At 59.4% G+C, this 56,070-nt stretch carries 54 protein-coding genes; 20 read left to right on the top strand and 34 right to left on the bottom strand.

Translation table 11 applies throughout. From position 1 onward, the window contains the following. Positions 1-102: 102 nt before the first annotated feature. Complete coding sequence (locus GA0061103_RS00260) at positions 103-1,248, top strand: M24 family metallopeptidase (protein WP_092706000.1); 1,146 nt, start codon at positions 103-105, stop codon at positions 1,246-1,248. A gap of 22 nt (positions 1,249-1,270) precedes the next feature. On the opposite strand, the gene GA0061103_RS00255 is transcribed toward GA0061103_RS00260, so the two are convergent. The 6 genes from GA0061103_RS00255 to GA0061103_RS00230 all read right to left on the bottom strand — a co-directional run bounded on the left by GA0061103_RS00255 (position 1,271) and on the right by GA0061103_RS00230 (position 7,353). Further along, the gene (locus GA0061103_RS00255; protein WP_092705998.1) at positions 1,271-2,329 is read right to left on the bottom strand and encodes an ABC transporter ATP-binding protein; all 1,059 of its coding nucleotides are present in this window, start codon (positions 2,327-2,329) and stop codon (positions 1,271-1,273) included. A 4-nt stretch (positions 2,330-2,333) separates the two neighbouring features. Continuing rightward, complete coding sequence (locus GA0061103_RS00250) at positions 2,334-3,164, bottom strand: carbohydrate ABC transporter permease (RefSeq protein ID WP_092705996.1); 831 nt, start codon at positions 3,162-3,164, stop codon at positions 2,334-2,336. Between the two features lie 3 nt (positions 3,165-3,167). Beyond that, complete coding sequence (locus GA0061103_RS00245) at positions 3,168-4,103, bottom strand: carbohydrate ABC transporter permease (RefSeq protein ID WP_092708426.1); 936 nt, start codon at positions 4,101-4,103, stop codon at positions 3,168-3,170. A gap of 90 nt (positions 4,104-4,193) precedes the next feature. After that, positions 4,194-5,453, bottom strand: a complete 1,260-nt coding sequence (locus GA0061103_RS00240) for an ABC transporter substrate-binding protein (RefSeq protein ID WP_092705994.1) — start codon at positions 5,451-5,453, stop codon at positions 4,194-4,196. 41 nt (positions 5,454-5,494) lie between these two features. Beyond that, positions 5,495-6,661, bottom strand: coding sequence for a PLP-dependent transferase (locus tag GA0061103_RS00235; RefSeq protein WP_092705992.1), 1,167 nt, complete (start codon positions 6,659-6,661; stop codon positions 5,495-5,497). Further along, the gene (locus GA0061103_RS00230; protein WP_083961386.1) at positions 6,658-7,353 is read right to left on the bottom strand and encodes a FadR/GntR family transcriptional regulator; all 696 of its coding nucleotides are present in this window, start codon (positions 7,351-7,353) and stop codon (positions 6,658-6,660) included. The genes GA0061103_RS00235 and GA0061103_RS00230 overlap by 4 nt, the downstream gene beginning before the upstream one ends. A 194-nt stretch (positions 7,354-7,547) precedes the next feature. Here GA0061103_RS00230 and GA0061103_RS35265 point away from each other — a divergent pair, with 194 nt between their 5' ends. Both GA0061103_RS35265 and GA0061103_RS35535 read left to right on the top strand, forming a co-directional pair. Beyond that, positions 7,548-7,811 (top strand): hypothetical protein, encoded by a 264-nt coding sequence (locus GA0061103_RS35265; RefSeq protein WP_092705990.1) that lies wholly within the window; start codon positions 7,548-7,550, stop codon positions 7,809-7,811. Positions 7,812-8,175: 364 nt separating this feature from the next. Continuing rightward, positions 8,176-8,310, top strand: coding sequence for a hypothetical protein (locus GA0061103_RS35535; RefSeq protein WP_274538728.1), 135 nt, complete (start codon positions 8,176-8,178; stop codon positions 8,308-8,310). Positions 8,311-8,342: 32 nt separating this feature from the next. On the opposite strand, the gene GA0061103_RS00220 is transcribed toward GA0061103_RS35535, so the two are convergent. Next, positions 8,343-9,545, bottom strand: a complete 1,203-nt coding sequence (locus GA0061103_RS00220; RefSeq protein ID WP_092705988.1) for an amidohydrolase family protein — start codon at positions 9,543-9,545, stop codon at positions 8,343-8,345. Between the two features lie 61 nt (positions 9,546-9,606). Further along, positions 9,607-10,320 carry a GntR family transcriptional regulator gene (locus GA0061103_RS00215; protein WP_092705986.1) on the bottom strand — a complete coding sequence of 238 codons (714 nt, stop codon included), beginning with the start codon at positions 10,318-10,320 and terminating at the stop codon, positions 9,607-9,609. Between the two features lie 267 nt (positions 10,321-10,587). On the opposite strand from GA0061103_RS00215, the gene GA0061103_RS00210 reads away from it, so the two are divergent. The 6 genes from GA0061103_RS00210 to GA0061103_RS00185 all read left to right on the top strand — a co-directional run bounded on the left by GA0061103_RS00210 (position 10,588) and on the right by GA0061103_RS00185 (position 16,950). Then, positions 10,588-11,676: an ABC transporter ATP-binding protein gene (locus tag GA0061103_RS00210; RefSeq protein WP_092708423.1), complete on the top strand. Its 1,089-nt coding sequence runs from the start codon at positions 10,588-10,590 to the stop codon at positions 11,674-11,676. 31 nt (positions 11,677-11,707) lie between these two features. Beyond that, positions 11,708-13,006: an ABC transporter substrate-binding protein gene (locus GA0061103_RS00205; RefSeq protein WP_092705984.1), complete on the top strand. Its 1,299-nt coding sequence runs from the start codon at positions 11,708-11,710 to the stop codon at positions 13,004-13,006. 65 nt (positions 13,007-13,071) lie between these two features. Continuing rightward, positions 13,072-13,983 carry an ABC transporter permease gene (locus GA0061103_RS00200; protein ID WP_092705982.1) on the top strand — a complete coding sequence of 304 codons (912 nt, stop codon included), beginning with the start codon at positions 13,072-13,074 and terminating at the stop codon, positions 13,981-13,983. Between the two features lies 1 nt (position 13,984). Further along, complete coding sequence (locus GA0061103_RS00195; RefSeq protein ID WP_092705980.1) at positions 13,985-14,806, top strand: ABC transporter permease; 822 nt, start codon at positions 13,985-13,987, stop codon at positions 14,804-14,806. Between the two features lie 4 nt (positions 14,807-14,810). Then, positions 14,811-15,554 (top strand): aspartate/glutamate racemase family protein, encoded by a 744-nt coding sequence (locus GA0061103_RS00190; RefSeq protein ID WP_092705978.1) that lies wholly within the window; start codon positions 14,811-14,813, stop codon positions 15,552-15,554. 109 nt (positions 15,555-15,663) lie between these two features. Next, entirely contained in the window at positions 15,664-16,950 is a 1,287-nt protein-coding gene (locus tag GA0061103_RS00185) for a DUF763 domain-containing protein (RefSeq protein ID WP_092708421.1), read from the top strand. A gap of 51 nt (positions 16,951-17,001) precedes the next feature. Here the strand turns inward: GA0061103_RS00185 and GA0061103_RS00180 are convergent, their stop codons facing one another. Then, entirely contained in the window at positions 17,002-19,338 is a 2,337-nt protein-coding gene (locus tag GA0061103_RS00180) for a glucose/quinate/shikimate family membrane-bound PQQ-dependent dehydrogenase (protein ID WP_092705976.1), read from the bottom strand. A gap of 357 nt (positions 19,339-19,695) precedes the next feature. On the opposite strand from GA0061103_RS00180, the gene GA0061103_RS00175 reads away from it, so the two are divergent. Continuing rightward, positions 19,696-19,884, top strand: a complete 189-nt coding sequence (locus GA0061103_RS00175) for a hypothetical protein (RefSeq protein WP_092705974.1) — start codon at positions 19,696-19,698, stop codon at positions 19,882-19,884. A gap of 22 nt (positions 19,885-19,906) precedes the next feature. Here the strand turns inward: GA0061103_RS00175 and GA0061103_RS00170 are convergent, their stop codons facing one another. The 3 genes from GA0061103_RS00170 to GA0061103_RS00160 all read right to left on the bottom strand — a co-directional run bounded on the left by GA0061103_RS00170 (position 19,907) and on the right by GA0061103_RS00160 (position 22,311). Further along, positions 19,907-20,635 carry an esterase family protein gene (locus GA0061103_RS00170; RefSeq protein WP_092705972.1) on the bottom strand — a complete coding sequence of 243 codons (729 nt, stop codon included), beginning with the start codon at positions 20,633-20,635 and terminating at the stop codon, positions 19,907-19,909. Continuing rightward, a complete protein-coding gene (locus GA0061103_RS00165; protein ID WP_092705970.1) occupies positions 20,632-21,591 on the bottom strand; it encodes an acetylxylan esterase in 960 nt (319 codons plus the stop codon). The genes GA0061103_RS00170 and GA0061103_RS00165 overlap by 4 nt, the downstream gene beginning before the upstream one ends. 81 nt (positions 21,592-21,672) lie before the next feature. Next, on the bottom strand, positions 21,673-22,311 hold the full coding sequence (locus GA0061103_RS00160) for a GNAT family N-acetyltransferase (protein ID WP_245304614.1): 639 nt from the start codon (positions 22,309-22,311) through the stop codon (positions 21,673-21,675). Positions 22,312-22,514: 203 nt separating this feature from the next. On the opposite strand from GA0061103_RS00160, the gene GA0061103_RS34660 reads away from it, so the two are divergent. The 3 genes from GA0061103_RS34660 to GA0061103_RS00150 all read left to right on the top strand — a co-directional run bounded on the left by GA0061103_RS34660 (position 22,515) and on the right by GA0061103_RS00150 (position 25,184). Next, positions 22,515-22,742 (top strand): hypothetical protein, encoded by a 228-nt coding sequence (locus tag GA0061103_RS34660; RefSeq protein ID WP_141694405.1) that lies wholly within the window; start codon positions 22,515-22,517, stop codon positions 22,740-22,742. Positions 22,743-22,772: 30 nt separating this feature from the next. Beyond that, positions 22,773-23,078: a hypothetical protein gene (locus tag GA0061103_RS00155; protein WP_092705968.1), complete on the top strand. Its 306-nt coding sequence runs from the start codon at positions 22,773-22,775 to the stop codon at positions 23,076-23,078. Between the two features lie 369 nt (positions 23,079-23,447). Continuing rightward, positions 23,448-25,184 (top strand): GGDEF domain-containing protein, encoded by a 1,737-nt coding sequence (locus tag GA0061103_RS00150; RefSeq protein WP_092705966.1) that lies wholly within the window; start codon positions 23,448-23,450, stop codon positions 25,182-25,184. 52 nt (positions 25,185-25,236) lie between these two features. Here GA0061103_RS00150 and GA0061103_RS00145 read toward each other — a convergent pair whose 3' ends face one another. The 4 genes from GA0061103_RS00145 to GA0061103_RS00130 are packed head-to-tail and all read right to left on the bottom strand — an operon-like array spanning position 25,237 to position 29,843. Further along, positions 25,237-26,199 carry a Csu type fimbrial protein gene (locus GA0061103_RS00145; protein WP_092705964.1) on the bottom strand — a complete coding sequence of 321 codons (963 nt, stop codon included), beginning with the start codon at positions 26,197-26,199 and terminating at the stop codon, positions 25,237-25,239. Positions 26,200-26,214: 15 nt separating this feature from the next. Beyond that, entirely contained in the window at positions 26,215-28,578 is a 2,364-nt protein-coding gene (locus GA0061103_RS00140) for a fimbria/pilus outer membrane usher protein (RefSeq protein ID WP_092705962.1), read from the bottom strand. Between the two features lie 22 nt (positions 28,579-28,600). Next, a complete protein-coding gene (locus tag GA0061103_RS00135; RefSeq protein WP_092705960.1) occupies positions 28,601-29,320 on the bottom strand; it encodes a fimbrial biogenesis chaperone in 720 nt (239 codons plus the stop codon). 25 nt (positions 29,321-29,345) lie between these two features. Beyond that, positions 29,346-29,843, bottom strand: coding sequence for a Csu type fimbrial protein (locus tag GA0061103_RS00130; RefSeq protein ID WP_092705958.1), 498 nt, complete (start codon positions 29,841-29,843; stop codon positions 29,346-29,348). A 726-nt stretch (positions 29,844-30,569) separates the two neighbouring features. On the opposite strand from GA0061103_RS00130, the gene GA0061103_RS00125 reads away from it, so the two are divergent. Next, positions 30,570-31,190 carry a hypothetical protein gene (locus tag GA0061103_RS00125; RefSeq protein WP_092705956.1) on the top strand — a complete coding sequence of 207 codons (621 nt, stop codon included), beginning with the start codon at positions 30,570-30,572 and terminating at the stop codon, positions 31,188-31,190. Positions 31,191-31,288: 98 nt separating this feature from the next. On the opposite strand, the gene GA0061103_RS00120 is transcribed toward GA0061103_RS00125, so the two are convergent. The 4 genes from GA0061103_RS00120 to GA0061103_RS00105 form a co-directional block, all read right to left on the bottom strand. Further along, positions 31,289-32,068, bottom strand: a complete 780-nt coding sequence (locus tag GA0061103_RS00120) for a hypothetical protein (RefSeq protein ID WP_092705954.1) — start codon at positions 32,066-32,068, stop codon at positions 31,289-31,291. A 273-nt stretch (positions 32,069-32,341) separates the two neighbouring features. Further along, entirely contained in the window at positions 32,342-33,574 is a 1,233-nt protein-coding gene (gene pepT / locus GA0061103_RS00115; RefSeq protein WP_092705952.1) for a peptidase T, read from the bottom strand. Between the two features lie 187 nt (positions 33,575-33,761). Then, positions 33,762-34,286, bottom strand: a complete 525-nt coding sequence (locus tag GA0061103_RS00110) for a DUF992 domain-containing protein (RefSeq protein WP_092705950.1) — start codon at positions 34,284-34,286, stop codon at positions 33,762-33,764. A gap of 250 nt (positions 34,287-34,536) precedes the next feature. Beyond that, positions 34,537-35,784 carry an adenylate/guanylate cyclase domain-containing protein gene (locus GA0061103_RS00105; protein WP_092705949.1) on the bottom strand — a complete coding sequence of 416 codons (1,248 nt, stop codon included), beginning with the start codon at positions 35,782-35,784 and terminating at the stop codon, positions 34,537-34,539. Between the two features lie 216 nt (positions 35,785-36,000). On the opposite strand from GA0061103_RS00105, the gene GA0061103_RS00100 reads away from it, so the two are divergent. Further along, entirely contained in the window at positions 36,001-36,582 is a 582-nt protein-coding gene (locus GA0061103_RS00100) for a nucleoside 2-deoxyribosyltransferase (RefSeq protein ID WP_092705947.1), read from the top strand. 31 nt (positions 36,583-36,613) lie between these two features. Here GA0061103_RS00100 and GA0061103_RS00095 read toward each other — a convergent pair whose 3' ends face one another. The 8 genes from GA0061103_RS00095 to GA0061103_RS00060 form a co-directional block, all read right to left on the bottom strand. After that, on the bottom strand, positions 36,614-37,429 hold the full coding sequence (locus GA0061103_RS00095; protein WP_245304613.1) for a phosphate/phosphite/phosphonate ABC transporter substrate-binding protein: 816 nt from the start codon (positions 37,427-37,429) through the stop codon (positions 36,614-36,616). A 6-nt stretch (positions 37,430-37,435) separates the two neighbouring features. Next, positions 37,436-38,440: an ornithine cyclodeaminase family protein gene (locus GA0061103_RS00090; protein WP_092705943.1), complete on the bottom strand. Its 1,005-nt coding sequence runs from the start codon at positions 38,438-38,440 to the stop codon at positions 37,436-37,438. A 111-nt stretch (positions 38,441-38,551) separates the two neighbouring features. Further along, positions 38,552-40,066: an HAL/PAL/TAL family ammonia-lyase gene (locus GA0061103_RS00085; protein WP_092705941.1), complete on the bottom strand. Its 1,515-nt coding sequence runs from the start codon at positions 40,064-40,066 to the stop codon at positions 38,552-38,554. A gap of 294 nt (positions 40,067-40,360) precedes the next feature. Continuing rightward, complete coding sequence (locus GA0061103_RS00080) at positions 40,361-41,107, bottom strand: ATP-binding cassette domain-containing protein (protein ID WP_092705939.1); 747 nt, start codon at positions 41,105-41,107, stop codon at positions 40,361-40,363. After that, a complete protein-coding gene (locus tag GA0061103_RS00075; RefSeq protein ID WP_092705937.1) occupies positions 41,100-42,164 on the bottom strand; it encodes an ABC transporter permease subunit in 1,065 nt (354 codons plus the stop codon). Before GA0061103_RS00075 ends, GA0061103_RS00080 begins: the two co-directional genes overlap by 8 nt. A gap of 107 nt (positions 42,165-42,271) precedes the next feature. Further along, on the bottom strand, positions 42,272-43,261 hold the full coding sequence (locus GA0061103_RS00070; protein WP_092705935.1) for a substrate-binding domain-containing protein: 990 nt from the start codon (positions 43,259-43,261) through the stop codon (positions 42,272-42,274). A 228-nt stretch (positions 43,262-43,489) separates the two neighbouring features. After that, positions 43,490-44,902: an ROK family protein gene (locus tag GA0061103_RS00065; protein ID WP_092705933.1), complete on the bottom strand. Its 1,413-nt coding sequence runs from the start codon at positions 44,900-44,902 to the stop codon at positions 43,490-43,492. Then, a complete protein-coding gene (locus tag GA0061103_RS00060) occupies positions 44,895-45,836 on the bottom strand; it encodes a tagatose-bisphosphate aldolase (protein WP_092705931.1) in 942 nt (313 codons plus the stop codon). The genes GA0061103_RS00065 and GA0061103_RS00060 overlap by 8 nt, the downstream gene beginning before the upstream one ends. Positions 45,837-46,064: 228 nt before the next feature. Between GA0061103_RS00060 and GA0061103_RS00055 the strand changes: the two genes are divergently transcribed. Together GA0061103_RS00055 and GA0061103_RS00050 are read left to right on the top strand one after the other, a co-directional pair. Further along, positions 46,065-46,985, top strand: coding sequence for a sugar-binding transcriptional regulator (locus tag GA0061103_RS00055; RefSeq protein ID WP_141694404.1), 921 nt, complete (start codon positions 46,065-46,067; stop codon positions 46,983-46,985). After that, a complete protein-coding gene (locus tag GA0061103_RS00050; RefSeq protein WP_167376502.1) occupies positions 46,985-47,647 on the top strand; it encodes an HAD-IA family hydrolase in 663 nt (220 codons plus the stop codon). The genes GA0061103_RS00055 and GA0061103_RS00050 overlap by 1 nt, the downstream gene beginning before the upstream one ends. A gap of 7 nt (positions 47,648-47,654) precedes the next feature. Here the strand turns inward: GA0061103_RS00050 and GA0061103_RS00045 are convergent, their stop codons facing one another. From GA0061103_RS00045 to GA0061103_RS00030, 4 genes are all read right to left on the bottom strand, one after another. Next, positions 47,655-47,888, bottom strand: coding sequence for a tautomerase family protein (locus tag GA0061103_RS00045; RefSeq protein ID WP_092705927.1), 234 nt, complete (start codon positions 47,886-47,888; stop codon positions 47,655-47,657). 93 nt (positions 47,889-47,981) lie between these two features. Continuing rightward, positions 47,982-48,446: a (R)-mandelonitrile lyase gene (locus GA0061103_RS00040; RefSeq protein ID WP_245304612.1), complete on the bottom strand. Its 465-nt coding sequence runs from the start codon at positions 48,444-48,446 to the stop codon at positions 47,982-47,984. Positions 48,447-48,752: 306 nt separating this feature from the next. Continuing rightward, positions 48,753-49,994 (bottom strand): NAD(P)/FAD-dependent oxidoreductase, encoded by a 1,242-nt coding sequence (locus tag GA0061103_RS00035; protein ID WP_092705923.1) that lies wholly within the window; start codon positions 49,992-49,994, stop codon positions 48,753-48,755. Next, positions 49,991-50,308 (bottom strand): MocE family 2Fe-2S type ferredoxin, encoded by a 318-nt coding sequence (locus GA0061103_RS00030; RefSeq protein WP_092708412.1) that lies wholly within the window; start codon positions 50,306-50,308, stop codon positions 49,991-49,993. Before GA0061103_RS00030 ends, GA0061103_RS00035 begins: the two co-directional genes overlap by 4 nt. A gap of 179 nt (positions 50,309-50,487) precedes the next feature. Between GA0061103_RS00030 and GA0061103_RS00025 the strand changes: the two genes are divergently transcribed. Further along, complete coding sequence (locus GA0061103_RS00025; protein WP_092705921.1) at positions 50,488-51,525, top strand: LacI family DNA-binding transcriptional regulator; 1,038 nt, start codon at positions 50,488-50,490, stop codon at positions 51,523-51,525. Positions 51,526-51,706: 181 nt separating this feature from the next. On the opposite strand, the gene GA0061103_RS00020 is transcribed toward GA0061103_RS00025, so the two are convergent. Together GA0061103_RS00020 and GA0061103_RS00015 are read right to left on the bottom strand one after the other, a co-directional pair. Further along, a complete protein-coding gene (locus GA0061103_RS00020) occupies positions 51,707-52,741 on the bottom strand; it encodes a sterol desaturase family protein (RefSeq protein ID WP_092705919.1) in 1,035 nt (344 codons plus the stop codon). Positions 52,742-52,935: 194 nt separating this feature from the next. Continuing rightward, complete coding sequence (locus GA0061103_RS00015; protein WP_092705917.1) at positions 52,936-53,865, bottom strand: sugar ABC transporter substrate-binding protein; 930 nt, start codon at positions 53,863-53,865, stop codon at positions 52,936-52,938. A 230-nt stretch (positions 53,866-54,095) separates the two neighbouring features. Between GA0061103_RS00015 and GA0061103_RS00010 the strand changes: the two genes are divergently transcribed. Continuing rightward, a complete protein-coding gene (locus GA0061103_RS00010; protein WP_092705915.1) occupies positions 54,096-54,929 on the top strand; it encodes a sugar phosphate isomerase/epimerase family protein in 834 nt (277 codons plus the stop codon). 50 nt (positions 54,930-54,979) lie between these two features. Continuing rightward, positions 54,980-56,070: S-(hydroxymethyl)glutathione dehydrogenase/class III alcohol dehydrogenase (locus GA0061103_RS00005; RefSeq protein ID WP_092705913.1), on the top strand; the 1,091-nt coding region annotated here is incomplete at its 3' end.

The following is a 56,070-nucleotide window of genomic DNA, read 5'->3' as shown; positions in this document are numbered from 1 at the left end:
TTCCTTGTCGACATGCTGCCCGCGAGAGCGATAATGTCGGCGCTGGTCCGTCCGGTGCGAGGACGGGCGCCCGTGAGATGAAGATTATCGAGGAGAGTAGGAATGTCGTGGCAACACCCAGTACCCCGGATCACGGAGGAGGAGAGGCAGCAGCGCCTTTCGAAGCTTCGAAAGCTGCTCGACGCGCGGGAACTGGCCGGCATGTTGCTGGGGCCGACCGAAAGCCTGCGGTACTTTACCGGCCTCGTCTGGCATGCGAGCGAGCGTTTTCTCGGCGCGCTGGTGACGCCGACAGAGCTCTATTACATCGTGCCGGGCTTTGAGCGCAGCCGGGTCGAAACCCTGCCGCATCTGCCGGCCGAAATCTTGGAGTGGCAGGAAGAAGAGAGCAGCGCGGCGCTTATCGCCCGCGTGCTGGGAGATAAGGGCGTTTTGGCGCTCGACGACAACATGCCGCTTTACTTCTATAACGCGCTGGCCGCCGAGCTTGGGGCTGAAAGGCTTGCGAATGGCGGGCCGATCATCAATGGCCTGCGCCGGATCAAGTCCCCAGCCGAAATCGCGCTCATTCAATATGCCATGAACCTGACACTGGACGTGCACAAGCAGGCCCATGCCCTCCTCAAGCCGGGGATTCGCGCGTCGGAAGTGGTCGAGTTCATCGACCGACGCCATCGCGAGGCTGGCGTCCATGGCGGCTCGACCTTCTGCATCGTGTCCTTCGGTGAAGCCACGTCCCTGCCGCACGGCGCAGATGGCGACCAGACGCTCGGCGAAGACGACGTCATTCTGGTGGATACAGGCACCCGCATCGACGGCTATCACTCCGATCTGACCCGCACATATAAGCTCAAGAGTGGCGATAGCGCTTTCGAGGATGCCTGGGCGATCGAGCGGGAGGCACAGCAGGCTGTTTTCGATGCTGCGAAGCTCGGCACTCCCTGCTCCGGCCTGGATGACGCAGCTCGCGCGGTGCTCGCCAAATATTCGCTCGGCCCTGATTACAAGCTGCCAGGATTGCCGCATCGCGCCGGTCACGGCCTTGGCCTCGAGATTCACGAAGAACCCTATATCGTGCGCGGCAACGCGACGGTGCTTGAGGCAGGTATGTGCTTCTCAAACGAGCCGATGATCGTCTTTCCGCAGAAATTCGGCATTCGGCTGGAGGACCACGTCTATATGACGACGGACGGCCCGCGTTGGTTTACGCAACCATCCAACGGGCCGACGAAGCCGTTTGCGAGCTGAGAGTTTTTAAACAGGGCGGCCGTCAAGCCGCCCTTTTTCCATCTTCATCGAAGACGTGCAGATACTGCGCCGGGAAGGAGACGTTGACCTGCGTCCCCGCGCTCAGAGCGGTGCGATCCAAGGTGAACACCTTGAACGGCAGGCCGTGCAGCGAAAGATGCAGGATGATGCCGAAGCCGGTGGGTTCGATGAGTTCGACACTGGCGGCCATGTCGGATGGGTTGGACGACAACACGACATGCTCCGGGCGAATGCCGAGCGTGACCTTCGCAGTGGGTGCCAATTTGAGTGGCTCCGGAAGCGAAACGAGCGTGCCGTCCTTGAGCTTGACGCCATCGCCCTCGTAAGTCGCATCAAGGAAGTTCATGCCGGGTGAACCAATGAAGCCGGCCACGAAGAGATTGGCGGGGCGGTCGTAGAGTTCGAGCGGGCTGCCGACCTGCTGAACCACCCCGCCGTGCATGGCGACGATCCGGTCCGCCAGCGTCATCGCCTCGATCTGGTCGTGGGTAACATAGATCGAGGTCGCCTTCAGATCGCCATGCAATTTCTTGATTTCGGCACGCATCTGCTCGCGCAAACGCGCATCGAGGTTCGAAAGGGGTTCATCGAAGAGGAAGGCTTTCGGCTGCCGCACGATGGCGCGGCCCATGGCGACGCGCTGGCGCTGGCCACCGGAGAGGGCCTTCGGGCGGCGTTCGAGCAACGGATCGAGACCGAGCTTAGATGCCGCACCGGCGACAGCCTTGGCAATGCCATCTTTGGCCACCTTCCGCAGCCGCAGGCTGTAGCTCATGTTGCCGGCGACATTCATATGCGGATAAAGCGCATAGGACTGGAAGACCATGGCGATGTCGCGGTCTTTCGGATGCAGCTCGTTGACACGATTGTCGGCAATGCGGATTTCGCCGCCGCTGATGTCCTCGAGACCGGCAATCATCCTCAGCAGGGTAGATTTGCCACATCCGGAGGGACCGACGAGGACGACAAACTCGCCGTCCTTGATCCTGAGATCGATGTCGTGCAGCACTTGCACGTGGCCATAGGCTTTCTTGACGTTTTGAATATCGATCGATGCCATGTGACTAACCCTTGACCGCGCCGGCCGTCAGGCCTTGCACGAGATAGCGTTGGATGAGCAGGAAGAAGAGTGCGGCCGGAATAAGCGCCATAACTCCCGCCGCCATCATCTGCCCGAAATCCACGGAGAATTTCGAGACGAAGGTGAGAAGCCCGACCGGGAAGGTCGCAGCCTGGTTGCCGTTGATAAGCATCAGCGCAAAGAGAAGTTCGCTCCATGCCGCCGTGAAGACGAAGCCGAGCGTTGCGGCAATGCCGGGCAGGGTTAGCGGCAGGATGATCTGCCTGAAGGCCGTAAACTGCGTTGCGCCATCGATCATGGCCGCTTCCTCCAGATCCTTGGGAATGCCGTCGAAGAAGGACTGCATCAGGAAGGTGGCGAAGGGCACGTTGAAGGCCGTATAGACGATGACGAGGCCTGTCAGGCTGTTGGTCAGGTGTAGCGGCGTCAGGATCTTGAAGATCGGTGCCACGAGCATGACCAGCGGAAACATCTGGGTCAGCAGCATCAAAGCCACGATCCAATATTTGGCACGGAAGGTGAAGCGCGAGAGCGCGTAGCCGGAGAGCGACGCGCAGATGGTCACCGCGATCGCCGTCGAAGCGGAGACGATCAGGCTGTTCTTGAAGAAGGTCGGGAAATCGCTGTGCTGCAGCACGAAGGCATAATGTTCCCAGGTCGTGTGCGACGGCCACATGCGCACGCCCTCTGTATAGAGCAGATCGTTCGGTGTCACCGAAACCTTGAGCAGCCAGAACAGCGGGAAAAGCGCGAAGACGACATAGCAAAGAATCGCCAGTCGATGCGCGATGGTGGGAAGGATGGATCGTCTCATGGCTCAATCCTTGTTCAGCAGGGTCTGCCGCAGCAGGATGATCAGCATGGAATAGGCAAGCAGCAGCACCAAAAGCACGAGCGCGATGGCCGAGGCATAGCCGAAATCCAGCCGCTTGAAGGCTTGGGTAAAGATGTAGCTTGCGACGATCTGCGTTCGGTCAGCCGGTCCACCGCCCGTCATCACGACGATCAGGTCGGCGAAATTGGAGACCCAGACTGTGCGCAGCAGCACGGTGATGGCGATGGTCGGCGCGAGGAAAGGCAGCGTGATCGAGCGGAAGCGCTCGAACCAGCCGGCGCCATCGATCGAGGCTGCCTCGTAAAGATCGCGCGGAATTGCCTGGAGGGCTGCCAGCAGGGTGATTGCGAAGAACGGAATCCCCCACCAGACATTGGCGACGATAGGTCCCCACATCGCATAATTCGGATCGGACAGAATGTTGTTCGGCTCGCTCATCAGACCCATGGCATAGAGCCAATGCGGGATCGGGCCGATGACCGGATTGAAGAGCCACGACCAGTTGAGGCCGGCGAGGAAAGAAGGAACGGCCCATGGCAGGAATACCAGAGCCTGCACGATCGATCTGCCGAAAAACGGTTTGTCCAACAGAAGTGCCAGGATCAGCCCGAAGATGAACTGCAGCGCCACGGAGGCGCCCGTCCACCAAAGCGTATTCTTCAGTGCCCAGTAGAAGGCCTTATCCTTCGCAAGGTCGCGGAAATGTTCCAGGCCTATGAAGCCGCCGGAAAACGGATTGAGCAGCTGAATATCGCGGAAGGCGTAGGATATGCCGATTGCCAGCGGCACCAGCATCACGGCGATGATGAGGATGAGGGCAGGGGCGCTGTAAAGGTAGGGCTCCGAGGCGTCGGCGAGGCGCTTTAGCCACGGCCTGCGGTCGTGACGCCTGTCGAGCGTGTCGGTGATCGAAGTCATCTGCAAGAGTTCCCATTCGCGGCGTTCGAACGCCGTCTGTTTCAATTGGGCAGAAACGGCGGCGGATCACTCCGCCGCCGCATGCGTGGTTTACTTCTTGGCCAGGAATTTCTGCTGGGCCTTGGTCAGGTAATCTGCCCACTGGTCGGCGAGGTCCTTTGCCGAGATATCGCCGAGCAATGCCTGCTGCGAGGTCTTGATGGCGAGCGAATCCTTGAAGAAGGCGAACTCCTCAAGATAGGTCGGCATGACAGTGGGAACGGTGTCCTTGTCGGCCAGTTCCTGGAACCAGCCCTTAAACTGATCGCCGGCGTAGAAGGGGTCCTTTTCCGCGGCCGTATAGGCCGGCAGGGCGCCGATCTTCTTGTTCCATTCCAGATTGCCTTCCTTGCCTTCAAGGGTCGCGATCAGCTTCCAGGAGAGATCCTTGTTCTGGCTCGTCGAGAACATCGACCAGCCGGCGTAGCCAATGGTCGGGAAGGATTTGCCATCGGGACCCTTCGGCAGCGGAGCTACGCCGAAATCGTCCTTGTTCATGCGTTCGGCGACGGCGATCAGCGCATCCGGATCCTGGTCGAGGAAGGCGCAGGTGCCGGAATAAAAGCCTGCGACGACCTCGTTGAAGCCCCAGTTGACGCTGTCCTTCGGTGCATATCCTTTCTTGTAGAGATCGACCATCCACTCGATGCCCTTGGCCCAGCCGGGGCTGTTCATCGTCGATGTGCCGTCATCCTTGAAGTACTTGTTGTCGCCGGCCATGGAGGCCGCGAAGATCATCCAGCCGTTGAGACCGCCCGGACCGCCGCGCATGCAGTAGCCGTATTTGCCGGGCAGTTTGGAGATGGCCTCGGATGCCTTGACGAATTCATCCATCGTCTTCGGCGGCTCGGCAATGCCGGCGTCCTTCAGGATCTTCTTGTTGTAGAACATCGCGCGCAGATAGAAGCCGTAGGGCAGCATGTAGGCGGTGTTCTTGACATCCCGGCCGAGTTGAAGCGCGCGGGGCGTCAGTTCGCTCGTATGCTCCCATTTGGCAAGGTAGGGCTCGAGGCTTTCGAGCATGCCGTTATTGCCATAGAGCGACAGCCAAGTATCAGGCATTTCCATCACGTCGGGTGTATCGCCAGCCGAAACCATGGTGGCGAATTTCTGGAAGGCCTCGTTCCAGGGCAGGGAGATGATGTCGACCTTGGTGCCTGGGTTGGCGGCTTCGAACTTGGCAACGATCGACTTCAACGTCTCGGTGCGCTCCGGGCTCGTGATGACTTCCACGAGCTTCAGCGTCGTATCGGCAAAAGCGGTGCCGCCCATCAAAGCGGTGAAGAGTGCTGCTGTTATCAGTCTTTTCATGCTGGTTCCCCTTTTTAAGTTTTCCTCTCAGATTGACGATGTCACGAGGCGGCGGCGATTGCCTCCTCGAGTTCCTTCCACAAGGCCTCCGTTCCTTCGAGGCCGACATGAAGACGTACGGAGCGCGGATTGATGCCGAAAGTATGTGCTGAATTCGGCTGCGCCTTCTGCTGCAGCACGACTTCGCCCGGCACGATCAAGCTCTCATGCCCGCCCCAGCTCACACCCAGCTTGAAGAGCGTGAGGCGATCGGCAAAGGCGCGGATATCGACGCCCTCGCGGAAGATGAAGGAGAAAAGGCCCGAAGTGCCATTCAGGCCGGCCGGCAGCCGGTTGGCAAGGCCCGGATGGCAGACCTGCTCGACGACATCGAGCTCCTGCAGGCGCTTGGCGATCGTCATCGCCGCCGCTTCGTGCGCCTTCATGCGGATCGGCAGGGTGCGAAGGCCGCGGATCAGGAGCCATGCGTCGAAGGGAGAAAGCTTGCCGCCGAGATAGGGATAGGCTTCTGCCTTCAGCCGCGCGATCATTTCCTTCGAGCCCGCGACGACACCGGCGACCACGTCGCTGTGGCCACCGAGATATTTCGAGGCGGAATGAATGACCAGATCGACGCCGAGTTTCAGCGGCTGCTGGAAATAGGGGGTGGCCCAGCTGTTGTCGATCATCGAGACGACGCCGTGCTGTTTAGCGAGTGCGGCCAGCGCGCCGACATCATGCGCCTCCATGACCCAACTCGTCGGGCTTTCCATGTAGAAGACCTTGGCGCCCGGAAGCGCCTTGGCGACCGCTTCTTCATCGCGGCCGTCGACGTAGGTCACGTCCACCTTCATGCGCTTCAGAACAGTGCCGAAGAGGCGGAAAGCGTCGGGATAGACATGTTTGACCGCAACGATCCGGTCGCCCGGTTCGACGAAGCTCAGAACGGCCGACGAGATCGCCGCCATGCCGCTGGCAAAACCGAGCGCGTCCTCGGCGCCTTCGAGCTTGGCCAGCATCTCCTCGAATAGGCGAACGGTCGGGTTAAGACCGCGCGTATAGGTCGGACGCACCTTCTCGCCGCGATAGGAGGCGATCATTTCGTCGTAGCTGGAGAAGGTGAAGAGTGACGTCTGAAAGATCGGGGGCACCACGGCATCGGCGAAATTGCCGTCGTCATGGGCGGTAATGAGGGATGCAAGTTCGAACGGCTCTAGCCCGTCAGTCATTTGGACATTTCCTTGATGTCTTCCTCGACCACGTCGAGAATTTTCAGTGTTTCGGCGCGTGCTGCCTCGGGATCCTGATCGACGATCGCGTTGAAGAGCGTGCGGTGATAGGGGAAGGACCGGCGAGCAAAATCCTGCCGATCGAAAGGATGGTCCCAGAAGCGCTCGAAGGTTTCGCGCATCTGTTCGAGAAGCTGCCGGAACAACGGATTGTGCGTGGCGTCATAGACGGCAAGATGGAAGGCAAGATCCTCAGGCCCGGATGTGCCCTTGGCCATATGCACACGCTCCATCTCGTTGAGTTTTTCTTCAATGATGACGATGTCTTCGTCGGTTCGCTTCCTTGCAGCCACCATGCCGGCCTCGCATTCAATGCCGCGACGGACCTCCAGCGTCTGCAACAGCGCATCGCGCAGATGGGATGGGTTGAAGGAAAGCGGCATATGGATCGTCGCCTTCGAAACAGGCTTTAGCAGATAGGTACCGCTGCCTTTGCGCGTCTCCATGACGCCGAGCGCCTGGAAGTAGGTGATGACCTCGCGAATGGTGGAGCGTCCAACCGAAAGGGCAGCCATCAGCTCGCGCTCGGTCGGCAGTCGATCGCCGGCCCGCAGCTTCGACGATTCGATGAAGGTCGACAGCGCCTCGATGACTTGCTGCGTCCGATCGATGGAAGGAAGAGGGGTAAGCATGGGTTTTGTCATGGGACGGTAAATTGGTCTGACATCTGCCATCAGGTCAATCTCTTTTTCTTGGCATGGGCATTTTTCCGGCCCTTAAATTTTTAAGGGCGCGAAGCGAGCAGCAACGAAGGTTGTTTGCGGCCTTCAAGAGCGCCGACAGCGCTGATAGAAGAAACGTGTTGTGAGTCCCGGGCTGGAAGAGAATGGCCGCAAGAGATCGATATTCACGGAAGCTGGAATGCGCGAAATGCGACCACACCGGCTTTGCCGAAGTGTCCGAAACCGACGATCGTCGGGCGTTGAGCCGCGATTTCAAGATAGACGAGATGCCGCGCGGCTTTTCCACAGAGAGGCCATCGACCGATCCGCGCAAGCATATGGTCCGATGCCGGTGCGGCTCGGTGTTTCCTTTCGAGCAAGACACGATTTATGCACCGGGCGGCGAGCCGCGGCGCAGAAAAGCATAGGCCGAAAAGAAAAAAGCCCCGCACAGGCGAGGCTAAGCTTGTGCCGCTCCGGGGAAATCGGAAGCGACGCGGCATTGTCTAACGGTCGTCTTCCCTTCCGGCTAGGTCAGTTTTGCCGATAGCGGTACGCTCAAGTAAAAAAGCTCTTCATTCCTGAAATGAGATTGGTTTGCATGCTCTCCCCCACTGGCTGCAAAGATGGGAGGAAACTATCGTGCCGTGCAATATGTTCAGCTAGCGTTCATTTTCGCGCGGGCAAAAAGGCAATCACCGCAACGCCTTGCGGTCGTCGAGGCCCGGCTTCCATTGGTTTTCGAGCCTGGTCGCCGGGCCTCGCAGATACTGAAAAACCTCGGATACTCATATGCGGCTGCTTCGCGCCTTCATCGATTGGATACGCCGCAAGCGGCGGCCGGAACAGGAAACGATCCAACATTCCGCCGACGATCCATGGGTTCTGCAGCAGATCGAAAAATTCGAGCGAGAGTTGAAGCGCTAGCAGGCTTGCAGGTTCGTAGGCCTGGTGCTTGATCAGTGCCGCAGGACGACCCCATCTTTAGCGACGAGCTTGCCCGCCTTGTAGACCGCGCGTCCTTTCGGCACGGCAACGACCGCCTCGGGAATATGCTCCGCCTTCAGGGTAACGAAATCGGCTTTTGCGCCGATCTGCAGGCCGTAGTCTTCCACGCGCAGAGCTTTGGCGCCGCTCTCGGTCACGACATCGAAGGCGACCTTCAATTCGTCGTCCGTATAGAAGCCGGACCGATAGCCGATCATCATCGCGCGGCCCAGCATGTCGCCATCGCCATAGGGCCACCAGGAATCGCGAATATTATCGCTGCCGCTGAAGACGGTAACGCCAGCGGTACGAAGTAGGGCGACTGGCGGGAAGGAATGGGCGCCAGGTGCATTCGTCATGATGGAAACACCGCTCTCGGCGATGAGTGCCGCAGCGCGCGTTACCGCTTCGATCGAAAGATCGCCAAGTCCGTAAGCGTGGCTGATCGTGACGTGCCCACCCATGGATAGACCGCGCGTGCGGGCGCAGATCTGCTCGATGGTGAAGAGGCCGAGCGTGCCGCCTTCATGAAGATGGATGTCGACATCGACGCCATGCTTCTCGGCGACTCCGAAAACCACGTCGAGGTGCTTTTCAATATCCCGGTCGAAGCTCGCCGGATCGAGCCCTCCGACGAGATTTGCGCCCATGGCGATCGCCTCGTCCAAAAGCTCAGGCGTGCCGGGGCTCTTCAGGATACCGCTTTGCGGAAAGGCGACGAGCTGGATGTCGATCAGGTCGCGGTATTCCTCGCGCACGGCAAGAACGGTCTCGAGCGATCTCAGCCCGACGGAGCCATCCACCATCACATGGCTGCGCATATGCGTGCTGCCATTGGCGATGCAGAGTTCCAGCTGGTTTCTGGCTCTTTCGTCCATTGGTGCCGCCTGCGCCATGTTTTGCGCCTGGAAGGCGACACGCTCGTGGACGTCGAAGCCATTGGTGCAGGGCTTGTGCGATATCCAGGCGTCACCGTAGAAGCTGGTGTCGAGATGAATATGCCCTTCGACAAAACCCGGCACCACCAGGGCGCCTTCGAGATCGATAGGCTCGGAGGCAGAAACCGACGCTCCAGTCCCCGTGATCGAAACGATCCGCCCATCCGTGACGCCAATATCCTTGAGCGAGCCATCGGCAAGCTTGGCCCGGGTAAAGAGGGTTTCGATCGTGCTCAATTTTTTCTCCTTGAATCAATGGCCGCCGGCCTGCGCGGGAGCTGCCCGCATGGCGGCTGTCTCACCGCTCGAACGCTTCTTTCAGGCCGAAGCTTTTGCGCTCGCGCAGGTCGAGATCGGCCTCGATGTGTGCGATATGATGAAGCATCAGGTGACAGGCAGTGTCGACGTCCTTGCGCTCCAGCGCGGTGATGATGTCGCCGTGCTCGGAATGGCCGCAACTGGAGGCGCTTGATTGACCGTAGAGTGCGATCACCAGTGACGAGCGGGCGACGAGCTCTTCCATGAAGCGCTGCATGATAAGATTGCCCGATATCGACGCCAGCATCAGGTGGAAATCGCCCGAAGCCTTGATTTCAGCTCGCCGCGCTGACTGGCCGCGTTCGCCCATCAGGCGGCCTTCTTCGACGAGAAGCTGCCGGAGGTGATTGAGCTGAGCCGCGGTGATATGTTCGGCTGCCGATCGCAGTATGCCCGGTTCGACCAGGCGGCGCGCGGCGAAAATCTGTCGGGCTTCCTCGGGCGATGGGTAGGCGACGAAAGCGCCCCGGTTCTTTTCGACGCTGACGAGTCCCTCGTAAGAAAGAGCCTGTAGGGCGGCGCGCGCCAGAGTTCGGCTGACGTTGAACAGGCCGCCAACATCGCCCTCGGACAGTTTCGTGCCCGGCGCAAGCCTACGCTCGACGATCGCGTCGCGAATGGCGTCGCGGATCTGTTGTGCACCGCTGTCGGTAGAGTCGCTGGGCGCCAAAAGCCCATCTGCTGAAGGGTTCATAATTGTTTGCCTGAATAATTGGCTGCGATGATAGCTTGGTTTCACGCCGAAGTTAAACGAAATCTGATGCAAAGATTGCGCTAAAGTGTATACAATAATTTGCATAAATCGCGCACAATAGCCTATTTCCTGTGCAAATTCACAATTGCCTATCAAGAGGCAAAATTTTTCGACTGATGGAAACTATAGAAATTACAGTAGGTTAGTGCGCCGCAGCAAAACTGGCACGATTGATGCAGTGTCTTTCCCAAACCAAAGGGGAAGATGATGTCGAAAGCGGCAGAGATCGATATAGTGTCCGTTTCGAAGGTCTATGGCACGACCACGGCTGTCCATGCGATCAGCCTGAAGATACCAGCAGGCTCCTATTGCTGCTTCCTCGGTCCTTCCGGTTGCGGCAAGACCTCGACGCTGCGCATGATCGCAGGCCATGAGGGCATTTCCTCGGGCGACATCAGGCTCGGAAATACCGTCGTCACGGATTTTCCGCCCGCACGGCGCGGCACGGCGATGATGTTCCAGTCCTATGCGCTGTTTCCTCATCTCGATCTTATCGACAATGTCGCCTTCAGCCTGAAGATGAAAGGTGTCGACAAGGATGAGCGCCGCGCCAAGGCGCTCGACATGCTGAAGCTCATGCAGATGGAGGCCTATGCGACCCGCCGTCCGGCACAGCTTTCGGGCGGCCAGCAGCAGCGTGTTGCGCTTGCCCGCGCCTTGATCACCGATCCGGAAGCGCTGCTGCTGGACGAGCCGCTATCGGCGCTCGATCCGTTCCTGAAGATCCGCATGCGCGCCGAGCTCAAGAAGCTGCAGAAATCACTCGGCATCACCTTCGTCCATGTCACGCACAGTCAGGAAGAGGCGATGGCGCTGGCCGATATCATGGTCATCATGAATGACGGTCGGATCGAGCAGGCCGGCTCGCCGCGCGAGGTCTTCGAACGCCCCGCTACCGCTTTCGTTGCCCGCTTCATGGGTGACCACAATGTCCTGTCCGGCCGGGTAACATCGAACGAGGGCGGCGTGATCACCATGTCCGTGCCGGAAGGGCAGGGCTTTTCGGTAAAGGGAACAAGCCGCCAAGTCGGAGAGTCCGTCGACATCGCCGTGCGGACCGATCGTGTCCGTCTGTCTCAGTCTGAGGACAAGGGCCTCGGCTTCAACGGCGTGGTCTCCAACATCGAATATCGCGGCGCGACGCTGAAGATCACCGTCATCGGTGCCGGCAGCGACGATTTCACCGTGATCGCAAGCAACGACGATGACGCCGCCAGATCCATGGCGGTCGGCGACACCGTCTCGCTGAGTTGGGCTCAGGAGGATGCAATCCTTCTTGGCCGTATGTCCGCATGAAAATCTCAAGCATCAAAAAAGGGGAACTGACATGACGACTGAAACCAAGACTACCAAGACCGCGAAAGGCATTTCCCGCCGCTCGCTGCTGAAGACCGGCGCCGCCGCTTTCGGCGCCATGGCCGGCTCCGGTGTCATCACCGGCTTCCCGACCATCTGGGCCAAAACCAACATCACGCTGCGCCAGTTCGGCACCGGCGTTTCGAACATCAATGCGATCGCCGAGAAGTGCAAGGCCGATCTCGGTATTACACTGGAAATGACCGCAACCGATTCAGACGCTGCCGCCCAGCGCGCCGTCACTCAGCCCAACAGCTACGATATCGCCGACATCGAATACTGGATCGCCAAGAAGGTATTCCCGGCCGGCGTGCTGCAGCCGATGGATGTGAAGAAGCTTAAATATTACGACAAGATCGTGCCGCTCTTCATCAACGGCAAGCTGAAGCCCGACAGCGTCATCGCACAGGGCACGGCGCCGCACACGGTGGGCTTTGTCGAAGGGCAGGGCTCGAAGAAATTCGCCAAGGAGCCGACGCAATGGATGACGATGGTTCCGACGATCTACAATGCCGATACGCTCGGCATTCGTCCCGATCTCACGGGGCGTCCGATCAACAGCTGGGCCGACATTCTCGATCCGGCCTTCAAGGGCAAGACGGCGATCCTCAACATCCCGTCGATCGGCATCATGGATGCCGCGATGATCATGGAAGCCGCCGGCAAGATCAAATATGCCGACAAGGGCAACATGACGAAGGCGGAAATCGACAAGACGATCGAGTTCCTGATCAAGACCAAGGGTGACGGCCAGTTCCGTGCCTTCTGGAAGTCCTTCGACGAAAGCGTCAACCTGATGGCGTCGGGTGAAGTCGTCATCCAGTCCATGTGGTCGCCGGCTGTAGCCGCCGTCCGCTCCAAGGGCATCGCCTGCACCTTCCAGCCGCTCAAGGAAGGTTACCGCGCCTGGGGCGGCGGCCTTGGCCTTGCCTCGCATCTCAAGGGTGCCGAACTCGACGCCGCCTACGAGTACATCAACTGGTACACCTCCGGCTGGGTCGGCGGTTACCTTAACCGCCAGGGCTATTATTCGGCTTGCATGGAAACGGCCAAGCAGTTCATGTCGGCCGACGAGTGGGGCTACTGGATCGAAGGCAAGCCGGCGCAGGGCGACATCTTGTCTCCGGAAGGCAAGGTCATGGAGAAGGCCGGCGCCGTTCGCGACGGTGGTTCCTTCGAGGCCCGCATGGGTGCCGTCGCCTGCTGGAATTCGGTCATGGACGAGGACCGCTACATGGTTCGCCGCTGGAACGAATTCATCGCCGCCTGAGCCGATATTTCCTGTCGCCTCTCCCGCGATTGCGGGGGAGGCATCCCCAAATGGAGAGCCGAACCATGGCGACGATCGCTTCCTCTCACACAGCAGAGGCAACACCGAAAACCGGACACCGATTTGCCGTGCCCGCCTGGGCAGTCGCCTATCTGCAGGCCACGCCGCTCTTCCTCATCCTCGGCTTCTTCTTTCTGCTGCCCATCGCCATGATCGGCGTCGTCAGCTTCTGGGACTATGATTTCGCCAACATCTATCCTGCCTTCCTCACCACCAACTACACCGATACGCTCGGCTCTTGGGTGACGTGGAAGACCTATCTCAACACGCTGAAATTCACCGCGATTGTCTGGATGCTGACCTTGTTCATCGGCTTCTGGGTCGCCTATTTCCTCGCCTTTCACATCCGTCGTACGTCGACGCAGATGATCCTCTTTCTCGTCTGCACCGTGCCATTCATGACCTCGAATATCATCCGCATGATCTCGTGGATTCCGGTGCTCGGCCGCAACGGGCTGGTCAATTCCGCCCTGATCGACATGGGCCTGATCCCGCAGCCGGTCGAATGGTTGCTCTATTCCGATTTTGCCGTGGTGCTCGCCATGGTGCACCTCTACACACTCTTCATGGTGACGCCGATCTTCAACACGCTGATGCGCATCGACCGCTCGCTGTTCGAGGCAGCGCGTGATGCCGGCGCCAGTGGCTGGCAGGTGCTGTGGAACGTGGTGATCCCGCTTGCCAAGCCCGGAATGGCGATCGGCAGCATCTTCGTCGTCACCCTCGTCATGGCGGATTTTTCCACCGTGCAGGTGATGTCAGGTGGCCAGAGCGCCTCCATAGCCCTGATGATGAAGAACCAGATGTCGCTGCTGCAATATCCGGCTGCGGCCGCCAATGCCGTGGTGTTGTTGATCGTCGTGCTGCTGATGGTCGCCGCCATCCTGCGCATCGTCGATATCCGCAAGGAGCTCTGAGATGAACCACGAAAAGCGCAGCCTGGAATTCTACGTTCTGGCGATTTTCTTCACGATTTTCGTGCTGTTCCTCTACGGCCCGCTTTCGGCGGTCATCATCCTGTCCTTTCAAGGACCGGACGGCGGCCTGACATTTCCCTTGAACGGCGTCTCGCTGCACTGGTTCGCCAACCTCTTCGAGAAACAGGCGGTTGGCGATTTCGGTGCCTCCTTCCAGCGCTCCTTGATTCTCGGCGTGATGGTTATGATCGTGACCGTCGTCGTGTCGCTGTTGGCTGGCCTTGCCTTTCGCCGCCGCTTCCGTGGCTCGACGTTTCTGTTCTATGCCACTGTTGCGAGCCTCGTGGTGCCATCCATCATCATTTCGCTCGGGATTGGCGTCGTCTTCCAGCAGGGCGGCATTGCGCCGGCCTGGTATTCGTCGGCCTTCGGCGCACATCTGACCTGGACCCTTCCTTTCGGTGTGCTCATCATGTTTGCCGTCTTCAACCGGTTTTCGCCGGCCTATGAGGAGGCCGCACGCGATCTTGGCGCCAATTCCTGGCAGACCTTCCGCCATGTCGTGCTGCCGATGATCGCGCCGAGCCTGATCGGCGTTGGCCTGTTCGGCTTCACGCTGTCCTATGACGAATTTGCCCGCACCCTGATGACGTCGGGTACCTACAATACCCTGCCGCTCGAAATTTACGGCATGACGACGAATGTCACGACGCCGGTGCTCTATGCGCTCGGAACCGTGACGACGCTCTTCTCCTTCACTATCATCCTGCTGGCGCTTGCAGTCATGACCATGCTCGGCCGCCGTCAAGCCAAGAAAAGTTGAGATCATGCGCCTGCTGCTCATCAATCCGAATACGACCGCTTCCATGACGGAAAAGGCCGCAATAGCCGCACGAGCCGTGGCAGGTCCCGGCACGGAGATCATCGCCGCCACCTCGCAGATGGGGCCGGCTTCGATCGAGGGCTATTACGACGGAGCGATAGCCGTGCCCGGCATGCTGCGCGAACTGAAGGAGAGGCAGGCAACGGGTTATGACGCCGCGATCATCTGCTGCTTTGACGATACCGGCCTGGAAGCCGCCCGCATGTTCTGCGACGTCCCGGTCGTCGGCCTTTGTGAATCGGCTGTCGCGACGGCCGGCTTCCTGGCACAGCGCTTCAGCGTCGTTACGACGCTCGAGCGCTCTCGCATCCTCATCGACAATCTTGTCCAGCGCTACGGCATGGGCGGTCGCGCCAGGGTTCGCGCGTCGGACATTCCCGTTCTCGAGCTTGAGGACCCACTTTCCGGCGCAATCGGAAAGCTTCGGGCGGAAATCGAGCGCGCGCTTGCCGAAGACGGAGCGGAAGCCATCGTCCTCGGCTGCGCCGGGATGACCGATCTCGCAAGAGAACTGCAGTCGATCTACGGCGTCCCGGTCGTGGATGGTGTCGCCGCAGCAATCAAGCAGGCTGAAGCTTTGGTGTCCCTGGGCCTATCCACCAGCAAGCGCAGTTCCTACGCCTCCCCATTGCCAAAGCCTTTTTTGGGGGCAATGCAGGATTTTGCGCCAACACCGGTATTGGCTTAGTCTCATCACAATCCAACATGTACGGCCTCGGCTGATCGCTACGTCTCGCGAATGGCATATCTCGGCTACCGCGACTACAATGCCGCGATGAAGAACGAGAGTCGTGGATTTGGCACAGAGAGCTGGCAAAGCTGATCTTCCCTTGCATGGCGGCCGGGTACCGCGCTGGCTTGGGGACCGTATGACGCGCCTGGGTGCCGTCATCACCGAGGCAATCGTGCAGCATTATGGGCGCGACGAGCTTTTTCGCCGTCTCGCTAATCCCTTCTGGTTCCAGTCCTTTGGCGCTGTCATGGGGATGGATTGGCATTCCTCAGGCATCACCACAAGCGTACTTGGCGCTCTGAAACGGGGGCTGACGCCGCTTTCCGGCGAGCTTGGCATCCATGTCTGCGGGGGCCGCGGCGCGCATTCGCGCAAAACGCCGGACGAGCTCATCCATATCGGTGATCGCGTCGGCATCGACGGCGCATCCCTTGCCATGAAAAGCCGGCTGATCGCGAAGGTGGACAGTGCAGCCGTGCAGGATGGCTTCGACCTCTATCTGCATGGCTTCATCGTCGCTGATGACGGCAAGTGGGTCGTCATCCAGCAGGGCATGAACGACGAGCGGCGGCAGGCGCGGCGATATCATTGGCTATCGGAGGGTTTGGCGAACTTCCTGGATTCGCCGCACGCAGCCATCGAAGGGCGCGAGCAGGGCGAGATCATCAATCTGGCGGACCGGCGCGCCGGGCACTCCCGCAACGACCAGCTGGATTTGCTTTCTTCCTTAGGGCCGGATAAAATCATTCGTGAATTCAGCGCGCTGGAAGGACAAGTTCCAGTAATCAGCAAACAAGAGGCGCAGCCGATGCTGCCGTATCTTGTCATGCCGGCACATCACGATGTGCGTCAGGAGGACGTGAACATGCGGCGCCTGCACGGAAATCTCGCTGCGGCTGCCGATCGTGGTCCGGTGGATTTCGAGGAACTGCTTCTGACGCCCGGCGTCGGTGCGCGCACGGTAAAGGCTTTGGCGATGGTCGCCGAAGTCGTTCACGGCGCACCCTGCCGCTTCTCCGACCCCGCGCGCTTCTCGCTTGCCCATGGTGGCAAGGACCGGCACCCCTTTCCGGTGCCGCTGAAGGTCTATGACGAGACGATCAACGTGATGAAATCAGCCGTGAGGAAGGGGCGTCTCGGTCGCGATGAGGAATTGTCGGCGCTGAAGCGCCTGGACGACCAATCGAGAATGCTGGAGCGCTACGTGACAGGCCCCGATCTCAAGGAGATCGTAGCCGGCGAATTCGACCGCTCCTTCTCCTATGGCGGCCGCAGCGTCTTTGGCTGGGAGCCTCCCGTGGACGCCGGAGATGAAGGCATTAAGGGCAACTTCAGCTCTTCCAAGAGCTAAGCCGGGGCCTGGGCAGAAGGGAGCGGCTTTCCTGGCCGCTCCGTCACCAATTCATGGCAGTGTATAACCGATCACATAGTCGCCTGGTTTCGTCCCGACCGAGCCATGCCCTCCAGCCACCATGACGACATATTGCTTGTTGTCGCTGGCGGTATAGGTCATCGGCGTTGCCTGGCCACCCGCCGGCAGACGCGCCTGCCAGAGCTGCTTGCCGGACGTCACGTCATAGGCCCTGAGATAATCGTCCACGGCCGCACCCAGGAAAGCGACGCCGCCCTTGGTGACGATTGGCCCGCCAATGCCGGGGACGCCGACCTTGAAAGGAAGGGGCAGCGGGGTCATGTCATGAACAGTGCCGTTCTTGTGCTTATAGGCGATCTTGCCGGTCTTCAGATCGACACCCGCGACATAGCCCCAGGGCGGTGCCTGGCAGGGGATGCTAAGCGGACTGACGAACGGCCCCATATAGACGCCGTAAGGGGAGCCCTCGTTTCTATTCAGACCCTGTTCGCTGCCCTTGTCACCGGCTCCCTTCGGCGGGATTTCGGCGCGCGGCACCAGTCGCGAGGTGAAGGCGAGATAAGTCGGCATTCCGAACATGATCTGCCGTTCGGGATCGACGGCGACGCTACCCCAATTGAAAGTGCCGAAATTGCCGGGGAAAATGATGGAGCCGCGCAACGAAGGCGGCGTGTAGCGACCTTCATACTGATGTTGGTGGAAGGCGATACGGCAGGCGAGCTGATCGAAGAGCGAGACGCCCCACATATCCTTCTCCTGCAACGGCGGCGGCGAGAATGTCAGATCGGAGATCGGCTGTGTCGGCGAAGCATGATCCTCGGGAATGGTGCCGCCTGGAGCGGGGATTTCCTTGAAGGGAATGATCGGCGCGCCGGTGCGGCGATCGAGCACGTAGATATCGCCCTGCTTGGTCGAGGCGACCAGCGCGGGAACCGTGCTGCCATCGGCCTTCGTCAGATCAACGAGCACGGGCTGGGCGGGCACGTCCATATCCCAGAGATCGTGATGGGCGAATTGCTGGACCCATTTGAGCTGCCCGGTATTGATGTCGAGTGCGACCACCGAGGAGGAGAAGCGTTCGACATTGGCGCTGCGGCCCATGCCGAGCTGATCGGGCGTCTGGTTGCCAAGCGGAACATAGACCATGCCGAGCGCCTCGTCGGCGCTGGAAACCGACCAGCTGTTCGGTGAGTTGGTCGTATAGGTCTGCCCGGCGGGCAGCGGCGCCGTCTGGTCGGGATTGCCCGAATCCCAGTTCCAGAGCAAAGCACCAGTTCGGGCATCGAAGGCGCGGATGACGCCGGACTGTTCCTGGGTGGAGTAGTTGTCGTTGACCGCACCGCCGATGATGATCTTGTCGGCGACGATGACGGGCGGCGATGTCGAGTAATAATAGCCGGCCGGATTGTATTTCATGCCGGTTTCAAGATGCAGGATGCCCTGATCGGCAAAGCTTGGGCATACCTTACCGTTGGCGGCATCGAGCGCGACCAACCGAGCATCCGAGGTCGGCAAGTAGACGCGGTCGGCGCAAGGGGCTCCGGCGGCGACTGCCTTGTCATGGTAATAGGAGACGCCGCGGCAAGTCTGATGCTGACGGTTGTGATTCATCCCGGCATTGGCGTCGTAGCGCCATTTCTCCTTGCCGTCCGTCGCGCCGATGGCGATCGCCAGACTATGCGGCGTGCAGATGAACAGCGTGTCGCCGATCTTCAGCGGCGTCACCTGATAGGTCGTCTCGCCAATGTCGTCGGGGCGTTTCACATCGCCGGTCTGATAGCGCCAGGCTTCCTTGAGGTTCGCGACATTCTGCGCATTGATCTGATCGAGGGGCGAATAACGCTGGCCGAAGGAGGTTCTGCCATACTGATGCCATTCACCGTCAGGCACATCGCCGCCCATCGGGGCATTCGCAGCCATCGTTGTCGGCAGATCGCCGGAGAGATCGTGTGGATCTGTCGTCATCGAATAGACGGCCGCGAGGATGGCGACGATCAAGGGGATCGCAAGCGGCCAGGGATTGGCCCCGTAATGAACGCCGTCCAGACTGCGAAAGCCCAGCGGGCGCCGCACCCACGGCGTCAACAGCCAGAGACCGATCAGAATGATCAACCCGCCCCGCGGGCCGAGCTGCCACCAGTCGAAACCGACCTCCCATATCGCCCATCCAAGTGCTGCCAGCACGAAGATCGCGTAGAGCCAGAGTGCGGCCGCCTTGCGCATGTACAGCAGGATCGCCGTTAGGAGGAAAGCGATGCCGGCTAGAAGATAAAAGGGACTTCCGCCAAGCAGCACTAGCCAAAGGCCGCCGCCACCGAGCGCCAGACCGATGAGTGCGAGGATGATCGATGTGATGATGATGGCCATGATCTGCTCCAGTCTATCCGCCGATTGGACAGTGATTGATCGAAGGCATGCGAACCCGGCCGAGATCCTTTCGGACCTCAACGTCGAGGTTGAAGTCTAAATCGATATCAGTTGCTTCGCCGGCAACGAGAAGAACCGCGCCCAGGGCGATTTGGATCGATACATCAAGCCCCCCAATCAAATCAGAGATTGAACGTCAGGATTGCAAGAATGTTCCAATCCGGCCAGCCATTCAAGTTCGATGCCATGGCGCCCGATTTGATTAACGGACGTAGTTAATTTTTTAACAATTTTCCGGAATACTAATGGAACAGATATTGGAATCAAGGGTTTCCGTGCAGAGCCGGAGGACTAGAAATGAATATGAAGATCGTTACCGCCCAGTCGGAAGTTGAAACGGACGACACCGGAACCTATCCGGATGGTATGATGGAGCGTATTCTGGTCGAGTTTTCCGCAAGCTCCGAGCGGCAACACCGCAAATCCCACGAGCGCGATTACGGCGCCCACAAGGCGCTTCGGCCGATACCGGCCGGACTGGCGTGAAGGCCAAAACCCGCTTTCTTCGTCAGATGTAGAGCGGCGCCATTTGACGCCAAGCGCCTGCGCGATGCGCGCGTCCGCCCCACACATGCAGCCGATGATCAATCTGCTTGTCGGCTAGCAGCCGGCTAAGATGGCGATTGTTATCGAAGAAGGGATCGGCTTCCCCGATCGTCATGACGATATCGATCTGGCGCAACCTGTCCAAACGCCACTCGCAGGCAAGTCCCGGCAGAAAATGCGTCGGGGTGTGAAAATAGATATCATCGTCGTAATAGCCGTCGAACAGATCCGTGAAGGATTCGACCTTCATCGTCAGATCGTAGCGGCCGGAAAAGGCGACCAGCTTGCGGAAGAGGTGAGGGTGACGGAAAACCAGGCTTGCGGCCTGGAAGGCGCCGAGGCTGCAGCCGTGAACAATGGTACACTCATGCCTGTTCTTCTGCGCCATCAGCGGCAGGACTTCATTGAGAATATATTCCTCGAAAGCATTGTGCCTGCGAATGCGCTCGGCCGGATGGCGATAGGAGCCGTAGAAGGTCTCAGCTGCCAGTCCCTCGATGCAGTAGAGCTGAAGCTGTCCGGCATTCAGCTTGTCCGCGAGGCTGGCGACGATGCCGATCTGCTCATATTCCCAGAAGCGACCGGCGCGGGTGGGAAATACCAATACTTTGGCGCCGGCATGGCCGAACACCAGCAACTCCATGTCGCGATGCAGCCGAGGACTGTACCAGCACAGGTATTCGCGGTTCATAGCACCTTGAAGAATTGCCCGACTTTCTTTCGCAGAATTGCGTTCTGCTGTTCGCTGCCAGCATAATCGAAGTGGCCGGCATCCAGGATGAAGGTTTCGTTAAATTTCTGCAGCGCATTTGCGACAGAGAACTGGCAGGGTGGTGCGACGGCGGGATCGAAAAGCGCGGGTGCGACAAGCATCGGCACAGTAATGCGCCGCGCTGCGATCGCAGCATCGAAGAACCGCAGTGTCTCGAGAACGCTGCCCTGCTTTTCCTGATAGGCCTGAACCGATTGGGCGCTGCCGACGGTCGGCAATGTCAGCCATAACTGCCGGTGGCCGAAAGTCGGGACAATGAGGTGGCCGCGCCTGATGCGCGCATCGAAAGGAATAGCCAGCGCGCCGATGCCACCGCCGAAACTGATGCCGCTATAGCCGATATGGCCGGCAAGCCAGGGATAGAGGGTTTCCAAAGTCGAGACGGCGAGCCAGATGTCTTCGGCGCAGCCGCCGATGACATAGGTCTCGCGGCTTTCGATACCGCAAAGAACATGGCCCGATGCATCCGGTGGGATTTTCGGGCTGGCGCTGAGGGAGAGCCCCCGACAACAGGGAAAAAGGATAGCCGTCTCTTCTACCGGCCACTCGAATTCCGGCTGGTCTCTTCCGCCATATCCGTGTCCGACGACCAGGCCGCGCCGCACCTGTCCGCTGCGGGGAATGAGCAGCCAGCCGTTGATCTGAAACGACCCTGTCGACATGTAGCTGATATCGAAGACGTGCCAGTTGTCGTGACGCTGCTTGCTGTGGCGAAGCCTGGGTTGCGGATCGATGGCTAAGGCGGCCCTGTAGCGCTGCTGCCAGAAATCGTCGAAGCCCGTTGGGGCCTCCGGTATCTCTATCGCCTGCAATTGCGCAAGCTGCATGCCGTAGGTCGGATCGAAATCAAAGGGATGGGATGCGGGTATGCTCATGGCAAATTTTCGCGCGAGAGCACGGGTAAGGCAAGAACCAAGATTGCCAGTCCGCAAGCTTTCGTCGCGGCTTACTCCTGTTCATTCATGGATTTCTTGTTTGGGGCGATCGATGCGATAGAGCACGTGCGGCCGCAGAATATTGCCTGGCGGCACGGTGATATCATCGAAATCGCCATCGTCGACTTGGATCATGCCGATCTTTTCCATTGCGCGGCGGGAGGGAGTGTTGATCGCTGACGTATAACCGATCATGCAATCAGCGTGCAGCTCTTGCCACGCGAAATCCAGGCAACATCGGCTGATTTCCGCCGCATAGCCCTGCCGCCAATAGGCATGCCCCAGAATCCAACCGATCTCCAATGGAAAGTCGCCCGGAACTTCCGGCCCAGGGCGTGAAAGACCCGCGCCGCCAATCAGCGCGCCATCGGCTTTCCGCTCGACGGCCAGGAAGCCAAAACCCTCCGTGGCCAGCTGCGCGTTGGCTTCATCGATCAGTTCATCCGTCTCGGCGGCCGTTAGCAGGCTCGGATAGTAATATTGCCGAACCTGCGCATCCGCGTTTACGGCTGCAAAAGGAGCGCGGTCACTATCCCGCCAAGGCCTGAGTACGAGCCGGGAGGTTTCCAGAGTAAGCATCGCGCTCCTTGGGACGGACGGATTGATCTCGATGGCGCGATGGCACGCAATCTTTGCCGAGGGCAGCAGGCTGCGCCGCATCTCCATCCATGAATTCGCCATGAAAGTCCATGTCTGCCGGTTGATATTAGCCTCTGTGATTTCTGCCGCACAGCGGAAAAGATGACGCAAATAGACTTGGTTTGTTGCGAACTGCTGTCGCTTCCTTGCCTTGGTTGAGGTATAGTGAAAGCATGATCAGGGTCCTAACGATACTTGCGGGAATTTCGATTGCAGGCTCCGCAATGGCAGGGCAAGGTCAAGTCACTCAAAGCACCTACAATGTTCAGGATTGCTCGAGTGCGGTGGATCAGGTTCTGTCGACGACGAAGGGACGCCTCCTGTCCGTCAAGCCGCGTGAGAATCGTTGTATCGTGACTGTGATCGTTCCGCATGGCGAGCAACGGCCGGAGAAGGTCGTGGTTCGTGTCGACTATAGCAATGCTGACAACAGTCAGGAAAATGGCCAATAGCCGCAAGCGGTGAAAGGGACCGCGTGAGAAATGGGCGAAGTCATCCAGTTTCGGCCCGCAGCGAGATACGGCAAGTACCCTGATGCGCAGGCTCGCATGGAAAGGGAACTGCAGCTTCCCCTTGCGACGGCGGATCAACCCACTCGAAAGGCCGTCCGCGCGAATCCGCCGGATACCTCGCCCGCTCCCAAATCAAAAATTGGGCTTCCGATTAGCGGCATCGTCATCGTACTCGGCTCCATCCTGGTCTATGCGCTGGTAATATCCCATGTCGTCGGCCAGCCACATTATTCGGCTCGCGCCAACCTGATGCCTTCGATTTTTCTGCAAAACTAGATTTGCCCCCGCAAGAATGGCTTGGTGAAGCAGGTCCGCCATCGAGCAATTGCGATACGCGCCGCGAACTCATTTTCGGCACTATTCTTTCCTATCGCATGCGCGGAGCATGACGCCGTCAACCGGCCACAATATAATTCCGTAACTCAAGCTGGACAAAACTGTCATGCCGCGTGCGGAAGACTGTCGTGTCAGGCCGATTGTTTCGGATATGCGAACTTAAAGAATATGAGAAAGATTAAGTCTGTTCGTTAAGTGAAGATTCCATCAAATCTGATGTAATCCGCAATAGACGGTGGTTTTGGAGAGCATTTATTGTCACGGCTTAAAATTCAACAACTACAATGGATCGGCGCGGTAGCTGTTATCATGGTTTGCTTGATGATGGCCGGCTCGACGATTGCCTTCAGCCTGTCGGATTATCTCAACTACAAGCGCGGCGTAATCGAATTCGGCCGCTTTCATACGGCGCTGCATGCAGCCGCGACGATATCGAGAGAGCGCGGTCCTGCAAACAGTCTCATGGGCGCTTCGGAGGCTGAGCAAGCACAATTTGCCGCCGATCTAAAAGCAAGCCGCGAAGCAACCGACAAGGATATCGCCAAGCTCGAAGCGCTCTTTAAAACGGAAATAGACCAGTCCGCGGAAATGCGCAGCGCATTCATGGCGCTTAAGGCTCAGTTGGAGAGCGGCCGTCAGGCGGTCGATGCGGTGGCCGCCTTGCCACGCGGCGAGCGCAGCGGCGCAAAGATCGCCGACGCCATACAGGCGATGTTCCGTGCAGCGGATCGCGCCCAGGATTACCGGGATGTCGCCGGCCGATCGATCATTGCACTGGCGCCCGAAACAGGCGCCGAAGTCATGCTGACCTCGATGGCCGGAACACTTAGAGAGCGTGCCGGAAGGCTGGGCTCCTATGTCGTCATGATGCTGGCCTCGCAGGGGCAGGCCCGTTCCCACTATAGGGCAGCGTTCGACAGCGAATTGAACCGGCTTTTCGAAGTGAATGCACTGCTGAAGACCTATGCGCCCGTTACGTTGCAATCCCAGGCTCTGGCAAGGCTGCTGGACCAGGTGACGGTGAGTTACTTTGCCGGAGCGCTGCCTTACGCTCAGCGCATCGCCTTTGATCCGAATGCGAGCAATGCGCTCACGCCCGGCGAGTTCACGGCGAAATACGTGCCTGGAATGAAATCGACCGAGAACCTGCGTGAACTCATCGAAACCGCGGCATTGAACTCTCTTGACGAAGTACGGCAGAAATCCCTGAGAGCCATGCTGATCTCCGCGCTGCTTGCCGGCATGGCGGTATCGGTCGTGATTGGGTTGGCCTATGTGCTCAGGCGTTCGCTCTTCCGGCCGATGCTTGCCGTCATGCGACAGATCGACGAGATTGCCGTCGGCAATCTTACGACGCCGCCGCCGATACCCCACGCCGGACGTGAAATGCGGGAGCTATTCCTGCGTCTTGACCTTCTGCGCGAACAGCAACGCTTCAAGCGGCGGCTGGAAATGGAGCGCAAATCAATGACGGAGGAGTTGAGACGTCTCTCCCAGACGGACGCGCTCACCGGCCTTCTCAATCGGCGCGCGCTGGAGGATGCGGTGGAGGAATTGCTTGCGGCCCCGACAGCGGGCTCCCGAGGCTTCGCGATCATCATGCTCGATATCGACCATTTCAAATCGATCAACGATCGATACGGTCACGCTGTCGGGGACATGGTGCTGCAAAGAACGGCGCAGATTCTAGGCCCGTGCCTGCGCGACGCCGATCTATTCGCCCGCTATGGCGGTGAGGAATTCATCGTCGTAATGGGCGACGTCACCGAGGCGTCGGCGCGTTCGACGGCCGAGCGATTGCGGGAAACATTGGCGCATGCCATCGTCAGCGATGAGCATGGCTTGAAGGTGACGGCGAGCTTCGGCGTCGATTGGCGCGCGCATTGCGTGTTCGAAAATTGGGAAAAGCTGACCGTCGTCGCGGACAACCGGCTCTATCAAGCCAAGCGTAACGGCCGCAATTTGGTCTGCTCGTCCGACAATGCGACTGGACAGACGCCAATCTCCGCCTCGAGACGCGGCCAGAGCGGCGCGAGTGCGGCCTGACACACTTCGCCATGACCGAGTTCGATCCGAACTGCTTGTTGGAAACTCGCAGTCAGTAGGTGAGCGTCACCACGACGGTATCGTTGTAAGTGCCTGGGGATGGCGTGGTCTGCGGTGGCACTCGGCCATAGACCGTCAGGAGTTGAGCACTACCCGTTCCACTTCCGGCAACGGTGCTGCCCGGCGTATTGGCATCGCCCCAGGGCTGCGATCGGCTGGTATCCTTGTAGAGGCCATAGGTCACGGTCTCCGACCCTTTCGCCATCTTTCGCGCCGTCGGTGGGGCATTCGCGCCGCCGCCGCCCAGGGAGATCGTATAAGTCGTGCCCGGCGTGCAGGTTGCCGTGACGGAACCGGTGGCATCGACATTCGTGCTCAATACGCCCTGCGTCCCGAAATCGATGTTCTGGACGCTGACGAGGCAATTGGCGGCGACGCTTGCATTGACGCTGAACGACGCGGTTCCGATCGTTCCCGAGGGGGCAGAGCAGGTGGTCGCACTACTGTAGCTGTAATAGAAGGAGGTGTAGGTCGATGTGAAGTTGGAGGTAAACGCCCCCGGTACCGCTGTCGGTGGAGACCCCAGTGCGGCTCCATAGACCGTCATGCTGCCGGTTGCGCCGATCAACGAGCCATTCAGCAAGGCCATTGTCAGCGCGTAGACCGGTGCGCGTGACGGATAGGACCAGCTGCTCGATCCCCACACCACGCTCCGGCCGTTGTCGGAATAGAGCTGATAGTTCAAGGAACTGCTGCCGTTCAACATCTGGCGGGCCGCGGCCGACGATGCTCCACCACTGCCGGCGCCGATATCTGGGCAAATCAGGAGCCGCTTGCCCAGATCCAGGAGCCCGCCGGAACAGCTTACACTTATGGTCGATGTCGAATTGACCGGGGTGCCTGATAAGGTATCGACCGCGCCGAAGTTCATATTGGTTGCCGAGAAATTGCAGCTTTGCGCAGCGCATAGTGAAGGCAACAGCAGTGCGAGCAGAAGAGTGAGCGAACGCAGCATCTTTTCAACTCCCTTTCAAAGGCACTTGACGTCATCGATGACAACCTGTTCGCCCCGCTGCGGCTTGTAGGCGAATTCGGCGTGGCACTTCGTTCCATCTTCGAGCGATATGTCGATCGCGTTCCTTGCGTGCAGTCCGCGAATGTAGGCCTGCCCGTCATAGCCGATGACGAAGTCCTCGCTCGATCCTTGTAAGGTGCCGCTAAGCCCGGCACGCAGCGGCACCCCGTTCTTGTCCTTGATGGTAATGAGGGCGGCTTGCGGTGCTTCGGACACACCGAACTTGACGACGACGCCGCTGCGGTCCGCCGGCACGACGATTTCCTTTGTCGCCGGCACATCGGCATCGACGGGTAGGTTCTTGGGATCGATGGATACGGTATTCGGTTCATAGGAGTTGAGATTGGGCACCAGGATGCGGCCGCTCGAATTGGTCTTGCCGGCAGGTCTGTTCTGCTGCTGAACCTCGACATCGGGAGCGCCGACATCGACGACGGCAAAGGCATCGTCGATTCTATTGGTGGCAAAGACGCCACCACCTGCAACAGCTATGGCACCATCGACGCGAGCCGTGGCATTGGTCTGATGATCCTGCTGCTGAAGGCCTGCCTCGACCTGCGCGAAGGGAGCCCGATAGCCGATTGCCACTTCGCGATAGGTGTCTTCGCCTTCGGAGGTGCGCAGGCGCCAGCCGAAGCTGCCGTCCTCCTGCTGCATCGACTTGGAAACGTCGGCAACGACGCCGAGGCCGTTGGGGCCGCCTTGTACGCCCGTATTGGCCGTGATGTTGCCGCCGAAGGGAATGGAGAGGCCAGCAAAGAATCCGAAATTGCTTCGGTCGTCGAGATCGGTGAAGGCGCTCGCATAGACTGTCGCACGCTTGAAGGTCTGACTGTAGGAAAGACCGGCGATCTTGCTCCTGGTGCCGTCGGCGCTTTCGAGGTTGGTGTAGGAGAGATTGAGGCTGGAAAGATCGAGTGGCGTTGGCACGCTCAGCGTGACCTGGTCGATGGCTCGCGGCACACCAGCACTGAGAATGCTCACATCTCCGGCAACGCTGGTTGTCGGCCGTGCGGAAACCGAGGCTATGTCGTCATAATCGCCAAAGGTTCGCTGCACGCGAGCATAAAGAGCCCATCTGTCGTAACTGAGCTCGAATGCGGCATTCATCAGCGCGCCGGAGCGCGACCCGCTTTTGCTTGCTGCGCCTGCTATTGACGCTACCCCGAACGAGCTGACCGGAAAGGCGGCTCCCGCGCCGCCATTCAGAAGATCGGCGCCGCCCTCGAAGTGGCCTTCCAGTGTCAGCCAATCGGTCAGGCCGTACCTTGCGGTGGCGGCGCCCATGATACGACCGTCATAGTCATTGGAATCCGTTCCGAAGTTCAGACGCGGAGTGCCGAGTTCGGCTGAAAAGTCCAACAGGCCCCGGCGCAGAAGCCAATTGGAGGAATAGAAGGGCAAGGTCTGCGTGGTTTCCCGTCCGAGACTGTCGCGCAGCACGACGGTCGCTTGCCCGCCTCCGGAAAAGACCGGGAGGTTGGTCACTTCGAATGGTCCGGCGGGGACGTCGCTGGAATAGGTGCGAACGTTCTGCGTATAGATGTCGAGTGTCGAAGGAACGGCGGCCGTCCCGGTAAAGGAAGGCAGCGGTTCGGTCACCAGGTCCGAGCGTAGTGCAAAATTGCGCTGAAACTGAATGCCGCCGAAATAGACTGGTCGCGTCCATGACAGGCCGCCGGTCGTCAGGTCGCCAGCACGATAGGTAACGAGATTCTTTGGATCGGAATAGCTCCAGGTCGTGTTGAGGCGGGTTATGCCGTCGAGGCTGCCTTCTGAATATCCGGCGAGGAAAGACTGGCTGAGCGTTCCGTACGGGCTGAAGATGCGGGCATCGAAAGATCCGGATATTCCCTGAAACAAGTTTGAATTGCCTTGGAAGAGACCGTTGGAACTTGCGTAGAGGGAATAGTTCAGGACGGCGCCATAGCCGGCCTGGGGTGCCGGGATCGCATTTTCCTGCTGCTGCCTGACATTGATGACGCGGGGCGCGCGCCCTTTGTCCGTCGTCTGGACATAGAGGCGCTGCGTCTCATCGTCGACCTGATAGGACAGGCCGGGCAAGCTGCTGAGCTCGATCAGCCTGTCATCGGCGGCGCCGGCCGGCGGCTTAATGCCGACTTCGCGCAGCTCTCCCGCGGTCGCTGCGAGGGAACCGTTCGGACGCTGTTTGAAATTACCTATCATCTTCATCGATGCATTGTTGATGAATACTTCGAGGTAGACGTCCAGCGTGGGCGCCGGTTGGCCCGCCGTGGCTGCATTTGCCGGCAGATCGGGCACTTCCTGAGCACGCAGCGCCGGGACCGAGAAAAGCATGCATATGAAAACGGCGCCGGCACTACCGTTGATTAACGGCGACTTTAGCATCGAACGGCCCAAGATCGCTCTGGCCATGGAGTGTTACGATGCCGCCGGTGAGGGACTTTGCTGTTCCCATCGGCCATTGCATCGTAGCGCCAGCAAGTACGTATCCGACCAGCCCGTTGCGGCTGCCGACCTTCGTTGCCCCCTGTGCAAGGGTTACATTCGACAGGCGGAAGCGGCTGCCGCCATTGTTCTTGCCGGTCAGGGAGAGGCTGTTGCCCTGTCGTTTGAGGCTCCAGACGATATCGGCAGGCTTTACATCGGGCCGCTTGAAGAAGACTGGAATGGACTGGCGCATGATGAGGGTGACGGTGCCGGCGCGCGCGCGGGCAGGGTCCGGCAGCTCGTCGACGATGACGCGATAGGTCTCTTCCGTCTTGACAGGGGCCTTGCTCGTACGAACCACTCTGACCACATACTGAGCATTGGGATTCATCCTCGTCGCGGACGGGCTGGCAACGACGTCCCGGGTCGGTTCCAGGGTTTCTATGCCACCCGCTTGGCTCCACTTGAAAACGCGTATCTGGACGTTGATCGGATGATCTCCGTCATTGGCAAGGTTCAGGACCGTGGCAGCGGCTGGCGCCGCGAGCTCAAGACTTGTGGGTGCCACTCGCAGGGATGCCGCGTTCAAGCCGTGAGCACCAAGCAGCAAAAGCATAGTCGCGGCAATGCATGGCAACATGCGTTGCATGACGGCCTCCTGGATCTGTGAGTTTTCAGTAGGTGACGGTAACCGCCACGGTATCGGTGTAAACGCCTGCGGCTGGGGTGCTCTGTGGGGGAACCCGGCCATAGACATTTATGTTCTGGACTGCGCCATTGCCTGTGCCCGAGACAGTATCGGTGCCTATGGTCGTGCCCCAGGTCTGCGTTCGGTTGGCATCGCTATAGATCGCATAATTGATCGTCGCACTTGCCGGACCCGTCATGACACGGACAGCTGTTGTCGCTCCTGCTCCAGCGCCGGCACTCAGGCCGACATTGTAGGTCTGCCCGGATGTGCATTGCACACCGATGGTGGTTGCCTGGTCGATATTGCTGGTGATGACACCGTTGGTGCCAAAGTTGAGATTATTGGCACTCTGGACGAGGCACTGTGCCTGGATGGTAATGGTAACCGTCATATTGGCAGTTGCAGTGGCCGCCATCGCGGACGATGCTGCCATGGTCATTGCGATACCAGTCAGAACGGCGCCGCAGAGCATTCTCACCATTCACATTCCCCTTCGCATATGCCTCAGAAATATCAGAATATAATAAAATAAGCACATATATGCTTCGCTGGCAATCAGGCGGGAAACCGCTGGGATAGATGAGACAGTATCGAAAGAATACCTCCAAAGTAGAGTTTGGATTTACTCAGCGAATACCCATAGATAATTAATAGTTTTAAAAAACATGGTTAATAATGTTAGATAAAATTCACCTGCTGTCAGGATAAGTGCAGCGAGAACATGAGATCCAATTTAGGCGAATCAGCGATTTTGAGGGCGCCATCCGCCCCGAATGATTCGCTGTTTCGGTCATACAGCTGCAGCTGAAACATCAACTCTTACCGTATGTTCACAGCCGCCTCGCTTATACTCGCTATCCGCGAACTCAGGCCGACCATCGAGCCCGGACCTAGTTTTCCATCGCAGTTCTCCCGACAGTATTATGAAGCGAAGTGTTAGCCTGATCTCCCCCATGTCGATGGAACGGCCGCAGCGAAAGTCATCGGATTTACGGCAGGCTGAATTGCCCCTCATGCAGCCAAGCCTTGTCGCCTGCATGGGCTGAATGGCGGTCCTTGAACGCAGCTCATCCGTACCGTCTGGGTATGCACAACGCATTCGTCAACATTTCTTTGCAAAAGGTCTGCAATTGGCCACGTTTCGGTAAAGGCCGCGCCACAGTTCGCATGAAAATGGCTATCCGGGATTTGTCAAAAGGAGCGGTCGATGGATACGCAGCCTATGAGATGGTGGAATGGTCAAAGCGAGACGACCCGAAGGTTGGGTTCCGGGCTCGCTGTTTGCGGTACCGTTGTCGGTGCTCTCTATGTCATTGTTCAAACCGGTCCCGTTGATCGCACCATACAGTACATCGACGACAGCGGCAGCATCGCGATCAATCGCGCAGCACCCGCACCGCAGCTTGCCATGAACCAATTACAGTCGGCGGTTGATGCGAGCCCAGCAAAGCCGCAGATATCAGTGCCAATTCCGCAGCCTTCGCCGCTTGCTGCCATGGCCAAGACCAATCCGTCGGTAAAGCGCGTTGCATCGCATTCCGATGCCGCAAAGACCAAGGTCGCGTCATCCGGTGACGTGGAACATTTCGACCGCTGCTTGCCGCAATGCGAAACTCAGGACCCGCTGATAACAGGTCGCACGGAATATGCAGAGGCAGCCCCCCCGCCCATTGCAAACGACGACCCGCCCCCGGTGCTGGAGGAAAGGGTCGGATTTCATCCGCTTGTTGGCGCGCGCAACCTTTTGGACAGAGCCGTGGATGCACCAGGCATGATGTTGCGCCGCAGCCGGCAGATGATCGACAATGTGGCCCGCGTAGACTGGTAATTGGGACGATGTCTGCGCCCATTGCCGATATCAAGGCAACGGGCGCAAACCTTTGTACTGAGATGAAAAAGGCGTCGGGACGCCCAGCCGCGGACCGTCTAGAGGCCACCGGCACTCGCCGTGCTGCGCAGCAGCCGGCAAAGGCTGACGAGACCGGCATCGAAATTGCCGGATGCCGTCACCTGACGACAGGCAATCAGCATACGTTTCTGCTCAGCGCTCGACATGGTGCGGAAAGCGGCAAGCGTACGCGTGTTCGATCCCGTGCCGGAATTGCCCGAACCCAGCCCGAAGCCGCTCGTGCCGCCTGTGCCTCCGGTTGCCATACCGGTTCCGCTGGAGCCGGTACCGCCCGTGGAGCCGGTGCCACCAGTCCCGCTGCCGGTTCCACCGCCTGAACCGCTCCCGCCGACGCCGACACCCACACCGACGCCTGCTCCGGATCCACCGACGGAGACGCCGGCGCCGGCATTGACACCGCTTGAGCCTCCGACCGAAGCGCCGAGACCAGCGTTGACGCCATTGCTATTGGCGGATGCGCCCACACCGGCATTAACTCCGCTGGAACCGCCAACGGATGCGCCGACTCCTGCATTGACACCACTCGTTCCAGATACGGAAGCACCTGCTCCGGCATTGACGCCGTTCGTACCGCCGACGGATGCACTGACGCCGGCATTAAGCCCATTGGAGCCGAGCCCGGCGCCCAAACCAGCATTGATGCCGCCGATCGATACGCCAACACCCGCGCCTAGTCCGCCGCTTCCGGACCGGCTGCCGCCGTGATCCGTTCCGCCGCCTGGCTCTGCATAACTTGTCGAGGCCAATAGAAGAAGTGCGGATGCAGCGATTGCCATCCGTGAAGATTGTACTCTCATGACTAAACTCCGTTTCAGTTTAGGCTTTTGTCAGCCTGTTTCTGACTGTCGGAGCGCGCGCACCGTAGAGTTGGAATGAAGGGGCTTGTCTATTCTCCTTTCCTCCCAAGACTATATTGAAGAATAATCTAATTTAGTAATGCTTCAATATAAAAATTCGCGGATGGCTTGCATAATGACAAGGGGAATGGCGCCAAATAGACAAAAATGCTCTATTTCGCGACAGAGTTACTAGGCTTTTATAGGATGAACGAGGTCTATTCTCGAAAGCTTTCAGGAGCGCTCCGACCACACCTTGGCCAACTCTACGAGCGTCTTTACGGCTCTTTCCATATCCTGCCGGCTCACCCATTCCAGCGGAGAATGAAAGGCATGCCCACCGGCAAAGATATTGGCGCAGGGCAGCCCCATGAAGGAGAGCCTGGAACCGTCCGTGCCGCCGCGAATGCTGCCTCGCACTGGCGTCATGCCGGCACGCCGGATTGCCTCGACGGCGTTTTCGACGATTTCCGGGTGGTGATCGAGGATCGTCTTCATGTTGCGATACTGATGCCGAACGGTGAACGTGTGCGAGGAGCCGGGATAGGCTTTCATGACGTCCTTGACGATCGCCTCCAGCATAGTCTCCTTGCCGACAAGACCTTGCTCGTCGAAATCGCGGATGATGAAGCCGAGTGAAGCCTTTTCCATCGAACCGCTGATGCCGGTCGGGTGGATGAAGCCGTCGCGGCCGTCCGTCGTTTCGGGAGCGATGTTCTTCGGCAGCCCGTCGATGATCGCGCCGGCAATCTTGATGGCATTTTCCATTTTTCCTTTGGCGAAGCCTGGATGGATGGCAACGCCATGGATGACGACCTCGACACTGTCGGCGGAAAAAGTCTCGTCTTCTATATGCCCCGCCGTTTCGCCATCGACTGTATAGGCGAATTGCGCTCCCAGTTTCTTCAGATCGACCTTGTCGACACCACGCCCGATCTCCTCATCGGTCGTGAACAGCAGCTTGATCGTGCCGTGAGGGATGTCGGGATTGTCGACGAGATATTTGGCAGCCGCGACGATTTCGGCAAGACCGGCCTTGTCATCGGCCCCAAGCAATGTCGTACCATCCGACGTGATGATGTCGTTGCCCGTCTGATCGCGCAGGGCAGGGTGTTCTTCAACGCGAATGACCTGCTGCGGATCGCCGGTGAGACGGATATCACCGCCGGTATAGTCGCGCAGGATCTGCGGCTTGACGTTCGTGCCGGTAAAATCGGGCGCTGTGTCCATGTGGGAGCAGAAGCAGATGACGGGAACCGGCTTGTCCACATTCGATGGAATGGTGGCATAGACGTAGCCGTGCTCGTCCAGATGTGCATCGCCAAGCCCGATCGCCAGCAATTCCTCGACGAGAACACGCCCAAGATTCCTCTGCTTCGCGGTGGACGGTTGGGTGGCCGAAGTCGGGTCCGATTGCGTATCCACGACAACATAACGAAGAAAGCGATCGGTGACGGTATCGGTCATGACTCTGGCTCCAAAGAATCTCTTGGTTTTGCATAGCTATAGCGCTCGGCAAGCGCGCCGAGAAATCGATTTCGCACTGAAAGACGCAATAGGCGAAACGGACCCAGGCTGTTCGGCATGAAAATATGGCCGCTCCAGCACCAGGCAGAAGCGGCCATACCATGATTTACGGTCGAGGCCGAAAGCCTCAATCAGCCGAGGTCAAAGTCACCGACGTACCGGTTGCGGCGACGTTCAGGCCGAGCTGACCCGTCACACTTACGGTCTGAAGATGGATGGAACCCGAGGTGCCACCGACGAGGATGTTCGTACCGACACCGGCGCCAACGGTCGCCTCAACAGTCGCGCCCTGATAGAGGCCGCTCAGAGAACCGTGATGATAGCCGGCTGTCGGTGCGAAGACCAACCAGACGAGCCGGCTGCGGGTGGTGAAGCCGAGATCGACGCCCATCTTGCGGATCGCACCGGTATAATGATCGATGCGCTCGCGTCCGACCGTCGAATGGAAGGTGCAATCCACCTCTTTCGCCGAGCCGAGGACATAGCCGACACCACCGCCGATTTCGCATTCGAGGTAGCCGATCTTCACGCCGTTGCGCTGGTCGGGCTCTTCTTCGCGATAGGTCGTCGGCATATCCGCCGCCCGTGCCACCGCCGCGCCGGCAACGATCAACGACGCTGCTGAAAACGCCAGGGTCAGGATTTTTCTCATCTGTTTTCTCCTTGTCAGAGTATTATGGGTGGCAGGCACCCTCGTGGTCGAGCCGATAGAATCAACCCTTACTTAACGTTCGTACGCGCAGAACGATCCCAAAAATAAGGCGGCTATCGTCATGATCCAATTCACAATATAGGGAAGTCCCTCCGCCACGGCACCCTTTGGCCATTTCACGTTTTGCTACCGACTGAATCGCGCCGTACAAAATCGAGGATTTGCAGGGCAAAGCTCGCCTGCTTACCCGTCAACCATGTTGAAGCAAGATTTCCTTGGCGGCAAAGGCGAACACATCGACCGGCTCTCCAAGGCCTTTGAGAGGGAAGGAGCCGAGGCTTTCCATATCCCGCTGGCAGCCGGCCATGTCGACGAAGGCCTTGGACAGGAGCACCGGCCGTTTGACCTCCTTCGTTAGGGACTCCAGCCGTGAGGCGATATTGACGGCCGGACCGATGACCGTGAAATCAAGGCGTGTGCGGGAGCCGATATTGCCGTACATCACATCGCCGACATGCACGCCGACACCGTAGCGCAGCACTTCGCGGCCATGCTTGCGGTTTTCCTCATTGAGTACGGCAACGCTCGCCTGCGCCTCGCTAATGGCAAGAAGAAGATTGTGACAGGCATTCGGATCGCTCAGCGGGAAAATGGCCAACAGACCGTCGCCCATGAATTTGAGGATCTCGCCGCCATGCTTTTCGATCGGGTCGACCATCGCGTCGAAATAGCCGTTGAGCAGCTCGATGACATCGTCGCGCGGCCACATGTCCGAGATTGTGGTGAAGTCGCGCAAATCGCAAATGAGGATCGCTGCACCGACGGTGGTGCCGCTGCCACGCGTCGTGGCGCCAGCCAGTATCTTTTCGCTGGCATGCGGCCCGACATAGGTGCGCAGGAGCGTGCGCGCCATGATGTTCTTCAACCGGATCTCGGTCACCATCGTCAGAGCCGGCAACAGGTCCTTCAGGAAGGTGATGTGCTGTTCGGTAAAGCCGCCCGGAGCATCCGATGCGAAGGTCACGATATGGCGCTTGCCGAGCGTATGGTAGATCGGCCAGGCGATATAGTCGGTCAGCCCTTCCGCATGCATTTCCTTATAAAGCGGATAGTTCAGGTCCGCCTTCTCGCAGATCTCGAGATTTTTCCGGACTTCCGTCGCGCCGTTGAAGATCTCGTTGATCGGGCTTGCCAGAAACTGAGGCGTTTTCTCGACGCCGTAACTGAAGGTGGCGATATCCGCCTCTTTCATACCGGTACGCCACAGAATCCTCGCGCCGAGCCATTGCGGATGCAGCGTTCTGAAGTGCATCGTCGCTCTTCCGATCGGAACTCCGACTGCCCGCATTTTCTCGCAGAGTTCCACGAGGATATTGTCGATGAACCGCTGCTCGCGGACATCATTCATAAGCCAATCGAGGATCTTGCTTTGTTTCGTCGGCCAATTGCCCTGGTCGTCCTGGGTCGAGGCGGCAACGGCCTCAAGAGAAGATTGCATTTTCTATACCCCACAAATTCTGTCATGGATCGTGAGCGCTATTCGATCCGAATAGAACTATACGCGTGTCGCCAGGGACCGGGAACGGCAATCGCCGTTATTTCGCGATTTCGTAAATTATGCGCCCGGCTATGGCGGCTGCGTCTTGAATCAGCCATAGGCTTCATATGGTTCCGCAACTGCTGCGGTGCAAGATTCCATTGAAGAGGTGAGGCATTGAGAGCATATCTGGCAGGCCCGGAAGTCTTCCTCCCGAACGCGAGGGAAATTCTCGATCGCAAGATCGCGCTGGCGCGCAGCTACGGCTTTACGCCGGTTTCGCCCGGCGACCTTGCCGTGCCTGAGACGGAGACGCGTCGGCAGCGTGGCCTCGCCATCAGCTCCATCAACGAGAAACTGATGATGAGCGCCGATCTTATCATCGCCAACCTGACGCCGTTTCGTGGTATCGCGGCCGATATCGGCACGGCCTTCGAACTTGGCTTCATGTGCGCCCGCGGCTGCCCGGCATTTGCCTTTTCCAACTGCGTCGATAACCACTTCGCGCGTGTAAGCAGGCTTTATGGCGGTGAAGTTCAACTCGGTGAGGACGGACGCCATCGCGGTCCCGACGGCATGTCGCTCGAAAATTTCGATATGACCGACAATCTGATGCTCGACGGCGGCATAGCGGCACGTGACGGCGTCATCGTCACGCGCCAGGTCGCGCCGGATCAGCTCTTTCTGGATCTGACGGCCTTCGAAGAATGCCTGGGCCTTGCAGCAGCGAAACTATTGAAGCAGGTCGCCAGCGCATAATGTGCCGGCTATTGATTAGTTCGCTCGAACTTCACCATGTTCCGAGAGCAGCGTCGATGGCTCGCGCTCTTGCGGGAAGCTGGTTATAAGCGGCAACATCCGGCTCGGCAAAGGCCGCCAGTCCGAGCGATGCGAGAATATGACTCCCTTCCGGATCTTGGTGCGCACTGAGTAGAACGGCGCGTAGCGCGTCGACAATATCCGAAGATTGCTGCCTTGCGGCCACCAGCAAGGGGAAGGGTGCCGGTTTTGTGGTAGCAATAACGCGCAATGGCGCGATCATGTCGGGCTCGTGCATTGCCATCAGCTGGAAGGCATAGGCGTCGATGGCGCCGACATCTATGGCATCTGAACGAATGGCGTCGACCACGCCGCGCGGATTGAGGAGCGGGCCGACGATCTGCGCCGTTGCAGGCCTATTCGCAAGCGTGGCAAAGAATTCTCTCGGTGCATTATAGCCGGACTGGGAGTCCCGCACCGTCCAGCCCCAGCGCGCGGTTGCAAGATCGGCTTCAGTCAGCGATCTGTCGCGAGCGGCGACGATATGGCTCGCGTAGACTGGCCGCCCGTTTGCCCAGCCCGCCAGAGAAACCGGCGCGGCCAATGGCTGCGGACGTTCCTCTGGCGATAGCCGGGAGAACGGAAAGCCGCACATGAAGACGGCGCCCGTGTCCGGGCGTCCCCATAGTTCGGACAGAGGTGCCGGAGCGGCATGGGCAATGACTTCGAGTTCGACGCCTGACCTGTCAGCAAGCCAATGAAAGAGCCGATCCCAAAGACCGGATATTTTCGGGCTCAGATTGTACATTCGTGAGCAGGCAATGGCCGCGACAGGGGATATCGTCATGGTGCGTCACGCAAACCGGAGCCGCTGGCCGATATTCATGCGCTTTGCCTTTTCAACCATGGCCGCGCCGAGCGCGACATCGGTCGTGCTGAGCCCGCGATGCCAGAAGAGGATGGTCTCGTCATCGCTTTCCCGGCCGGGCTTCGCGCCACAAACGATCTGGCCGATCTCAGCATGCAGCGTCTCGGCCGTCACCTTGCCCTCATCGACATGGCGGCGAAGGGCGCCGAAGGGCCGCCCCGGTCCGCATTGTCCCCAATCGTCGACAACAACCTTGTCCATGATGTCGGTCAGGTCGAATTCGAGCGCACTCATCGTGCCATAAGGCACGACGAAGGCGCCTTTCTTGACCCAGGCAGTCTTGAAAAGCGGTGTTGGTTCTGGCAGCCGGCTCGCCTCGATCATGATATCGGCGCCTTTCAGGCAATCCTCCCAATTGTCCGTCACGATGATCTTCTTGCCGAGATCCTTTTCCAGCCGAGCGGCGAAGGCATCGCGGCTTTCCGGACGGCGCGAATGCACGCGGATTTCGTCGAAATCGAAGATATGGTCGAGCAATCGCACGTTCCAGTAGGATGTGCCGCGCGCTCCGATATGGCCGAGGATCTTGCTGTTCTTGCGGGCGAGATGTCGGGCGCCAATGGCTGTGACCGCACCGGTGCGCATGTCGGTGATGGCAGTCGCATCGATGATGGCCTTCGGTACGCCGGTGCGCGGATCGAAGAGATTGAGAACCGCCAGTTCCGAGGGCAGGCCCTGTTTGTAGTTGTCGACGAAATCGCCGACGACCTTGACGCCGGCATAGTCGAGTGGCTTCACGTAGCCGCGCAGCACATTGAAATGACCCTTGTCGGAACTCTCAGGCACAAGATGGACGCGAGGCTCGATCACAGTCTCGCCGCGCCCCTGCGCATCGAGTGCGCTGGTTACGGCGTCAAGAATTTCGTCATTGGAAAGCGCCAGGGCCTTGGCGTCCATGGCATTCAGATAGTCGATCCATATTTCCTGCATTACCGTTCTCCAGCATGTCACCGGCCGTGCCGGTCTATCGATGTTTCAGGCCGTCAGACGGCCTGCGAGAAAGCAAGGCGGCAGGCGTGAACCATCGTGCCGCCTTTTCGATCAGGGAGCAGCCTTCGCGGCCGTCTCTGCGATGAATTCCGTCACTCTTTGAAAATCAGGACCTTGCGCGCGGTCTTCCTCGAGCGGTGCCACCAGCTGGCGTACCTGTCGATAGGCGCCCAGCGTCCCGCTGCCGAGCTCGCCCGCAACACCGCGCAACTCGACCGCCTGAGCCGACGCGACAAGCTCGATCGCCACGAGATAGCGTAGCCGCTCGATCATCGCTTCGATCTTCGATAGAACGCTCGGCGCCATCGAGGCCTGATCCTCGACACCATCCGCGACCGGGATCGGCGTGAGCGATACGGGAATAGCCAGATGGCGTATCTCTGCTTCAAGCGCCGAGACCGTTTTCTGCACGGTGGCAAAACCCGTTCTGCTCTGCCCGAGCGGAGTCAGGAAGCGCGGCAGCTCCGACATGCCCGGAGACATGATTTTCATCGTTCTATAGGCAGTCCCCGCCGCACAGTGCGCCATTGCCTGGCCAAGCCGCTCCCATGCGAGAACGAAGGCCGTCATGTCGAAATTGCCGTGCGACAGGATAAGCCCTTCCTCGGCCAGCACGACGGGATTATCGCCGGAGCTGGCAAGCTCGATCTCGGTTGCGGCGCGCGCTTCGCCGATCGCGTGGAGCAGGGCGCCCCAGACCTGCGGGGTGCAACGATAGCTCAGAGGGTCCTGCAAGCGCCGTGCCGCACCGTCGACAAAAAGAGAGCTCCCGAAAAGCAGCTCGCGAAGTCTCGCCGCGGTTTCACGCTGACCGAAGGCTGGTCTTGCCGCCAGTGCGCGGTCATCGAAGGCCGATACATTGGCGCGGAATGCCTCGAAATTCAGTGCGACGGCTGCAAGCGACCAATCGAACAGGCGTTCGATGTCCTCGATGCAGAGGCAAGCCTTGCCGACCGACAGGCTGTTGGCGACCACGAGGACATGGCCATCCTTCGGCGCGATCGGCAGAGGGTTCAGACTGGCTTTCGAGAGGGCGTCCCGCGCCGGCATGATCGCGCCATCGAGCTCCACATCGCCGTCCCCTAGCAATGCGCGCGCCATATGCGCCAAAGGCGCAAGATCGGCAGCGCCGATCGAGCCGAGCGAAGGAACCACCGGATGAAAGCCCGCATTCAGCGCTGCGACGAGACCAGTAAAAACCGGGAGCGATACTCCGGAACCGCCGGCCGCCATGCCAGCGATGCGAGTCGCCATCATTGCCCTGACGGCTTCGCGCGGCAGTGCCGGCCCAACCCCGACGGCACGGGCTTGCGGTACGCGTAACTGAAAGGCGATCAGGTCCTCCGTGGCGAGCCGTGTGTCGACACCCGCGCCCAATGCCGTCGTCAAACCATAAACTGGCTGGTTGGCCGCCAAATAGCGTTCGACCACGGCGCGTGCAGCGCTGATTCTGTCTTCGACGTCTGGCGAAATCGCTATCGTGGCGTTGCGCCGCGCAATTGCGGCGATATCGCTCGCTGTCGGGGGCGCTTCGGTAAAGGACACTATATTGTCCGTCTTGCTCATCCCTGCTTGCCTCCAAGAAGCGCGTCCGGTTTCCAGCGATCTTCACCGGAACGCTCTTCCAGTCGATATGGGTCGTTGGAACAGATAGATATCACGCATAGCACGGCACAAGGCCAGCAACAGTCATATCGATTGAAGAACACCGCTATCTCATTGCGAGGCTATGTTCGGTTCGGAGAAAAGCTCGATCCGCGGCAAACGAGCATCCAAAGAACTGACACAAATAAAAAAGTGATAGCGATGACAGGTTATCGCTATCACTTTGTTTTGAACCGAGGTCGGTTTGGTGACGGGTTAGCCGCCGATCATAAGCCTCACGACTTCCTCGTGATTGGTGTCGGCGATATTGCGCTCGCCGGCAACGATCCCGCGGCGCAGGACGACGATGCGGTCGGAGACCGCGAAAATATCCTGCAGATTGTGCGAGATGAAGATGACGCCGCGCCCCTGCGCCTTCAGTGACTTGATCAGAGCCACGACCTTGCGCTGTTCCGGTACGCCGAGTGCAGCCGTCGGCTCGTCCATGACGAGGATGCGGGCATTCCAATAGACGGCACGCCCGATCGCAACGGCCTGGCGCTGACCGCCGGAAAAGTTGCTGACGGGTGCATCGAGCCTCTTCACATGGAAATCCAGCTCCGCCATCGTCTTGCGCGCCGCTTCCGCCATGGCTTTGCGGTCCAGCACCGGCAGGAAGCCGAAAAGTTTCTTCATCGGCTCGCGGCCGAGGAAGATATTGGCGCCGATCGGCAGATTGTCGGCGAGAGCGAGATCCTGGTAGATCGTCTCTATGCCCTTTTCACGCGCATCCTGCGGCGAGGAGAAGGTGACAGGCTTGCCTTCGATCAGGATTTCGCCCGCGGTCGGCGGATAGACTCCGGAGATCGCCTTGATCATCGTCGTCTTGCCGGCGCCGTTGTCACCGGCGAGAGCCACGACTTCGCCGGGCCGTACGACCATGGAGCAATTGTCCAGTGCACGCACCGCGCCGAAATAACGCGAGAGATTGCGGACCTCGAGGAGGGGAGTGACGTTATTCATCCTGTTTTGCTCCGCTGAACCGACGTTGCGCCTGGTCGATGAGCACCGAAATGATGATGACGACGCCGACGGCGATGAACTGCCAGAACGGCTCCACATTCATGAAGACGAGGCCATACTGGATGACGGCGATGACAAGAGCGCCAGCGATGGTGCCGATGATCGTACCGGAACCGCCGAAAAGGCTGGCGCCGCCGATGACGACGGCCGCCACGCTGTCAAGCAGCAGCGGTTCGCCCGCCTGTGCAGCACCCGCGGTGAAACGGGCCGCATAAAGCGCTCCGCCCAGGCCCGCACAGACGGCTGAAAGAATATAGAGCCGCAGCAGATGGGACTTGATGTTGATGCCGGCGCGCCGCGCCGCCTGGGCATTGGCTCCGATGGCATAATTATGCTGGCCGAAGCGGGTCTGGCTCAGCAAATAATGCATGATCAGCACGAAGACGAGCGTGACGATGACGAGATAGGGCACGCCATAGAACCGTCCGTTGCCGAGCTCGGCAAAATAGGAATTCTTGACCGGCACGGTCGTGCCGCCGGCGAGCAGGAAGGCCGTGCCACGCGCCACGCCGAACATGCCGAGCGTGCCGATGAACGGCGGAACCTTGAGACGGGAGATCAGGAGACCATTGATGAGGCCGGGAACTGCAGCCGCCAGCATGGCGACGAGGATGCCGAAGACCATTGCCACGGGCAGAGGCATGTAAAGGCCGGCGATGTTGGCGATATGCGCGGCGACGACGGCCGCAAGCCCCATGATGAAGCCGGTCGACAGATCGATACCGCCCGAGATGATGACGAAAGTCTGCCCGATCGCCAGCAGCAACGGTGCCACCGCGAAGATCGCAACGGACTGCCAATTAAAGCTCGAGCCGACGAACGTGCCGCCAAAGTCGATCCGCGCCCAGATCTCGAAAGTCACGATAAGCGCGGCAAGAAAGAGCCATGCACGCAATTGCGCGATGCGATTAAGAAGTGTTTTTGCCTGGTCGCCGTGGTCTGCCTGCGGCGCCACGTGCTGATCCGCCTTGCGGACCTCTGCATTGTCGATTGTCATGGATCGGTCCAAACTGGAGCGTTGGAGGCGCGAAGGTTAGGCGCCGTCGCTCTATCATCGTTGGATAATGTGCCTCGCCGATGGGCGAGGCACAGACTATCTCCGCATCAATCGGAGTAGATGAACTTCGCGATCTTCTTGTCGGCTACGTTCGACTTGTCGATGACCGTGAAGCCGGTGCCGATCGCTGTCGGGATCGAATTGCCGGTGAGGTGCGCATAAGCGGCCATCACACCGAAATAGCCGATCTCGGCCGGATGCTGCGCGATCGCCAGATCGACGAGGCCGGAATTGATGTTGTCGACGATAGACGTCGGCGCATCGAAAGCGACCACGCGGATCTTGCCCGTCTGGCCGGCCTGCTGCACGCCGTTGGCAGCACCAAGAGCGGAGAACAGATTGGCCCCGAAAACGCCGTCGAGATCGGAGTTGCGCGCGAAGACGGCCTGCAGCTGCGATGCTGCCTTGTTGGCATCGTCGTCGTTATACTGCGTCTCCAGAACGGTGATGTTCGGATACTTCTTCATTTCCTCCTTGAAGCCCTGCTCGCGCTGGTCGGTAGTCGACACACCGGGCTTGACGTTGGAAACGTAGACCTTGCCCTTTTCGCCGACGGCCTTTGCCAGTGCGCGCGCGGCAATCGCGCCGCCGAGCAGGTTGTCGGAAGCGATATAGGCCAACGGGAAGTCCGCATCGCCTTTGCCGGTCTGGTAGACGCCGGTACCGATAAAGGTATCGACGGTGATGATCGGGATGCCGGCATCAGCAGCCTTCTTCAGAGGCTGGATGAGCTGATCCTTGTCGGTCGGCGCGATCAGAATGAAATCGGGCTTCTTGGCGATCACCGCATCAAGAACCGGAACCTGGGTTACCGGATTGAAATCGGGGCCGCCCTGAAAAACGAGCTCGGCACCGACAGCTTTGGCTGCCGCTTCGGCACCCTTGCGCATGGTGATGTAGAAAGCATCGGTCGTCAGACCTGGAATGAGGGCAATCGTAAACTTCTTGTCTGCGGCTTTGGTGCTGCCGGCAACTGCCGCAACACCGGTAGCGAGCGATGCCACAGCCGTAGCCTTGAGAAATGAGCGGCGCTCCATAATTTTCCTCCTCTTGAAGCCGAACCTCCCCTGTCCGGCAAAGCGATAATCAGTGGGTTACCCCGGCGCGTCAAGTAATTTTTTTCTGTAATGAATTTCCGTCATCTTGTTGATATGGCTACACAATTCTGCAATGCACATGATGCCGTCATCCGTCGGGGACATAGCGTCGCACGACGGTTCAGGATTATTTCGCATTTATGCCGTCTGCCTGGACGGCGGCGCCGATCATTCGCGCTCGAAGACCTTTGAAAGCCACGCCATGATAGCCCCCATATCCGGTTCCTGCGTCTGGTCGACCGTCATCACCGCACCACACCCCATGGGCTCGGCCCGATCGGCAAGCGCTATCAGCTCCGGCACATATTCGGCACCCGGATGCCCAGGTAATCGGTCCTTCAACCGGCTGGCATAGCGTTCGCCGGCAACCGCCCCAGGCACCTTGCACCAGAGCTCCGCGACATGGTCTATCTGAGCAGTATTGAGATAACTCTCGAGTTGAGCTTTTGGCTGAAAGCCGAACCATGCATCGACAATGAAGGTCGAGCCCGTCGGCGCCTCCGCGATAAAGGACCAGATCGCCTGGTAGCTTGCCTTTCCCAGCGTCCGATTGAAGTCGCGGTCGACGGGACCGATATGCTGCAGGAACGGATTCTTGATGCTGTCGAGAGACAGGATCGGCCAGCCGGTCCGTAGCGACAAAGCCTTGGCTAGCCGGCTTTTGCCGGAAGCCGGCACGCCGTTGACCATGACAACCCGCTTTCCTTGCGGCACGGCATCAGCGCCGAGAATCGAAAGTCCGGCGCCGATCACGCCGGCATCGTCCGCAAGCTTCGCCGGCAATATGGCGGGGCAGAACCAGGGAGCGGCTGCCGGCAAGTCGGCAAGAGCCCGTGCGGCATCACAGCCAAGCCCGCCGCCGAGCAGGATAATCTCCGGATCCATGGTCGCTGCGATATTGTCGAGTGCGGCACGCAAGGGTGTTGCCCATTGGCGCAGCACACGGACTGCCGTGTCGTTTCCTTCCGCTGCCATCTCGAAGATTTCACGAATTGTCGTGACGGATAATCCGGATTCGGCGATGTGCCTGCGCAAAGCGGTTCCGGAGCTGAAGGTTTCGACGCAGCCGCGTCTGCCGCAAGGGCAGGGCGGGCCATCCTGCGATACACAAATATGGCCGAGCTGCCCAGCCGCCTTATGCCCGTGATAGATGCGCCCTGCATGGGCGACCGCGCCGCCAATGCCCGTGCCGATCGTCAACATCGCAACGTTTTGATAGCCCTTGGCGCCGCCGATCCGCATTTCTGCGATCAGCGCCATGCTGCAATCATTCTCGATGACAACAGGTTTCCGCAGGGCTGTCTCGAGCCGCTTTACGAAGTCGAGGCCGGAGAGATTGAGGATGCCGCCAGACAGGATCTCACGACTGTCGACATCGACCCGCCCCGGTATGCCGACACCGATCCCCAAAACTTCAGGAGTATCGAGCGCGCGCGCCATCGCAATGACGCGCTCCAATGCCAGCAGGGCATCGGTCGGGGTTCTTTCCGACAGCTTGGCCAGGATCTCGCCCTGGGCGGAGACGAGGGCGGCACGAATATTCGTGCCGCCAATATCGACGCCAATGGCGATGTCAGCCATGGGCGCGCTGCCTTTGATCAGCGCCGTGCGAGCTCGTGCCCTTGAAGTGCGTCGCGATGACGGCCTGGATTTCACGAAGTCTTGGCACTGCGACTGACTCCAGCCGATCCTTCGTTACCGAACGATCGAGCGAGATGCAGTCTTTCCACAGCGAGCGGCCGGCGATGACGCCCGAAGCGCCGTTGCGCATGGCATCCTCGACCTGGGTGAGGAAGGTTGCGTGGTCGACGCCGGCCGATAGCACCGCCCAGGGCACGTCACCCGAAAGGCGCGTGACTTCGGCGCAGGCTTCCGATGAGCCCGGATAAGGAATTTTCAAGACTTTCGCGCCGAGATCGAGGCAGATCTTGCTGCCGCCGACGATCAGAGACGGCAGCTTCGCCTTGTAGTCGCCCTCATCCTCGTCTTCGAACTTGTAAGTCAGGAATTCAACGACCAGCAGAAGATCTTCATGTGCGAAGTCTTCGATGCACTGCTTCAGGATCTGAATATTGTGGGTATTCGCCGCATCCCGATCCGAGCGCAGATAGACCATGATCTTGCCGCCAGTCGCCCCCAGCTGGCGCACGCGGCGCGCGGAAACGCCGGGAACCAGCTTCGACAGACGATAGCCTTCCGGCGATGTATCCCAGCCGGAAGCATCGAGGCCGATCAGTAGCGCGGTATCGCGCTGAAGGACGCGATCATCGACCAGTGCCGGCACGGCGCAGATCGGATCGACGAGAACACAGGACGCCTTGCTCGCGAGGAAGCGGGCAATATCGGCCTTGGTGTCCCCCAGCACCTTGTCGGAGATCGCTGCCTGCTCGGCCGGGTCCTTCGCCAGAAGGCTGCGCATGCCGCCGCGCTGGTCGCAGGCAATCACCATCATGGCACCGTCGCTGCCGCAAATCTGCTGGTAGCCGCGCATCTCCGCTGTCGTCAATTTCGTCATGTGATCCTTCCTCCAGCCGTTGCGAAACGGCACCCATACGGGCACGCCTTCTTCACTCCTCGATGAAGGCAATGCTCTTGAAATTGAGGACTCTCATGCGCGGTATAAACATTGCGAAACCGGGCTTTTTAAGCGATAACTCCTCAAGTGCTGTATGTGTAACACATTGCAGAAAGGAATTTCAACCTGAATTCGTCTCAATCGCAGGAGGCTGCGGCAAATCGCGCATTGCTGCACACGGTCGCCAAACTGCACTACCAATCCGATATGTCGCAGGTGGATATTGCCAGGAAGCTCGGCCTGTCGACGGCGACGGTTTCGCGGTTGCTGCAGCGAGCCCGGGCAGTCGGGATCGTCCGGATCGAAGTGATCGATCTTTCACCTGCCGAGGACCTGAGTGCCGCACTGATCGACGGCCTGAAGCTGCGCACCGCTGCCGTAATCGATACGCCGTCATCGAACGTGCTGAGCGCGCTTGCCGCACCAGTCGGCATGCTTCTGCAGCAGGCGGGCCTGCGCTCGGGTTCGACGCTCGGCATCGGTTGGGGGCGGGCGGTGCGCGAGGTGACATTGGCTGGTCTGCCGCAATTGCCTGGCATCGTCACGGTCGCGCTGAACGGCGGCATGCAGCATGCAGCACCTCACTTCCAGATCAATGAATTCGTGCGTCAGGCAGCAGCCCAGATGGGCGGCGTACCGCATTTCCTGCATGCGCCCTATATTTCTTCGACCGAGCTCCGGGATGCATTTCTCGGAGATCCCACAGTCCAGCAGGTGACGTCTCTCTGGGACAGGTTGGACGCGGCAATCGTCGGCGTCGGGCTGACACATGCGGCCAACCCTTCGGAAACAGCGTTGCCGGGCGAAAAGGCGCTGAGCCATGCAGCCGGAGATGTACTGCGCCACTACGTCACCGAGGCCGGCGAAATCCTGCACTGGGATGGAGAGGAGGGGATGATCGCAGCCTCTCCCGCGCAATTGCGCAAGGTGCCGCTCTGCATCGCCGTTGCCGCGACTCCGGGCAAGGCAAGCGGCATCATCGGTGCGGCTCGATCCGGAATGATCAATGCTTTGGTCACCGATGCCAATACCGCACAGGCCATCCTCGATCGCCTGTCATCCAACCAGAAAGCCGAGGATCGATCCTGATGCCTTTAGACGACCGCTCCTTCGGCGCCTTCCTGTTCGACATGGATGGAACAGTCCTGAATTCGATTGCGGTCGCCGAACGGGTCTGGACCGCGTGGGCGGAAAAACGTGGCGTCGATGCTATCGCCTTGCTGGCCACCGTTCATGGTCGCAAGGCGATCGAGACGATCACCCGCCTCGGCCTGTCAGGGATCGACCCTGCCGAAGAGGTGAGGCTACTCACACAGGCCGAAATCGATGATGTTGCCGGCGTCGAACCGATCGTCGGCGCTATCGGCTTTCTGAAAAGCCTGCCGTCGGATCGCTGGGCGATCGTCACCTCCGCCCCACGTGAGCTCGCCAAGGTCCGCATTGCGGCAGCTGGTATTCCCTGGCCGGAGGTCCTGATCGCCGGCGAGGATGTGCAGAACGGCAAGCCGGCGCCGGATTGCTTCATGCTGGCTGCAAGGATGTTGTCACAACCCATTGAAGAATGTCTTATTTTTGAAGATGCACCAGCGGGAATAGAGGCAGCGGAAGCCTCGGGCGCTTCCGTGCTTGTGATCAGCGCGACCCATCGGACGCCATTATCCACCCGGCATCCTAGTATTGAGGATTATGATCGCGTGAACGTGACTATCAATGCAGATGGTAGTCTGCGCCTCTCCGCCACACCCGATTGAGCTGCCGCTACCGAAACGGATCATAGCCCGGCTTTTTATAGATCGTGTCGGATTTGCCCTGGATATCGGGGACATAGACCTTCCCGGCCCAATCGGACATCGCCACTTCCTCGATCGCGACCGATACCGAACTCTCGTCAACGCCGAGCGTTTCGATGACAGCCTTGGTCAGATTTTCAGCCACGGCATGCTTCATTGCTTCGGTTCTTCCCGCTGCCATTTTCAAAACTATATGGGGCATCGATCGATTCCTGTGCTCGTCGGAAATTGCCGGGCCGGATGTAAGAACAGCCGGATCGGCCAGTTTGATGAAATACGGCCGTCGTTGTGGGGGTTACTTGAGATAGTCCTCGTCTGGGACCTTCTCCAGCCACTCGACATTCCTGCCGTCGCGCAAGCCGGTGATGGCGATATGGCGCATCTCGGTCGTCGCCGTGGCGCCGTGCCAATGCTTCACATTGGGAGGCGTCCAGATCACGTCACCGGGTTTTATGCTGCGTTTCTCGCTGCCCTCTTCCTGTATCCAGCCGGCTCCGGACGTGACGATCAATGTCTGGCCGCCCGGATGCGTATGCCAGGCCGAACGGGCTCCAGGCTCGAATGTTACCTCGCCTCCCACGGCCGGAAGGTTGTCATTGGCAACAAACAAGGGGCTGACGGTTACCGAGCCGGTAAAAGTCTCCGTCTGGCCTTTTACCGCCAGGCGGCTGCCCGCCGGACTAAGCTCCATGCTCTGCGCTTGTCCGCATAGGAGAAGCACTGCAAGGATAAAGCTTGCTATGGGGAGAGTGCGTTCCATGGCTATCCTTTCTTGGGTCTGTCTTTGCCTGCGACGTCACTCTTGGGGCTTTCGGCTCCGGCACGACGTCTTTGCGGAGCAAGGCAGATATCCACATCGGATCTCGTAACGAGACGGACGAATTGCCGCTGCGGCTAAGTCTTAGGGAACTGCAGGAGGAATGTAGGACGATCCGGATTCCGGATTAGCACCTGAATACCGCAAGCACTTATGGCATCTGCTCATGAATGCGCCGCTGCAGCCTGCCGATAATGCCGGCAGGCTGTCGTGATTGAAGACGCAAGACGAACGTATCTTGATGGCCTGTCAGGCCGCTCGAGGCAGCAGGGATTTCAGGTTCGCGTTACCAGCCAGCGCCTCGGTCGATGGCGTGATGCGTCCGGCAATCAGTAGCTCGCTGAGTTTGATATCCTTGGCGACCTTATTGCCGGGGCCGACGCCACTTGCGGCGACCAGCCGCTGCTGGTCGTCGAGATGAAACAGGATGAAAGCGCCGTCCCCGAGGTCTCTGCGAACGACCGTGCGGCCTTCATCGGCAAGGCCGACGATCTGCAGCGTATGATCGAACTGGTCGGACCAGAAATAGGGAACTGTCTGATAGCTGCGAGCCGCACCAGTCAAATTTGCGGCGGCGAGAATGCCCTGATCCTGCGCATTGCGCCAGGCTTCAAGACGCAGCCGGCGCCCGCCATAGAGTGGATGCGGAAACGAACAGCAGTCGCCGGCGGCATAGATATCGCGCTCCGATGTTTCCAGGCGCTCATTGGCCGCAATGCCGTTGTCGATCGCGATGCCGGCCCGAGCAGCAAGCTCGGTACGTGGCTGCGCGCCGATCCCGACGACGAGCACATCGGCCGAAATCGCATCTCCATCGGAAAGAGAAATATCGACACGCTGCTCATCCGCTTCGAGCCCGAGAACCGCCACACCACATTTTACGACGACGCCATTGCCTTGGTGCAGGGCAGTGATTGTTTCGGCGATCGGTTCGGGGACACCGCGCTTGAGGATACGCTCCTGGGACTCGATAACCGTAACCCTCGCTCCGCGGCCGCGCGCCGATGCGGCGACCTCCAGGCCGATGAAACCACCCCCAAGCACTGCCACATGCATATTGGCTCGGACGAGGGAACGGAGCGCAAGCGCATCGTCGATCGTCCGCAGATAGACTATGCGGCTGCTGACAGGCGCATTCGGCAGTCGCCTTGGTGCCGCGCCGGTCGCCAGCAGCAGTTTGTCGTAAGGCAACGCCCGGCCATCGGAGAGGAGCAGATGCTTTCCCGACGTGTCGATGGCATCGGCCGAGGCGCCGCCGATATGACGGATTGCATGCTCGGCCAGTACGATATCGCTGAGGATAGCGGGCAGCTTTGGCTCTGTCGCATCGAGCAAAATCTGTTTGGAAAGGGGAGGCCGCTCATAGGGGAGATGGACCTCGTCGCCGATAAGGGTGATCACGTGCCGATAACCATTCTCCCTGAGGCTCAAGGCGGCGCGCGCGCCGCATTCGCCGGCACCGACGATGATGATGCCCATATCGCTGCTCATGCGCCGAGCCCGATCAGGATGCGATCGCCTTCCACTTTGACCGGATAGGTTTTCAGATTGATGCAGACCGGAGCGCCTCGCGCTTCGCCCGTCTTGTAGCTGAAGCGGCCATTGTGCTTCGGACACTCGATCGTGTCATCCATCACGAGCCCATCGGCCAGATGGATTTTCTCATGGGTGCAAAGCCCATCCGTGGCGAAATATTCGTCATCGGGGCTACGATAGATCGCAAAGGTTCGCCCGGCGTGATCGAAGCGAACAACATCCTCCTGATCGATTTCATCGGCAGCACAGGCATCAACCCAGTTCGTCATTTCTTCCTCCTCATTGCAATCGCCGCAAGGCGTGAAAGGTATCGTCCAATCTTGGGAGCAGTTCGACGTTGCGCTTTGATCGCGCATCGCTTTTTTCCTCCGACTGGTTCCAAGCATGCGCGAAATGACCCTTCACATTCCACGCCGATTATGATCATTTTTCATCAGGGAGGAGCGGAATGAAGAAGGCACGTCTCGTGGACATCGCCGCCGCCGCTGGTGTCGGCCTTGCGACCGTTGAACGCGTTCTCAACGAACGCGGCAGCGTCAGGCCGCAGACGGCGGAGAAGGTTGTGCTGGCCGCCAAGCGGCTGGGCTACAAAGGGATCATCCCAAGTCTTTATCGCGGCACGATCCGCATCGAAGTCATCCTGGTCAGGCCGGAGTCGCCGTTCTTCAGCCGGCTCAACCGTGCCTTCGAGCGAATCGCTGCTTCGCTGGACAGCTCGATCACGGTCCACCGGACCTTTGTCGAAGAGAGCGAGCCGGAGAAGTTCGCTGCGCATGTAGCCAATAGCAGCATTCGCCGGCATGGCCTGATCGTTGCCGCAGTCGATCATCCGGCAATCCGGGAGAGCTTGCGGAAGGCGCGTGCCGCCGGCGTCGAAGTCGTCCAGATCGTTTCGTATCTCACGGGAAGGGACGACGTGTTCGTAGGGATCGACAACTATGCCGCGGGACGAACCGCCGGCTTCTACATGTCGCGGATGCTCCGGCACGCGGCGGGAAGCATCGTGGCCGTCTGTCATAGCTGGGCCTATCAGATTCACCGAGAGCGCATTCGCGGCTTCTCCGATTATCTCGGTTCTCAGCATGGTTCGGCACTGCAGTTTTCGGAGGTTGTATTCGGCTGGGATGACGACGTGAAATCCGCGGAAGTAATGACGCAGGCACTGCGGCGCTGTCCGGATATTGTCGGCATCTACAACGCCGGCGGTGCCAACCTCGGCGTCGGCTCGGTGCTGCAGCGCTTTCAGGAGCGGCAGAGAAGGGATTGCATCTGGATAGCGCATGAGCTCAACGACGAAACGCGCCGCTTCATCGCCTCGGGGCTGATGACACTCGTTCTCGATCAGGCGCCAGAAACCCAGGCGAGGCGCGCACTGGATACGATATTATCGCGAATGGGGATTATCGACGTGCCCGTTAGCCAAGAGCCGGTTCCGTTCCTGACCTATACGACGGAGAATATTGGCCCAGCATCCAGTCACCAGTAGGTGACAAGGCCGGAGCCTGCGGAAGGAGGGCCGCAGGCTCCGGCATTTCCCGCCATCAACGGCCGATTGAACCGGTGGCGGGGGAGAGCTCAATACACGCATATGGAGCACATAGCGCCTTTGGCAAGTCTTTGAGATCATTGTCCTGGCTGGAAGAACCCAGCCAGGCTTCGGCTCTTTGCTAGCTTGGCGTACCGGAGCGGCGAGCCTGCTTTTCGGCGTATTTCTTGGCGCGCTCCATGAAGCGCTTGTTCATGCGGTCCTCGGCCTCTTTCGAGCCGTCGTGAAAGGTGCCGAACCACTGATCGAGCGGGATCACGCCATCGGCATAATTGCACTCGAAGAATTTGTGATGGAGATAGTGGTCATAAGCATGGGTATCGATCCCGGCTTCCTCGCCGATCACGATCTTGTCGAAACCGGCATGGCCTGGCGCCGGCGCGAGAGCGGCATGTGTCAGATGGAACAGCGCGTGGATCGGATTGGACGGCACGATCCAATGGATGAGAACGCCGGAGAAATACAGGAGATGCTCGACCGGGTGCATGGCGAGGCCGGACCAGGGACCGGGATTGACGTTGTTGTGATGCAGCTTGTGGACCGCATGATAGAGCGGCGGCCAGTGGATCAGGCGGTGCACCAGATAGAAATGCAGATCACGGAACGCCGGGATCAGCAGCATGATGATGGCGCAATAGATCGGGTGCTCGGCAAAGTCGACATAGGGAATGATGCCGTTCGCAAAGGCCCATAGTGTCAACACCTCGAAGGCTGCCCATAGAGGTACGGCGCTTGCAAAGGTCCAGATCACATTGTCGACGGTCTGATTGCTGAAGAGAAACGCGGAATTATCCTTCGATGGCCACTTGCTATTGTATTTGAAGCTCGTGCCCTGCTTCTTCTGCATGTAGAGGCGCAGGTGAAAGGCGCCGAAGAACAGGAAGACCAGCGCGGCGTTGCGCAGGAGAAGATAGGCGATCCAGCCCGGCGCCAGCGTCTTCATCGTGTCCATCGAGGGCGTCGCGTAGAGCCATAGCAACGTTGCGACGACGGCATAGACGACATTCCAGGGCATCAGGTAGCCGGGATAGCCGAAGAACCATTTCAGGAACGCCAGCGGTTTCGCCGGCCAGATGAAAACAGGCGGATATTGCAAGAGCTTGTTGGGTTTCCAGTCGCCGCGCTTGTCACGCGTGCCGTAGAGCGTGTCGTCCATGATGTGCCTCCCAGTGAATGAAACGATGCAGTCAGTGTCAGCGGTGCCGGCCGGAAACGACAGCATTGATTTGATGAAATTTGCTCACGACGGCGGGAAGTTCGCTGGCGCATAATCCAAAGCGGGAAGGGGAGGCCGGTCGTGCCCTTCCCGTGTACCGGCAGCAGTGCTCCTCGCTGCCGGCTCTCGTCTGCTTAGTTGAGGCTCTCGAACTGGACCATGTTGTCTTTCGTCACCAGCTTGAAGGGGATCCAGACCTCCCGGTCGATCGGCTCGCCCTTGATGGCCTTGATCGCCGTATCGACGGCGCCGCGGCCCTGTGCTTTGGCATCCTGGAAGACGGTGACCTTGAGGTCGCCCGACTTCATCGCCTGCAGCGCATCCGGCGTTGCATCGATGCCCGCAACGATCGTCTTATCCGTAGAGCCGCCGGAATTCTTGATCGCCGAGATTGCGCCGAGCGCCATCTCATCATTGTTGGCGATGACAGCATCGAATGAAAGGCCTGACGTCAGCCAGTTCGAAACCAGATCGGCGCCGTCGACGCGGCTCCAGTTGCCGACCTGCTCGCGCACCACCTTGATGCCGCTGCAATCGCCGGTCTTGAGCACATCGTGAACATCCTGCGTCCGCTGGCGTGCCGCCTGGCTGCTGAGATCGCCGACCATGACGACGACATTGCCCTTGCCGCCGAGCATGCGACAGACTTCCTTCGTCTGCAGCGTGCCGGATTCGGTTTCATTCGAGCCGACGAAGGCCTGCTTCTTGCCGAGCGTGGAGAGATCGGTCGGCTGTATATTGACGTAGATCAGCGGAATGCCGGCATCCTCGGCAATCTTGTTGATCGCCGGTGTGCCGTCCGAATCCACCGGATCGACGATGATGGCCGAGACGCCACCGGCCGCGAAGTTACGCACCTGGTCGAGCTGCTTGTTGACGTCGTTCGCGGCGTCGACAACCTGCAGGTCGAGGCCCTTGGTCTTGGCGTAGTCCTGCATGCCGTTGGCGATGAGGGTCTGGAAATTGGTCGTCAGGTAGCCCATCGAAACGCCGATACGATCGGCGGCATAGGCCTGCGATGACAGTACCAGCGCAAGCGCGCTTGCACTCAAAAATTTCAGCATGTTCTCCTCCCAGGAAACAGCGGCCCACCTGACCGCTTGGAAAGAGTTACCGATGGAGCCGATCGGCGTCCGGGAGTATTTTGATGAAAAACCATCATTCCGAGGGCTCCCGACAAGGCGGATACATCCGCTTTGCAATGAAACGCACCCATGATCAAAACCCATCACCGAGCTGACTGGCAAAGCCCTCGGATTCATGATCTGAGCAAGCCACTGGTACGGGAGGACGCATGCAGAACTTGCTCATATTCCAGTCGCTCTGGTCCATGGAGCGACGTAGTGCGAGACATCCGGAGCTTTCCCTGGAGAAAAGTATCGATAAGATCGCAGCTGCCGGCTTCGATGGCATCAGCGCCCATTGGTCCGATCGTAATGTCGTCTCCCGCATCGCGGGTCTGCTCAAGCAACATGGCTTGCAGGCGGAGGGGCAATGCTTCCCGAAGACCATCGACGATCTGAAGCCGGTGCTCGAGATCGCCGCCGAACATAGTGTCCATCACATCTGTCTGCAGCCGGACGTGCGCCCGCGACGGCTTGAGGATTGCATTCCTCTGCTGGAAGGCTGGCAACGGCTGGCGGAAGAGGCCGGCATCGATGTCTGGATCGAGACCCATCGCGACCGCATGACGACGGATCTCTTTTTCACGCTCGACCTGCTCGACCGGCTGCCGGACCTGCGGCTGCTGGGGGATATCTCCCATTTCCTTGTCGGGCGGGAATTCGCCTGGCCGGTGTCAGACGAAAACCACGCCCTTATTCATCGGATATTGGACAGCTCCTGGGCCTTCCATGGCCGCGTTGCCTCCCGCGAACAGGTTCAGATCGAAATTTCCTTCCCGCATCACAGACCCTGGGTCGATCTTTTCCTCGGCTGGTGGGAATATGGCTTCAAAAGCTGGCGGAAGCGCGCCGACAAAGACGCGACGCTTGCCTTTACTTGCGAACTGGGGCCGAAGCCCTATGCCATCACCGGAAGGGACGGTGAAGACACCACTGACCGCTGGGAAGAATCCCTGCTTATGAAGCAGGAAATACGTGATTTGTGGGCGAGAACCGCCAGCTAATAAGTTAAGAAAAGTATCAGCAATAGACCATTGATTTTGGAGGATTTTCCATGGACGTAAGAGCAGCAGTCGCGGTTGCGGCAGGCAAACCGCTGGAGGTGATGACGGTTCAGCTGGAGGGGCCGAAGGCCGGCGAAGTGCTGATCGAGGTCAAGGCGACCGGCATCTGCCATACCGACGATTTCACCCTGTCGGGCGCCGATCCGGAAGGCCTGTTCCCCGCCATCCTCGGCCATGAAGGCGCCGGCATCGTCGTCGATGTCGGTCCGGGCGTAACCTCGGTCAGGAAGGGCGATCACGTCATTCCGCTCTACACCCCCGAATGCCGCGAATGCCCGTCCTGCCTCAGCCGCAAGACCAATCTGTGCACCGCGATCCGCTCGACCCAGGGCCAGGGCCTGATGCCGGACGGCACCTCGCGCTTCTCGATCGGCAAGGACAAGATCCATCACTATATGGGCTGCTCGACCTTCGCCAATTACACGGTGCTGCCGGAGATCGCCGTTGCCAAGGTCAATCCCGACGCCCCCTTCGACAAGATCTGCTACATCGGCTGCGGCGTGACGACAGGCATCGGCGCCGTCATCAACACCGCCAAGGTGGAGATGGGGGCAACCGCCATCGTCTTCGGTCTCGGCGGCATCGGCCTCAACGTCATCCAGGGCCTGAAGCTTGCCGGCGCCGACATGATCATCGGCGTCGATCTCAACAATGACAAGAAGGCCTGGGGCGAGCGCTTCGGCATGACGCATTTCGTCAATCCGAAGGAGGTCGGCGACGATATCGTGCCCTATCTCGTCAACATGACGAAGCGTGGGGCCGACCAGATCGGCGGCGCCGACTACACTTTCGACTGCACGGGCAACACCAAGGTGATGCGCCAGGCACTGGAGGCAAGCCATCGCGGCTGGGGCAAGTCCGTGGTCATCGGCGTTGCCGGCGCCGGCCAGGAGATTTCGACGCGTCCATTCCAGCTGGTGACGGGCCGCTCGTGGATGGGCACGGCCTTCGGCGGCGCGCGTGGCCGTACCGATGTTCCGAAGATCGTCGACTGGTACATGGAGGGCAAGATCCAGATCGATCCGATGATCACCCACACCATGCCGCTCGAAGACATCAACAAGGGCTTTGAGCTCATGCA

Origin of the sequence: Martinezella multihospitum (assembly GCF_900094585.1) — a bacterium.
Taxonomy (GTDB): Bacteria; Pseudomonadota; Alphaproteobacteria; order Rhizobiales; family Rhizobiaceae; genus Rhizobium; species Rhizobium multihospitium.
The sequence above is the reverse complement of the archived record's forward strand: the minus strand, read 5'-3'. Positions and strand labels throughout refer to the sequence as shown.

Coding starts and splice junctions, on each gene's coding strand:
- GA0061103_RS00260 (WP_092706000.1), top strand. CDS start 103: ATGTCGTGGCAACACCCAGTACCCCGGATCACGGAGGAGGAGAGGCAG.
- GA0061103_RS00255 (WP_092705998.1), bottom strand. CDS start 2,329: ATGGCATCGATCGATATTCAAAACGTCAAGAAAGCCTATGGCCACGTG.
- GA0061103_RS00250 (WP_092705996.1), bottom strand. CDS start 3,164: ATGAGACGATCCATCCTTCCCACCATCGCGCATCGACTGGCGATTCTT.
- GA0061103_RS00245 (WP_092708426.1), bottom strand. CDS start 4,103: ATGACTTCGATCACCGACACGCTCGACAGGCGTCACGACCGCAGGCCG.
- GA0061103_RS00240 (WP_092705994.1), bottom strand. CDS start 5,453: ATGAAAAGACTGATAACAGCAGCACTCTTCACCGCTTTGATGGGCGGC.
- GA0061103_RS00235 (WP_092705992.1), bottom strand. CDS start 6,661: ATGACTGACGGGCTAGAGCCGTTCGAACTTGCATCCCTCATTACCGCC.
- GA0061103_RS00230 (WP_083961386.1), bottom strand. CDS start 7,353: ATGCTTACCCCTCTTCCTTCCATCGATCGGACGCAGCAAGTCATCGAG.
- GA0061103_RS35265 (WP_092705990.1), top strand. CDS start 7,548: ATGGCCGCAAGAGATCGATATTCACGGAAGCTGGAATGCGCGAAATGC.
- GA0061103_RS35535 (WP_274538728.1), top strand. CDS start 8,176: ATGCGGCTGCTTCGCGCCTTCATCGATTGGATACGCCGCAAGCGGCGG.
- GA0061103_RS00215 (WP_092705986.1), bottom strand. CDS start 10,320: ATGAACCCTTCAGCAGATGGGCTTTTGGCGCCCAGCGACTCTACCGAC.
- GA0061103_RS00210 (WP_092708423.1), top strand. CDS start 10,588: ATGTCGAAAGCGGCAGAGATCGATATAGTGTCCGTTTCGAAGGTCTAT.
- GA0061103_RS00205 (WP_092705984.1), top strand. CDS start 11,708: ATGACGACTGAAACCAAGACTACCAAGACCGCGAAAGGCATTTCCCGC.
- GA0061103_RS00200 (WP_092705982.1), top strand. CDS start 13,072: ATGGCGACGATCGCTTCCTCTCACACAGCAGAGGCAACACCGAAAACC.
- GA0061103_RS00195 (WP_092705980.1), top strand. CDS start 13,985: ATGAACCACGAAAAGCGCAGCCTGGAATTCTACGTTCTGGCGATTTTC.
- GA0061103_RS00190 (WP_092705978.1), top strand. CDS start 14,811: ATGCGCCTGCTGCTCATCAATCCGAATACGACCGCTTCCATGACGGAA.
- GA0061103_RS00180 (WP_092705976.1), bottom strand. CDS start 19,338: ATGGCCATCATCATCACATCGATCATCCTCGCACTCATCGGTCTGGCG.
- GA0061103_RS00175 (WP_092705974.1), top strand. CDS start 19,696: ATGAATATGAAGATCGTTACCGCCCAGTCGGAAGTTGAAACGGACGAC.
- GA0061103_RS00170 (WP_092705972.1), bottom strand. CDS start 20,635: ATGAACCGCGAATACCTGTGCTGGTACAGTCCTCGGCTGCATCGCGAC.
- GA0061103_RS00165 (WP_092705970.1), bottom strand. CDS start 21,591: ATGAGCATACCCGCATCCCATCCCTTTGATTTCGATCCGACCTACGGC.
- GA0061103_RS00160 (WP_245304614.1), bottom strand. CDS start 22,311: ATGCGGCGCAGCCTGCTGCCCTCGGCAAAGATTGCGTGCCATCGCGCC.
- GA0061103_RS34660 (WP_141694405.1), top strand. CDS start 22,515: ATGGCAGGGCAAGGTCAAGTCACTCAAAGCACCTACAATGTTCAGGAT.
- GA0061103_RS00155 (WP_092705968.1), top strand. CDS start 22,773: ATGGGCGAAGTCATCCAGTTTCGGCCCGCAGCGAGATACGGCAAGTAC.
- GA0061103_RS00150 (WP_092705966.1), top strand. CDS start 23,448: ATGGTTTGCTTGATGATGGCCGGCTCGACGATTGCCTTCAGCCTGTCG.
- GA0061103_RS00145 (WP_092705964.1), bottom strand. CDS start 26,199: ATGCTGCGTTCGCTCACTCTTCTGCTCGCACTGCTGTTGCCTTCACTA.
- GA0061103_RS00140 (WP_092705962.1), bottom strand. CDS start 28,578: ATGCTTTTCTCGGTCCCGGCGCTGCGTGCTCAGGAAGTGCCCGATCTG.
- GA0061103_RS00135 (WP_092705960.1), bottom strand. CDS start 29,320: ATGCAACGCATGTTGCCATGCATTGCCGCGACTATGCTTTTGCTGCTT.
- GA0061103_RS00130 (WP_092705958.1), bottom strand. CDS start 29,843: ATGGTGAGAATGCTCTGCGGCGCCGTTCTGACTGGTATCGCAATGACC.
- GA0061103_RS00125 (WP_092705956.1), top strand. CDS start 30,570: ATGGATACGCAGCCTATGAGATGGTGGAATGGTCAAAGCGAGACGACC.
- GA0061103_RS00120 (WP_092705954.1), bottom strand. CDS start 32,068: ATGAGAGTACAATCTTCACGGATGGCAATCGCTGCATCCGCACTTCTT.
- pepT (WP_092705952.1), bottom strand. CDS start 33,574: ATGACCGATACCGTCACCGATCGCTTTCTTCGTTATGTTGTCGTGGAT.
- GA0061103_RS00110 (WP_092705950.1), bottom strand. CDS start 34,286: ATGAGAAAAATCCTGACCCTGGCGTTTTCAGCAGCGTCGTTGATCGTT.
- GA0061103_RS00105 (WP_092705949.1), bottom strand. CDS start 35,784: ATGCAATCTTCTCTTGAGGCCGTTGCCGCCTCGACCCAGGACGACCAG.
- GA0061103_RS00095 (WP_245304613.1), bottom strand. CDS start 37,429: ATGACGATATCCCCTGTCGCGGCCATTGCCTGCTCACGAATGTACAAT.
- GA0061103_RS00090 (WP_092705943.1), bottom strand. CDS start 38,440: ATGCAGGAAATATGGATCGACTATCTGAATGCCATGGACGCCAAGGCC.
- GA0061103_RS00085 (WP_092705941.1), bottom strand. CDS start 40,066: ATGAGCAAGACGGACAATATAGTGTCCTTTACCGAAGCGCCCCCGACA.
- GA0061103_RS00080 (WP_092705939.1), bottom strand. CDS start 41,107: ATGAATAACGTCACTCCCCTCCTCGAGGTCCGCAATCTCTCGCGTTAT.
- GA0061103_RS00075 (WP_092705937.1), bottom strand. CDS start 42,164: ATGACAATCGACAATGCAGAGGTCCGCAAGGCGGATCAGCACGTGGCG.
- GA0061103_RS00070 (WP_092705935.1), bottom strand. CDS start 43,261: ATGGAGCGCCGCTCATTTCTCAAGGCTACGGCTGTGGCATCGCTCGCT.
- GA0061103_RS00065 (WP_092705933.1), bottom strand. CDS start 44,902: ATGGCTGACATCGCCATTGGCGTCGATATTGGCGGCACGAATATTCGT.
- GA0061103_RS00060 (WP_092705931.1), bottom strand. CDS start 45,836: ATGACGAAATTGACGACAGCGGAGATGCGCGGCTACCAGCAGATTTGC.
- GA0061103_RS00050 (WP_167376502.1), top strand. CDS start 46,985: ATGCCTTTAGACGACCGCTCCTTCGGCGCCTTCCTGTTCGACATGGAT.
- GA0061103_RS00045 (WP_092705927.1), bottom strand. CDS start 47,888: ATGCCCCATATAGTTTTGAAAATGGCAGCGGGAAGAACCGAAGCAATG.
- GA0061103_RS00040 (WP_245304612.1), bottom strand. CDS start 48,446: ATGGAACGCACTCTCCCCATAGCAAGCTTTATCCTTGCAGTGCTTCTC.
- GA0061103_RS00035 (WP_092705923.1), bottom strand. CDS start 49,994: ATGAGCAGCGATATGGGCATCATCATCGTCGGTGCCGGCGAATGCGGC.
- GA0061103_RS00030 (WP_092708412.1), bottom strand. CDS start 50,308: ATGACGAACTGGGTTGATGCCTGTGCTGCCGATGAAATCGATCAGGAG.
- GA0061103_RS00025 (WP_092705921.1), top strand. CDS start 50,488: ATGAAGAAGGCACGTCTCGTGGACATCGCCGCCGCCGCTGGTGTCGGC.
- GA0061103_RS00020 (WP_092705919.1), bottom strand. CDS start 52,741: ATGGACGACACGCTCTACGGCACGCGTGACAAGCGCGGCGACTGGAAA.
- GA0061103_RS00015 (WP_092705917.1), bottom strand. CDS start 53,865: ATGCTGAAATTTTTGAGTGCAAGCGCGCTTGCGCTGGTACTGTCATCG.
- GA0061103_RS00010 (WP_092705915.1), top strand. CDS start 54,096: ATGCAGAACTTGCTCATATTCCAGTCGCTCTGGTCCATGGAGCGACGT.